We start from the raw sequence: 55,807 nt of genomic DNA on the forward strand, positions 1-55,807 counted from the left end.
GCGTCTGGCTCAGCAGCCTGGAGCCCGCGCTTACCCAGCCAGAGCCCCAGGTCCTGCTGGTGCAGGATAACTGGCAGAACGGCGGGCGCACCAAAAACAGCGAAACGCTGTCGCTGGTGAAGTTTCACATTCCCCCGCTGCCTGCCGGACAGGATCCTTCGCAGTTTAAATACCGCGTGCGGATTTATGGCGGGAAAGTGGAAACCAACGGCGCGGATCAAATTTTCTTCTATCCGGCAAGCAACGACTGGGATCCGGCCAGCGTGAGCTGGCAGTCGCGGCCAGCCTGTAACTATCGTTCGGATGCGGTGCTTTACCTTAACCACTCCCGCGAATACCGGATGGTGGACGTGGATAAAGCGGTGCGCAAGGCGCTGGCAGAAGGGAAAACCGAGATTTCGTGGTACATCGGCGGCGATCGTCAGGGAAATCACTACCAGTTTGAGACGGCGTCTTCCCCGCAAAGCCTGATCCTGATGCTGACCGGCTTTAGCAAAACGCCTGAGATCTGATTACGCCCGCGTTTTTTTGTTCTCAGCAACGTTAACTGGTAATGTCGACAGTCTGAAAAATGAGAAGGGCATTCTGGTTACCCTGACCGTACTGCTGGAAGGGTGCAGTAATAAAGAGGTGGCTGCACGCCTGAATCTTTCCCCGAGAACCGTGGAAGCGCACCGTGCGGCGGCCATTGACGGGCTGAAAAAGTAAAATAAAAAAGCACCGGTTTACCGGTGCTTTTTTTATCAAATCTTGCAGGCATCACCGCAGTCGTCGTCGGCAACAATCGCCTGCGCTTTTTTATCCGCGTCGTCCAGACGTTCCGCGTTACGCTCTTCCGCTTCATCCAGACCGTTAAAAACTAAGTTATCGAGATCAATTTCCATGTTGCACCTGCTCTGTTCGGTTTTTGATACTGGCACAGTATAGGGTAAAAAACGTCGGCAATGTACCTCGCAGCACATAAGGATAATCCCTGCCATACTCAGTGCTTTATCACCGAGGAGCGCTCATGATTACACTCTGTAAAACCTGCGGTACCTCCTATGATGGAAAGCCGGAGAGATGTCCGATTTGCGAGGATGAACGCCAGTATGTCCCGGTCAGCGGTCAGGCGTGGATTGATTACGCGACGGTGACGGCCACGCACGTGAATAAATGGCAGCAGCTGGAGCCCGCGCTGTTCAGTATCAAAACGGTTCCCGCTTTTGCGATTAACCAGAGGGCGCTGCTTCTGCGCACCCCGCACGGCAATATTCTTTGGGACTGCATTGCCAACCTTGACCCGGCAACCCAAACGCTCATCACCGCGCTCGGTGGCCTTCACGCCATTGCGATTTCGCATCCGCACTATTACACCACGATGCAGGAGTGGGCCGCGGCTTTCGATGCTCCGGTCTACCTGCACGCCAGCGACCGCGAATGGGTGATGCGCAACAGCCCGGCGATTCATTTCTGGGAGGGGGAGGCGCTGGAGATTTGGCCGTCCGTCACTTTGCTACGTCTCGGCGGCCATTTTGCGGGCGGAACGGTACTGCACTGGCAGGAGGGCGAGGGCGTTTTGCTGGCGGGGGATATTTTGCAGGTCACCCCGGGGAAAGATGCGGTGTCTTTTATGTGGAGCTACCCGAATATGCTCCCGCTGCCTGTCCGTACGGTTGAGGACGTTACCCGGCGCCTGGCGGGAAAATCATTCGCTCGTCTTTACGGCGCGTTCGAAGGGCAAAACATCCCGGCGAACGCCGACGACATCGTGCAGCGGTCGGGCCAGAAATATATTGCTTGTCTCAGGTAAAGTACGGTGGGTAAACTTTACGAGTGTGATCGCGATCATACCTAAACGAAAACAGATAAAAGAGAAATTGCTATGCAACATATCATTGAAGGTTTTCTCAGCTTTCAAAAAGAGATTTTCCCGCAACGTAAAGAGCTCTTTCGCAGTTTAGCGTCCAGCCAGAATCCCAAAGCGCTGTTCATCTCCTGCTCCGACAGCCGTCTGGTTCCTGAACTGGTCACCCAGCAAGAGCCGGGACAGCTTTTTGTCATTCGTAATGCTGGCAACATTGTTCCGCCTTTCGGGCCGGAGCCGGGCGGCGTATCTGCAACTATCGAATACGCGGTGGTGGCGCTGGGCGTGACGGATATCGTGATCTGCGGCCACTCCAACTGCGGCGCGATGAAGGCGATTGCCGATAACGCCAACCTGGAGCCAATGCCAGCCGTATCGCACTGGCTGCGCTATTCCGACGCGGCGAAAGCCGTGGTAGAGAAGAAAAGCTGGGACAAGCCGATCGATAAAGTGAATGCGATGGTGCAGGAGAACGTGTTTGCGCAACTGAGCAACATCAAGACCCATCCGTCCGTCGCGGTGGGCCTGCGTAATAATTCGCTTCGTCTGCACGGTTGGGTGTATGACATTGAAAGCGGCAAAATCCTTGCCCTGGATAAGAACACCAAAACGTTCGTATCGCTGTCGGAAAACCCAGAGGTCTTCTTCGAGTAATTACCGATAGCAGGGCATGGAAGCCCTGTCAGTTCTCCACGTACGGTAACCGACGCCGTCTCCCCGAGGCAGGTTTTTCAGCCGCCTTCGCCATCGCCTCTGCAATCTCCGCACACTCCGCCAGCCCTTGAACGAAGGGTCTATCGTGCATCAGCCACGGTATCGCACCGAAAGCAATGCGCCCGCGAACCGTTTCAGGCGCTTTAAGCGTGTAATCCTCGCCAACGTCGGGTATCTCGTCGCCCGTCTCTGCCAGCTGTTTACGCAGCGTCGGGAAAGGCAAGTCCTTTGTTTTGAGCGGCTTTTGCCCGCGCGCGTCAATAAACACGTCGAAACGATAAACGCTCTCTTTGGTGGTAATTACCGTCCGATCGCTGCCGGCGTCGAGCGTGTAATCATCGCCAAGCGCCGCCACGCTAATGATGCCGGCCTCGCGAAGCGCAAGCAGCCTGCGGATAGACTGCGGCGGGATGGCGGCATAGTTATCGATAAACACGCGGGCGAGGCCCTGCTTAAAGCGCTCTCTGTCGTCGTCGTTGAGGTGGGGCACAATCTCCTGAACCACCTCATGCAGTCGAAGGACGGTATAGCGCCAGGCCACGGTGCGCCGTTCGCGTTTGTTGCGTTCAACCTCGCTGAGGTTCTCTTCCGCCCAGGTAAAGGGGCCGTGCCGTTTACGGTCCTCAAACCATGCCTCACGAAGGCTGTCGGCATCCTGGTTACGCAGAGAAATTTTCTCGCACCACGCCGGGTCAGCGAGCTCGAGCTCTTTCACCATCAGGGAAAATATGCGGTCAAGCAGGCCGTCCGATCCTTTGGCTATCTCGCGTTCAACCACGAATTCGGTCAATACCGACAGCGGTTCGTAAGGGATTGGACAGTAAAAATCGGCTTCAGGCAGAATGCCCGTGCGGGACATCAGCGTAATGTTTAACCCTTCGCTGCCCTTGTCGAGGAGGAATTTACCGTCACGAAACTCACCGTGCTGCATTACCACCGCCATAGCCGCGTCCAGACCGCTCAACGACGTTCCCATAATGCCCACGCGGCAAGGGGGAATGCTGGCGTCCATCAACCCCGACCACGGGCTGGGGAAGAACGTGCGCGTGGCTTCCTCCTCATCTGGCCAGACGTGGCCGGTGGCGATAACCGCCAGGTCGAACTGTTCGGGCAAAGTGGTGTCGTTGACGGAAAGCGTTACGCCGGTTGTCGAGGGGATGATGTCCGTTACCTTCGCGGATTCATGGACCGCAACCTGGAACCCCAGCTTTTTTGCCTCTTTCACGATTGAACGCAAGCTGTCGCGAAAATACTCTCCCAACAGGAGTCTGGGCAGGAACTGCCGGTCATGCAGGCTGGCTTTATCAACCTTAAAGCGCGCCAGATGGGTGTCGCTCTGTTCCTTGAGCCAGTCGAGGTAGGTCATAAAAATGGGCGGGATTTCTATGCTCGCAATGTTCGCCAGCATCAGCCGGGAATTATCGTCGTCGTTATAGGGCATGCCCACGCCGGCTTCATCGGCCTGTTCGAAGACGGATACGGAGAGCGGGGTGCTGTTATTAAGCAGATGATAAAAGGTGTAAATCCCTGTAGGGCCGGAGCCGATAATCGCGATATTCTTCATTGACGCGCTTCCTGTATTTATTCCATAAGAAAAGCGTAGCAGGAGAATAATGATGAAAATAAGCGATTAAGAAAATTCAGGGTAAAAGGAGAGAATTTGCACCATTTCAGGACTGAAATGGTGCGTCCGAGTGGACTCGAACCACCGACCCCCACCATGTCAAGGTGGTGCTCTAACCAACTGAGCTACGGACGCAGAATGGTGCGTTCAATTGGACTCGAACCAACGACCCCCACCATGTCAAGGTGGTGCTCTAACCAACTGAGCTATGAACGCAACGTGTTGTCGGTGACAACGGGGACGAATATTAGCGGCACAGCATCAAGGAGGCAAGAGGGAAAACGCATTTTTCTCTCTGATTTCACGCGATTGCTTCATTACCGCGCAAAGTGAAGAGAAAGTAGCCGCCAGCTGGCGGCTACTGCGTAGTTAACGCGCAGCGCGCTGCAAAATTACCGTTGACGGCTGGCGCTGCAGGAAGCGCATGCGCATCATCATCATGATCGCCGCCGACGTCAGTCCGATGATAAAGCCCATCCAGAATCCGGCTGGCCCCATGCGATCAACGACCAGATCGGTCAGCGCCAACACGTAGCCAGTAGGCAGACCCAGCACCCAGTAGGCGATAAAGGTAATAAAGAAGATCGAACGCGTGTCTTTATAGCCGCGCAATACGCCGCTGCCAATCACCTGAATGGAGTCAGAAATCTGGTAAATCGCGGCCAGCAGCATCAGGTGCGATGCCAGCGTGACGACCTCCGGATTATCGTTATAGAGCAGGGCAATTTGCTCGCGCAGCGCCACGGTAAAAAGCGCCGTGCAAATGGCCATGCAGACGCCAACGCCTAATCCGGTGCGCGCGGCGGTTTGCGCATCAAGCGTCGAGCCTTGCCCCAGGCGGAAACCCACGCTGATCGTCACTGCCGCGGCCAGCGACATGGGCAGAACAAACATCAGAGAGCTGAAGTTCAGCGCGATCTGGTGCCCGGCGACGTCCACAATGCCCAGCGGGGAGACCAGCAGGGCGACCACGGCAAACAGGGTCACCTCAAAGAACAGCGCAAGGGCAATCGGCAGCCCCAGCTGCACCAGGCGCGTCATGATGTTCCAGTCCGGCGTGCTGAATCTGTTCTCGTTACGAATATCGCGCATGGAGCGGGCGCGCTTCACAAAAGTAAGCATAGAGAAGAACATGACCCAGTAAACGGCGGCCGTCGCCACGCCGCAACCGACGCCGCCCAGCTCCGGCATGCCGAAATGGCCGTAGATAAAGATGTAGTTCACCGGAATATTCACCAGCAGGCCGATAAAGCCCATCACCATGCCGGGCTTGGTTTTCGCCAGCCCTTCACACTGGTTACGGGCGACCTGGAAAAAGAGGTAGCCGGGCGCACCCCAGAGCAGGGCGCGCAGATAGCCCACGGCTTTGTCTGCCAGCGCCGGGTCAATATTATGCATGGCGCGGATGATATGACCCGCGTTCCAGAGCACGACCATAATCAGCACGGAGACAAACCCTGCCAGCCAGAAACCCTGGCGGACCTGATGGGCAATACGCTCGCGACGACCCGAGCCATTAAGCTGAGCGATAACCGGGGTGAGGGCGAGCAGCAGACCGTGGCCGAACAGGATGGCCGGCAGCCAGATTGACGTGCCGATGGCAACGGCCGCCATATCGGTGGCGCTGTAGCCACCCGCCATTACCGTATCCACAAATCCCATTGCGGTCTGGGCCACCTGCGCGACGATCACTGGTATAGCCAGTGCCAATAGCTGGCGCGCTTCATTCATGTACTTCTGCACGTGAACACCTTTATTTTGTAGTTATATGAGAGACTAAAAAAGCCGCCGAAACGGGCAGCAAGAAGAAAATGCAGGGGGGTGCCAGCTATTGTAGCGGGCTTTAGCTATTTATCTAGTGAAAAAATCGCCAGAAAATGCGCTCCGCTGGCAACCTGTTTTTCCAACTGTTATTGTGGTGGGATTAAACGGTGTCACCACCGTCCGGAAAAAACAGGAGTTGTAAGCATGTTTACTGGTATTGTGCAGGGCACCGCCAAAGTGGTGTCCATTGATGAAAAACCTAATTTTCGTACTCATGTTGTAGAGCTGCCGGAATATATGCTCGACGGCATCGAAACTGGCGCCTCGGTTGCCCATAACGGCTGCTGCCTGACCGTCACCGAAATTAATGGCAACCAGATTAGCTTTGATTTAATGAAAGAGACGCTGCGTATTACCAACCTGGGCGAGCTGGTGGTGGGGGACACCGTCAACGTTGAGCGCGCGGCGAAGTTCAGCGACGAGATTGGCGGCCATCTGATGTCCGGGCACATCATGACCACCGCCGAAGTGGCGAAAATCGTCACATCAGAAAATAACCGTCAAATCTGGTTTAAAGTGCAGGACCCGTCATTAATGAAATACATCCTCTATAAAGGGTTTATTGGCATTGATGGGATTAGTCTGACGGTGGGAGAAGTTACTCCGACGCGTTTTTGCGTGCATTTAATTCCCGAGACGCTGCAGCGCACCACGCTGGGTACGAAAAAACTGGGGCATCGCGTGAATATCGAAATCGATCCGCAAACCCAGGCGGTTGTAGATACCGTTGAGCGCGTGCTGGCCGCAAAAGAAGCCGCAATAATTAAAGCTGTAGAAGAAGAATAAAAAATAACCCCGGCTGGCCGGGGTTATTTTTCTAGCGTGCGACCCGCAAGCCGTGTTCAATCCCACGGCTAAAAACAACCTGCCAGAGCTGAATATCTCGCGCGCGAAACGCCCCCGCGCAGGCATTCAGATAATAGCTAAACATCCGCTTGAATCGTTCAGAATAGTTGTCCGCAATTTCAGGCCAGGCTTCCTGAAAACGTGCATGCCACGCCATTAACGTGGTGTCGTAATCCGCGCCGAAGTTATGCCAGTCTTCCATCACGAAATGGGATTCGCTGGCGTTGGCAATCTGGCGTACGGACGGTAAACAGCCATTCGGAAAGATGTATTTGTTGATCCACGGGTCAACGTTATTGTCGGTCCGCTTAGAGCCGATGGTGTGCAGCAGGAAAATACCGTCCGGTTTCAGATTACGGTCCACCACCTCGAAATAGGTGTCGTAATTTTTCGGCCCGACGTGCTCGAACATGCCCACGGAAACGACCCGGTCAAACTGTTCGTTCAGATCCCGGTAATCCTGCAGGCGGATATCCACATCAAACCCCAGGCACCGCTCCTGCGCCATTTTTTGCTGTTCAGCGGAAATGGTGACGCCGACCACGCTGACGCCGTAGTGCTTCGCCATAAAATACGCCAGCCCGCCCCAGCCGCAGCCAATATCCAGCACGCGCATACCGGGCTGCAACTGCAATTTCTCGCTAATCAGGCGCAGCTTGGCCTGCTGAGCCTCTTCAAGCGTCGACGCCTCTTTCCAGTAGGCGCAGGAGTATTGCATGAAGGGGTCCAGCATGCGGCTGAACAGATCGTTGCCGAGATCATAATGCTCTTTGCCGACGATCCAGGCACGCTTTTTACTTTGCAGGTTAAAGAGACGGGCAGAGGCGACACGCAGGGTGTCTTTAAGATTACGGGGGAGCTGTTTTTCCAGACCAGCACGCAGCACGCTGGCGAAAAAAGTATCCAGCCGTTCGCATTCCCACCAGCCGTCCATATAGCTTTCCCCCAGGCCTAGCGACCCCTCGCGCAACACGCGTTTAAAAAAATCGGGATGTTTAACCTGAGGATCCGATGGGGATGATCCGTTGATAGTGATGCCTGCCCGACCTAACAGTTCACTGACGATCCGGGACCAGTTATCGTCCGGAACGCTGACTTCTTCTATACACGATGAACTCATAGCTTCTCCATCACCCTACTGTGATCAGAACCTTAAAACAGCGTAGACGCTTTTTTGGTTTGTGAGAAATCTCACGGTAAATACCGCGAGGCTAGTATCCGACGTAGAACAGAGGAAGGGAGATAACCCTTGCCGAAATGCCTTCCATGGTAAAACGGGAGCACTCCGGCTCCCGTTAACACATAATATTTATCGTATTTAATCGAACCAAATTTAGTATAGGCCTCAAAATTTGGTGATTCAATAGAAAATTCTTAGCAACCTAATCACTGAAAATTAACATAGTTTCTGGCGCGATTAGGCATGCGAGGTTTCTACCTGCGTGCTCTCATCCTGCGCGGAAGCCTGCATGCGATAGCCTATGACGGCCAGCGCAACGGTAGCCAGCATCACGCTGGTTGTCGTCAGCAGCGGCGTGGCAATCAGCGCGGAGACCACCAGGCTTGCCAGGAAGCACAGCCCCAGCTGCAGGGTGTTCTGCAGCGCAGCCGCGCGGCCTGTCGCCTGCGGGAACGGACGCAGTGCCTGCGCCACAACGATAGGGTAGATCGCCCCGTTCGCGATGGCCATCACGCAGAATGGAATCAATATTTCGGCCAGACCCGCGCCCGGAATAAAGCCAACGGCCCAGGTGCCAATGACGCTCAGCGCATAGAGCACCAGCAGCCACGGCAGCATCTGCTGGCCTTCCCATTTTTGCAGCGCCGCGCGACAGCCGTACCCGCCCACCAGGAACGCGATGGTCTGCGGAACGTAGCTCAGGCCAATGGCCGCCGGGCTATAGCCCATATCGTGCAGAATAAACGGCGAGCCGGTCAGCCACGCGAAGAAGCTCGCCGAGCAGGCGGCATAGATCAGAACGTTGCCGCGATACGCTTTCGCGCTCAGCAGGGAGGTGAAGGTAATCGGCTTCGCGTCTGCGGGCGCCTCTTTTTTATGCGCGGGCTTGAGGGCGAACGCCGGCAGCATCAGCACCAGCGTAATGGCAAACAGCGTGGCAAAGATGGCCTGCCAGTCAAAGTGCGCGAGGATCCAGCTTCCCAGCAGCGGGGCGAGGGCCGGTGAGAGCCCCACCAGCGGCATGATGGTGGCGAAAATACGGTTAGTGCGGTTCGCGGGGTAGTAGTCGGTGACCAGCGCCTGCCAGGTCACGGCCGCGGCACAGACGCCGACCGCCTGAACAAACCGCAGCACCAGCAGCCAGGTGGCATCGCGAACCCATAGCATCCCCAGGCAGCCCACGGCAAAAATGGCCAGCCCCAGCAGCAGCACCGGTTTACGCCCAAAACGATCCGAAAGCGGTCCCCAGAGCAGCTGTGCGAAGGCAAAACCGGCCAGGAACAGGCTCAGGCTGGCGCTGATGGCGGCGGCAGGGGTTTGCAAATCTTCCTGCATGGCGGCAAACGCCGGCAGGTACATATCGGTGGCCAAAAAGCCCAGCACGCTTAAGCCGCCGAGCCAGACTAAAAAACCTTTCCTGGGTTGCACTGTTTTATTCTCCTGAGGAGGCAGGTATATGTTGGCGCTGAGTGTAGGGAGTGCAAAGCCGCTTGTGAAACGCTAATATTTGGCGGGTGCATTCAAATTTTTTGCAGGCAGAAAATGTGGTCAGATTATTCTCTTGAAGTGGTCGATGCTGTCGCGCGTAACGGCAGCTTTAGCGGAGCGGCGCAGGAGTTGCACCGCGTCCCTTCAGCCATCAGCTATACGGTGCGACAGCTTGAGGAATGGCTGGCGGTACCGCTGTTTGAACGGCGGCATCGTGATGTTGAATTAACGCCCGCAGGGGCATGGTTTTTGAAGGAAGGGCGTTCTGTTATCAAAAAAATGCAGATCACCCGCGAGCAATGCCAGCAGATCGCGAACGGCTGGCGGGGGCACCTTTCCATTGCGGTGGATAACATCGTTAAGCCCGAGCGCACCCGGCAGATGATTGTCGATTTTTATCGGCATTTCTCTGACGTAGAACTGCGGGTCTCGCAGGAGGTGTTCAACGGCGTCTGGGATGCGCTGGCGGACGGCAGGGTAGAGATGGCGATTGGCGCGACCCAGGCGATCCCGGTCGGGGGACGTTACGCCTTTCGCGATATGGGGATGCTGAGCTGGAAATGCGTGGTGGCAAGCGATCATCCGCTGGCGGCGACGGAAGGGCCGCTGAGCGACGATACGCTGCGCAGCTGGCCGTCGCTGGTGCTGGAAGATACCTCCCGCTCGCTGCCGAAGCGAATTACCTGGCTGCTGGACAACCAGCGGCGGGTTGTCGCCCCCGACTGGGGATCATCGGCGACGTGCCTCAGTGCCGGGCTCTGCGTAGGCATGGTGCCCGCCCATTTTGCACGTCCGCGAATCGACACCGGTGAGTGGGTTGAGCTAACGCTGGAGAATCCGTTCCCGGATGCGGCCTGCTGCCTCACCTGGCAACAAAATGATGTCTCGCCGGCGATGGCCTGGCTGCTGGACTATCTGGGGGACAGCGAAACGCTTAACCGGGAGTGGCTGCGGGAGCCAGACTGACTGGCTCCGCAATGAAATTAACGACGGTAGTCGCGGAACGGGCCATCCGCAACGGAACGGCGTTCGATGAGGCGAGGGTGAACTTCAATGGACTGCGACTCTTCACGCTTGTTGACGATCCTGTCCAGCAGCATATTGAAGGCGGTTTCACCCAGTGAATCTTTCGGCTGGTGAATGGTGGTCAACGCTGGCGTGAAGAAGCGCGCGTTGCGCACGTTGTCATACCCGATCACGGAGATGTCCTGCGGTACGCGCAGACCCAGCTCGTCGGCCGCACAGAGGGCGCCCATCGCCATGATATCGCCCCCGCAGAAGACGGCGGTTGGACGGTGCGGCTGGGAGACGATCTGCTGCATCGCGCGGTAGCCTGATTCCGGCTCAAAGTCGCCCTGCACGATCCAGTTTTCCGGCACGGTGATTAGCGCTTCTTCCATCGCTTTCATAAAACCAGCCAGGCGGCCCGCGCCGGTGTTGCGTTCCAGCGGGCCCGGGATCACGCCAATCTCGCGGTGGCCGCGTTCGATCAGATAACGGCCCGCCATGTAACCGCCTTCGAAGGCGTTATCGATAACGGAGTCGGTGAAGTCGGCGCGCGCTTCGCCCCAGTCCATCACCACCATAGGGATATGGCGATACTCTTCCAGCATCGACAGCACGGATTCCGGGTACTCTGAACACATCACCAGCAGGCCGTCCACGCGCTTTTGCGCCATCATCGACAGGTAGGCGCGCTGTTTTTCAATGCTGTTCCAGGCGTTGCCGAGAATCAGGGTATAGCCTTTCTGGAAGCAGTTTTTTTCTACCGCTTCAATGATCTCGGCAAAATAGGCTGCTTCGCTGCTGGTCGCCAGCAGACCAATAGACTTGGTGTGATTAACCTTGAGGCTGCGCGCAACCGCGCTTGGCGAGTAGTGCAGCTCTTTGATCGCTGCCCAGACGGCGTTGCGCGTCTCTTCCGCCACAAAACGGGTTTTGTTAATTACATGTGATACGGTTGTAGTGGAAACGTTTGCGCGTTTTGCTACGTCTTTAATTGTTGCCATTAAATGTCACTCCAGACCATATCCTAAACTCCTGAAAAACTTGAAGGTAAACGTTTGCCTTCTCTCACCCTTATCACGCAATTTTGAATTGCGGCACGCCGGGAAAACGACACGGGACGTCAGGAGGGGGTCAATGGCCGGTACGCTAATAAATTTAGCGTGGAATTTTGGCCTATCTTGATGAAAAGGGGAAGAGGTAAAGTGTTTATCAGCTTAAATCCAGGAAGATTTTTGACGTAAACTGTGCAAAAATGAGCAAGCTCACTTTTCGTGGGGGGATTAAAAGGAGAAAAATTGATGAGTTCCGATCTGAAGTTTTCGCTGTTCACCACCGTTATTGTGCTGGCGCTGATTGTGGCGGCTGGCCTGACGGCTGCGCTGCATTGATTTACGCGGGGGGAGAGCCTTCTCCCTCCCGAACGCTCCGATTGTTACTTCTCTGGCAAAAATCTTTTGCCATTTTGTTAACTTCTCATTTTTTGTGATTGATGTCATGCTTTCCGCTTCTTTGTTCTGTGTCACCACATGACACGGCATCCGGAGTTGACGCATGAAAATCAATTTTCCCCTGCTGGCCCTGGCGATTGGCGCTTTTGGGATTGGCACCACTGAATTCTCCCCGATGGGGTTACTGCCCGTTATCGCCCGGGGCGTGGACGTCTCGATCCCGGCCGCCGGGATGTTAATCAGCGCCTACGCCATCGGCGTGATGGTGGGAGCGCCGCTGATGACGCTTTTGCTTTCGCACCGCGCGCGCCGCAATGCGCTGATTTTCCTGATGGCGATTTTCACCCTGGGCAACGTGCTTTCGGCCATTTCGCCGGATTACACCACTCTGATGCTGTCGCGCATTCTGACCAGCCTCAACCACGGTGCCTTCTTTGGTCTGGGCTCGGTCGTGGCCGCAAGCGTGGTGCCAAAACACAAGCAGGCCAGCGCCGTGGCCACCATGTTTATGGGGCTGACCATCGCTAACATCGGCGGTGTTCCTGCGGCAACCTGGCTGGGTGAGGTCATTGGCTGGCGGATGTCCTTCCTGGCGACGGCCGGACTGGGCGTGGTCGCGATGGCGGCGTTGTTCTTCTCCCTGCCAAAAGGCAGTGCGGGTGAACGCCCTGATGTACGCAGAGAGCTGTCGGTGCTGATGCGTCCGCAGGTACTTTCCGCGCTGCTGACCACCGTGCTGGGGGCAGGAGCGATGTTTACCCTCTACACCTACATTTCGCCGGTCTTACACGACATTACCCACGCAACGCCACTCTTTGTTACCGCGATGCTGGTGCTGATTGGCGTCGGCTTCTCGATTGGCAACTATCTCGGCGGGAAATTTGCTGACCGTTCCGTGAGCGGCACGCTGAAGGGCTTTTTAACCCTGCTGATTGTCATTATGGTCGCGATCCCGTGGCTGGCGCAGAATGAATTCGGCGCGGCGATTGCGATGGTTGTCTGGGGCGCTGCCACCTTTGCCGTGGTGCCGCCGCTGCAGATGCGCGTGATGCGTGTCGCCCATGAGGCGCCGGGTCTCTCGTCTTCCGTGAATATCGGGGCGTTCAACCTCGGCAATGCGCTGGGCGCCGCCGCCGGAGGCGCCGTGATTTCAGGCGGTCTGGGGTACAGTTTTGTGCCGGTGATGGGGGCGATTATTGCCGCGCTCGGCCTGCTGCTGGTGATGATGTCCGGCCGTAAACAGCCTGAAGCGGTTTGCACGGCTGAATAAGCAAAAACGCAGAAGGGTTACCCCTTCTGCGTGTCTCTTACGCGGCGAAATTCTTCGCGACAAATTCCCAGTTAACCAGAGCCCAGAAGTGCTCCAGGTAGTTCGGGCGCGCATTGCGGTAATCAATGTAGTAAGCATGTTCCCACACGTCCACTGTCATCAGCGGCGTAGCGCTGGTGGTCAGCGGGGTGCCCGCGTTAGACGTGGACACGATAGCCAGTTTGCCATCCGCCTCTTTTACCAGCCACGTCCAGCCAGAACCGAAGTTCTTGATGGCGGCATCGGTAAACTTCGCTTTAAACTCTGCAAAGCTGCCAAAGGCGGCGTTGATGGCGGCTGCCAGTTCACCGGCAGGTTCGCCACCGGCATTCGGCGCCAGGCAGTGCCAGTAGAAAGTGTGGTTCCACACCTGAGCCGCGTTGTTAAAAACGCCACCCTCTGAGCTGCGAACGATCTCTTCCAGCGTTTTGCCTTCAAAATCGGTGCCCTTGATGAGGTTGTTCAGGTTAGTGACGTACGTCTGATGATGCTTGCCGTAGTGGTATTCCAGGGTTTCCGCAGAAATGTGCGGTGCCAGGGCGTCTTTTGCATACGGTAGTGCAGGTAATTCGAACGACATTGCTTCTCTCCTTATTGTATTTTGTGTTGCCAATAACCCTACAGACAACAAGGACAGGATAGCAAATTGAAAGGGTATGCAAAAGAGGAACTTACCCTGCCGCAGATGCGGCAGGGCAGGGATTAACGAATGGTTTTTGGCGTCATGACGCGACGCGCGCCGACGTAGTGACGTACCCAGTAATCTTCACTGAGCGAGGTGATCTGAATGTCCTGACCGCTGCGCGGAGACTGGATGAATTTCCCGTTGCCGACGTAGACGCCCACGTGGTCAGCCGTACCGCGACCCTGAGTGCGGAAGAAGACCAGGTCGCCGTTTTCCAGCTCCCCCCGGTTAACCGGTGACGCATCGCGCAGGTGATACATCTCATTGGCGGTACGTGGAATACGGAATTTAACCAGATCTTTATAAGCGTAATAGACGAGGCCGCTGCAGTCGAAACCGGTACGCGGCGAACTGCCGCCCCAACGATAAGGTTTGCCAATCTGCCCCATCAGTTTATTCATCGCGGTTTTTTGCGCTTTTTGCACACGCACTTTATGCACATCCGCCAGCTTTGTTACCTTCGTGCATTTTGCTTTATGGCCTTTACGGGTAATGCATTTTTCTGTAACGAGGTTAGCGGCGGTCTGCGAAGCTTTATTTTTGGCGGTGCGGGTAGTGCGGGAAGATTTTGTTTTCGTCTTGCTGGAAGCGGTTTGTTTAGTCTGAGCGGTGGTTTTTTTCTTGTCGTTCTTGTTGCTGGTTTTTTTCTTACGTTCTGTGGCTTTCACCAGATGGCTTTTTTGTACAGCAGATTGCCGCGCCTGCTGAGAGGCGTTTGCCGCTGGCGTTAACGTGAGAGATGTAAACAGTAAAGCACAGAGCGTGATCGAGATTTTAGTTATCCGCGCCACTGGGCAGTCCCCTGATATATGCAGGTCATCAATAATACCCGCGTGTGATTTACAAAGCCCGTCGATTCTAATCCATAAAAACCCGAGAAGTTAATAGCATTTTTCAATCTAAAAACGTGTTTCGTTAGCAAGTGCAAAAAAATTCATCGTTCTGACGCACAATTGTTCACTCCCTAAGCAAAACCCTGACGGGCGAAGGGGTAAACACCATTTGCAATGCAACTTTTGTGGAGTCGGGGTAAAATATATAAACGTGACGAAAATGTTATTTTCCGATGCCAGCCTGACCCGCTACAATGTCAGACTACTGCCGTAACAGAAGTTAAAGGAAGCAAGACATGAGCACCACTATTGAAAAAATCCAGCGCCAGATCGCTGAAAACCCGATTCTGCTGTATATGAAAGGTTCTCCGAAGCTGCCAAGCTGCGGCTTCTCCGCGCAAGCGGTTCAGGCGCTGTCAGCCTGTGGTGAGCGTTTTGCTTACGTTGATATCCTGCAGAACCCGGACATCCGCGCTGAGCTGCCAAAATACGCTAACTGGCCGACCTTCCCGCAGCTGTGGGTAGACGGCGAACTGGTGGGCGGCTGCGATATCCTGATTGAGATGTATCAGCGCGGCGAACTGCAGCAGCTGATCAAAGAGACGGCGGCGAAGTACAAAACGGAAGAGCCGGACGCAGAGTAATTTTCTGCGTTAATAAAAAAGCGACCTGAAGAGGTCGCTTTTTTTTATTCTTCACTGTCGCCCATCGGCAGCGGCCAGCCGCCCAGACGCTTCCAGCGGTTGACGATCTCACAGAACAGCTCTGCGGTGCGCTCTGTATCGTATAAGGCGGAGTGCGCCTGGGTACCGTCAAACGGTATACCCGCCGTAATGCAGGCTTTGGATAAAACCGTTTGTCCCAGCGCCAGGCCGCTTAGCGCAGCGGTGTCGAAGGTCACGAACGGGTGGAAAGGGTTGCGTTTGAGCGACGCGCGTTCGGCTGCGGCCATGGTAAAGCTGTGATCGAAGGTGGCGTTATGGGCTACCATGATGGCGCGGCTGCAGTTGCTCTCTTTCATGCCTTTACGCACCATTTTAAATATGGCGTGCAGCGCATCATATTCACTGACTGCACCACGCAGCGGGTTATGCGGATCGATACCGTTAAACGCCAGCGCCTCCGGCTGTAAGTTTGCCCCTTCGAAAGGTTCAATGTGGAAATGCAGCGTGGTGTCCGGTGTAAGCCAGCCCTGTTCATCCATCTTCAGCGTGATGGCGGCAATTTCGAGCAGCGCATCGGTTTTAGCGTTAAATCCGGCTGTTTCTACATCAATGACAACGGGATAAAAACCACGAAAACGGTCGCACAGACCGCTAAATTGAGCGTTATCGGACATCAGGGTCTCTTACAAGGGGAAAAAGCAGTGCGCATTATGGCAAATTTTGCAGGGTGATGCAGTAAAACTACGGGCGCATGTTGCGCCCTGAGGGATCAGTTGCCCAGACCGCGACCCGCGTCTTTGGCTTCAATCAGCTCGATCTTGTAACCGTCCGGATCTTCTACAAAGGCAATAACGGTGGTGCCGCCTTTTACCGGGCCGGCTTCGCGCGTGACGTTACCGCCGTTGCTGCGAATGCGTTCACACGCCTCGGCCGCGTTATCCACTTCCAGCGCGATATGGCCGTAGGCGGTGCCCAGCTCATAGCTGTCCACGCCCCAGTTGTAGGTCAGTTCAATGACAGCTTCATCCGTTTCCGGGCCGTAACCCACGAACGCCAGCGAGTATTTGTATTCCGGGTTTTCGCTGGTGCGCAGCAGCTTCATGCCCAGGACGTTAGTGTAGAAATCGATAGAACGTTGCAGATCGCCAACGCGCAGCATGGTGTGAAGTAGGCGCATAATTTCCTCATTAACCAATGGAATAGACTATTTTTTTGAACAGAAACGATGTTTTAGTATAGCGGCGAAGTGTCGCCGCTATCAATGAACAATGGCGAGATTACAGTGAAGGGTAGTCGGTGTAGCCTTCCGCGCCGCCGCCGTAGAAGCTCTCAGGACGCTGCGGGTTCAGGGCCGCTTTCTGCTGCAGTCGAGCAACCAGATCCGGGTTGGCAATATAGTCGCGGCCAAACGCCACGGTGTCGATCAGCCCTTTATTAATCAGATCTTCGGCTTTCTCAGGGGTATAAGCACCCGCACCGATGATCACCCCGTGGAAGCGCTCGCGCACTTTCTGACGGAAGGCTTCCGTATAAGGCTTACCGCCGGCCCAGTCCGGCTCGGACATGTGCAGATAGGCAATGCCGCGCTTCGCCAGCTCTTCAATCAGATACAGCGCGTCCGCTTCTTCATTCGGACCGTTGTCGACGTTCTGGAACGTACCGATTGGGGAGACGCGGATACCGATACGGTCCGGGCTCCACTCCTGACAAACGGCGTCAACCACTTCCAGCACCAGGCGGGCGCGGTTTTCGACGCTGCCGCCGTACTGGTCGGTGCGATGGTTAGACGACGGTGACAGGAACTGGTGCAGCAGGTAACCGTGAGCGGAGTGCAGCTCAACCAGGTCAAAACCGGCTTCGCGGGCGTTGGCCACGGCCTGACGGAAATCGTTCACGATACCCGGGATCTCATCCAGCTCCAGCGCGCGTGGCGTAGAGGTGTCGACGCGGATCGCGTTGCCGTTTTCATCGCGCAGGGAGGTGCGGGTGTTCGCGTTCAGGGCAGACGCTGAAACCGGCGCCTGACCGCCAGGCTGAATGCTGCTGTGGGAGATACGACCGGTATGCCACAGCTGGACTGCAATGCGACCGTCTTCAGCGTGAACGCCCGCGGTGATTTTCTGCCATGCGGCGATCTGCTCCGGGCTGTGCAGCCCCGGCGCACCCGCATATCCCTTGGCCTGAGCAGAAATCTGCGTGGCTTCAGTGATGATCAGGCCAGAGCTGGCGCGCTGACGATAGTATTCACCCATCAGTGGGGTTGGGATATCACCCGGCTCAATGCTGCGCAGACGGGTAAGCGGAGCCATAAACACGCGGTTTGGCGCGGTGACGGCACCCACTTTTAAGGGGGTAAATAATTTTTCAGCTGACATAACGACTCCTGAGTAGACCAGTCGACTAGTAATAACGTAAATAAAAACGCCTGCTAAGCGCCAGGCGCAGTAATCGTACTTATCACATGTGCCAGCGCGCTTTCGAGCGGCACGGCACTGCGAGAAATTTTAGCCTGCAGGTTGGCGCCTAACCAGAGGGAGTAGAGCACCTGAGCCTGCGTTAAGGGATCCCCGGGGAAGGCGAGCGTATTTTCTTCGCGCCCCTTCGCCAGCGCCTGCGCCAGCAGGGCGATAACGCCGCTGGCGCCTTTATCCATTGCAGTGCGCATATCTTCTGAGAGATCGCACACTTCGGCAGAGAGTTTAACCGTCAGGCATCCGCTGATAATGCCCTGCTGACAGAACTGGTTCAGCGTTTCCTGGTAGTAGTTCAGAACACGATCCCGATAGTTACCTTCCCCCGTGGCGAAGTGGGTCGCGAGGCGCTGGTGGTAAGCAGCATAGTGCCGCTCCAGCATCGCCACGCCAAAGGCCTCTTTGGACCGAAAGTAGTGATAAAACGACCCTTTCGGTACCTCAGCGGTTTTTAATAGCTCGCTCAACCCCATACCGGTGAAGCCGCGGTGCATGCACAGCCGCTCGCCGGTCGCCAGGAGATGTTCGCGCGTGTCGTGTTCAGTATTTCTGCTCATGGATTCACTCTAATAGACCGTTCGGTCTAATGCAAGCGCTGTTACCGGCGACACGCATTCAGAATGTCCAGCTGTTGCTGATAAACGCTTGATTTAACGTCCATCATGCCCAGCACCGTCGAGAATAAATTGTCCTGCGAAACCGCATTTTTTGCTGCGTGGTCGCGTAAACACTGCGCGTTGATGCCAAAGTTTTTCGCATAGTCCGGGGACAGCCAGAACATAAACGGAATGTGCGTCTGCTGCTCCGGCGCCAGCATGTACGGCGTGCCGTGCAGATAAATACCGCTTTCACCGAGCGATTCCCCGTGATCCGAGAGGTAAATCAGCGCGGTGTTCATGTTCGCCTGACGGGCTTTCAGCGCATCAATGGTTTTGCTGACCATGCTGTCGGTATACAGGATGGTATTGTCATAGGTGTTCATCAGCGCCTGATGGTCGCAATCCTGAATTTCGTTGGTGTCGCAGGTGGGGGTGAATTTACGGAAATTATCCGGGTAACGTCGATAGTACGCCGGGCCGTGGCTGCCCATCAGGTGGATAACCAGCACCGTGTCCTGCTTCAGACCGTCCAGCACGTTGTCCAGGCGGTAGAAATTCACGTCATCAATACAGGACTGGTCTTTGCAGAACTGATCCAGCTTCCACTGCGTCATGTCGGTATGGGGAATACGATCGCAGGCACCTTTACAGCCACCGTCGTTGTCGCGCCAAAGGAGGTTGATACCCGCATGGTTGAGTACGTCGAGCAGCCCTTCCTGATGGTGCGCCAGGTCGGCATCGTATTTGCTGCGCGTCATACCGGAGAACATGCACGGAACGGATACGGCGGTTTCAGTGCCGCACGAGGAGGCCTGCGGGAAGTTAATCACATCCTGCTTTTTCAGCTCGGGGTTGGTTTCACGCCCGTAGCCATTGAGGGAGTAGTTCGCCGCGCGCGACGCTTCGCCGATGACCAGCACCAGAACGGTTTTCTTCTGCTGACCCGTAATCAGCGCGCCTTTGTGCGCATCTTCGCCAATCCGCACCAGCGTTTGATCGCCGGCAAACCAGCGCATCTTGCTGTATTTCACCACGGCGCTGACGTAGTTCGCCGGAGTGACCATTTTGACGATGCTTTTGTTATTGCGGAACAGCGACGCGTAATCTTTATAAAACACTGCGGCGATAAGAATAATCACCAGCAGGGCACCGAGCATCGCGGCAACACGCGTCAGCAGGGCGTACCACCATTTGCCGGTACGAATGCGGGTCAGCGCCAGCATCAGGGATGGAACAAGACCGGCTATGACAATCCACAGAATCATCTGCGGGGTCACCAGCGCGGTGGCTTCCTGGGAGTTAGTTTCGAACACGTTCACAATCATGTTCTGATCGATGACCGCGCCGTAGGTAAACATAAAGTAAGTTGCCGCAGCGCACCCGACAGTTAAGACGATCATCAGCGGCTTACGGATATACGGGATATTGAGCAGGCTAAATACAATGACCCAGCCACAAAACAGCACCACCGGCACGGATGCGGCGAAGAGAATATCGTGCAGATGCGCAGGGGCAATAATGGCCCAGCTGCGCTGGATAAACAGCCCGTTAAGCAGAGTAAAAAAGAGTGCACAGCCCAGAGTAAATTTTATGTCGTTACATTGTAACTTTTTACTTAACCACATCGATCGTAAAACCTGTCATTGTCATGATGTGGCGAGTATAAAGAGGGAAGATTAGTGAAACCTTAATGCCACAAAACTGTGGTAAAGCCCTTGCACGCGGCGCTTTTAGCGTCTTCACTGTAGGTGAGAGAGGTTAACCGGAGGTGAGTGTGGCAGAGCAACTGGAGTTTTTCCCCATCCAGAGCCCGTGCCGGGGGATTTGTCAGTCCGATGAACGCGGTTATTGCCGCGGGTGCATGCGTACCCGTGACGAGCGTTTCAACTGGCAAAACTTCAGCGACACGCAAAAGCAGGATGTGCTGCGCCTCTGCAGACAGCGACTTCTGCGCAAAATCCGCGCAAACAAAGCCTCTGAGACCGAAGAACCCCAGCAACCTTCACTGTTTTAATGCGGTAATTGCGTATACTCATGACATCACGTCCTTGAGGAAAATGTTATGGTTCAGCGTATTACCCTTGCCCCCCAGGGGCCAGAATTCTCCCGTTTTGTGATGGGCTACTGGCGCCTGATGGACTGGAATATGTCCCCCCTCCAGTTGGCAAGCTTTATTGAAGAGCATATCGATTTAGGGGTAACAACCGTCGATCATGCGGATATTTACGGTGGCTATCAGTGTGAAGCCGCCTTTGGCGAGGCGCTCAAGCTGGTTCCGGCACTCCGGGAGCGCATGGAGATCGTTACCAAATGCGGTATTGCCACCACGGCCAAACCGGAGCATGCCCTCGGCCACTACATCACCGACAGCGCCCATATCATCAAGAGCGCCGAGCAGTCGCTGGTCAATCTGGCAACCGATCGTATCGACCTGCTGCTGATTCACCGTCCGGACCCGCTCATGGATGCCGACGAGGTGGCGGAAGCCTTCCTGAGCCTGCATCAGAGCGGGAAGGTGCGTCACTTCGGCGTCTCCAACTTTACCCCGGCCCAGTTTGCCCTGCTTCAGTCTCGTCTGCCGTTTACGCTCGCCACTAACCAGGTTGAGATCTCCCCGGTTCATCAGCCGCTGCTGCTGGATGGTACGCTCGACCAGCTGCAGCAGCTGCGCATTCACCCGATGGCCTGGTCGTGCCTCGGCGGTGGACGCCTGTTTAATGATGATGCGTTCCTGCCGCTGCGCAATGAGCTGGAAACCATCGCCCGCGAGCTGAACGCCCAGAGCATAGAGCAGGTGGTTTACGCCTGGATCCTGCGTCTGCCGTCAAAACCGCTGCCGATTATTGGCTCCGGGAAAATTGAACGCGTCCGTTCCGCGCTGGCCGCCGAAGAGCTGCAGATGACCCGCCAGCAGTGGTTCCGCATCCGCAAGGCCGCGCTGGGTTACGACGTGCCTTAAACCGCAAGAAGGTGACTTTCCGGTGAAATCTGTGCCCCTGGTATACACTTAAGGGGCAAAAAATAACCAGCGGAGGTCATATGAAGCGTTTTACTCTGGCATTGGTCACGCTGGTTGTTTGCGCAGGGGCGCAGGCAGCCAGCGACGAAGTAGAAATGAATCTCGTCACCTCACAGGGTGTGGGTCAGTCCATCGGGACGGTGAAAATCACCGAGACCGATAAAGGGCTGGAATTCGCACCCGATCTTAAAGCACTCCCGCCGGGCGAACACGGCTTCCATGTTCATGCCAAAGGGAGCTGTCAGCCAGCCATGAAAGAGGGTAAACCGTCGGCAGCGGAAGCAGCAGGGGGCCACCTCGACCCGCAGAATTCAGGTAAACATGAAGGGCCTGAAGGTATGGGACACCTGGGCGACTTGCCGGTGCTGGTGGTAAACAATGACGGTAAAGCCACGGATCCGGTCGTGGCCCCGCGGCTGAAAAAGCTGGATGAGGTCAAAGGCAAAGCGCTGATGATCCATGTGGGCGGCGATAACATGTCCGATCAGCCTAAACCGCTTGGCGGCGGCGGGGCGCGCTATGCCTGCGGCGTAATCTGATCCCCAATCGTTCCTGGCGGGGGCGCCTGTTCCAGCTGCGACAGCGAGCAGTGCAGGCGCCAGATTATCGAGGCCAAATCGCGGGCTGCGGGAAGATGATGCCGGGCAAGGGTGTCGCAGATCCGCTGCAGTTCAGCCAGCGTGGCCTCCAGAGGCCGCTGCTGAACGCCGCGCTCGCTCATCACATCGCGTAGCAGAGAGATACACACATCACGTACCTGCGACAGCGGATCGGAGCGAGTTTCCCATGCGCGAAGCTGCCAGACCACGTGCGAGCAGTTCAACAGCACCACCCCCCAGCGCAGCAGCCAGCGTCGGGACAGCGCGTCCTGGCTGTTATTTAACTGGCTAACGTGGTGATAAACCAGCGATTCATACTCGCTTTCTTGCAGATGCGGCTTGCGGCTGAGCTGGTCGACAAACCCTCTGCGCAATTCACGGATATGTCGACGGCTTTTGCGTGCGTCAGAGCCGGGACGCAACACCGCGAAGGCCAGCCACGCCAGCCCGACGCCAAGGATCTTTGCCAGGTTGTCATTCAGAAAAGCGGCGTAATCATACACAGGCGGATTCGTCACGGAGATAAACGAGCCCATAAAGACAATCAGCTGCCCCCACAGACCCGCCAGTTTCGGCATTTGCAGCTTAAGGAGCTGCATCGTAGTTAACAGCGGAAACAGGAATAGCAGAAACTGCCAGAGATCGCTTATCTGCACCATCAGGCCAAACTTCACCACAAAACTGAACAGTGATAGCAAAACAAGCGTTCGCAGCAGCAGCGTAAGCGAGTTAAACGGCGAGGCCGCGACGGAGTAAAGCACGCAGCTGATAGCGGCAAGCGTTAACGCCGCAGAACCTGACTCCCACTGCGTGGTAATGCTCCACGCCCCCACCAGCATCAGTGCGCTGAAGGTGCGAAAACCGCTCCACAGCGCTTCCAGATAATCGGTGTGACGTGCGAGAGCCGGGCTGCCGGGAACGGCGAACTCCGTGACCGGGGTAGCATTCTCAACCGCCTTAATCCAGCGGCTGCTGCGCAGGTATAGCCGACAAAAGTAATTCAGCCGCTGCCAGAAGGCGCGATGGCGATAATCAAACTCATCCACCGGGGCGAGCGGGGCGATAATCTTCGCGACGGTATAGATGTCCGCATCCGGTCGCGCGAGCGCCGCGAGCAGGGTTTCGATTACCGCGCGAGTGTTTTCTGGCGGTGTCGGCCAGTTGAGCAGCATTCGGCGCAGGCTGGAGATAGCGCTGGTCATGCGCAGCTGCTGGTGCAGCAAATAGTTAAGCAGCGTGTTCTGACGGCGAAAACGGTAATGGCTCCAGAACGCCTGAATTCGCAACAGATTCATGGTCAGGATCTGCCCGATAACCTTTTCATGCGCGAGGCGGATGTCATCGCTTGTATCCGGTTGCCACAGCAGGCTCGCATGTTCCAGCAGCCGGGTATGCATGGTTTTCAGCGCAGTGATAAGCGCAGTGCCGTCAGAGGTGCTGGGCAGGATCATCATCATAAATCCGCCGCAGAGGATCCCGACAATGACTTCGCAGACGCGCGCCTGTGCGATATCCCATAGCTCGGTGGTGTCGAGCACGTTGACGACCGGGAAGGCGATAATGGCGGCGGTATAGCCCGCCAGCTGGAAAGCATAGGCCACGTTATTGGTGAAATGGGCGCAGGCCCAGGTACAGCAACCCAGCCATGCCGCCATGCTCAGCAGGAACAGCCACGGATCGTTCAGCGTATGGCCCGCAATAATTAACGCCGCGGTGGCGCCCAGCAGGCTACCTGCGATACGGCCAAGGCTTTTGCTGATCACCCCGCCAACGGTGGGGAAGCTTACCACCGCCGCGGAGGTCATCGCCCAGTAGGGTTCATCCAGGTTCAGATAATAGGCGACAGTCAGCGCCAGGCACATGGCAATGCCGTTACGCAGCGCGTAGCGCCACTGGGGGCGCGTCGCTTTCATCCACGGCGTGTTTTGCCAGGAGAGCGCCTGCAGCTTCATTAACGGGTTCCGATAGAGACAGTGCAGGTGGTGCCGGAAACCAGCGTGATGTCCTCGGGTAAACGGTCAAACTCCACGCGCACAGGCACGCGTTGAGCCAGGCGCACCCACGGTACGTTCGGCTTGATGTCCGGCACCAGCCCGGAATCCGTTTCAACGCTTTGATCGTAAATGGCGCGGCCAATGCTGGAAACGTGACCCTGTAACTTTTGCGGGCCACTATACAGCGTTATGGCGGCGGGTGCGCCTTCATGGATATGACGAAGCTTGGTCTCTTCGAAATAGCCCACGACGTAGAACGAGTGGCTGTCGACGAGCGCAAAAACCGGCTGACCGGCGGTGGCATAATTTCCCACCCGGGCGGAGAGGTTGGTCACCCATCCGTCGACGGGGGCGGTGACCACGGTTTGGGTTAACTCCCACTGCGCCTGCTTCAGCGTGGCCTCAGCCACGTTGACGCTTGCCTGCATGGCCTTGACGTTAATATTGGCGGTATCTAAATCTTCCGCGGAGATATAGTTTTTCGACAGGTGACGGCGGCGATTGGCCTCATTATTGGCCTTTGCAAGGTCAGACTGGGCTTTTGCCAGCTGCGCCTGGGCGTTCAGAATCGCAATGTGATACGGGGTGTCGTCGATGCGGAATAACACCTCTCCCTTTTTAACGTACTGGTTATCCTTAACCAGCAGCGTTGTGATACTTCCCGAGACCTGGGGGGTGATGCTGACCTGCTCAGCGCGAACTTTGCCATCACGGGTCCAGGGGGACTGCATATAATAATTCCACAACCACCATCCAGCAGCCAGGGCGAGGACAAGAACGAACAGGGTGGAAAAGTACTTCAGCGTTTTCAGAGGCATATTCACCACACGATCAGAACAGCAAGGCCCAGGCATACGGAGAGGGCAAACAGGGAGAGATCCATCAGCATGGGGTGCCAGATTTCGCCGGAGTACATCCAGTCGCGAAGCAGGCGATGCGCGATGAGCCAGAGAACAAAGCCCACCAGCACGGCTTTAAACAGGGGAGGAAAGTAGACTGACGCACCGAAGATCAGGTCCTGAAGGGGTAAACCTTCTGAGCGATGAAAAAAGATCACAGGCAGAAATCCTTTGCAGTGAACAGAATGCCGCGTTGGCTTGTCTGAGTATGAAGAAGCATCATAATTCAGTGTAAGTCATACTTTTGAGTCCGATGAATGCAGTATTGCATTTGTTTTGCCAATACAAATGCTGCACACTATTCTAAAATCAGTATAATAACTTAGCAAGCTAATTATAAGGAGATGAAATTGGAATCGCCATTAGGTTCTGATCTGGCAAGGTTGGTACGCGTCTGGCGTGCTCTGATTGACCATCGCCTGAAACCTCTGGAACTGACGCAGACGCATTGGGTCACGTTGCACAACATTCATCAGCTGCCGCCCGACCAGTCGCAAATTCAACTGGCTAAAGCGATAGGCATTGAGCAACCGTCGCTGGTGCGCACGCTTGACCAACTGGAAGAGAAGGGACTGATCTCCCGGCAAACCTGCGCCAGCGATCGTCGCGCCAAGCGCATTAAGCTGACGGAGAAAGCGGCGCCTATCATCACTGAAATGGAAGCGGTGATCGCCAAAACGCGCGGTGAAATCCTTTCAGGGGTTTCACCGACGGAGCTGGAAATGCTCATCAGCCTCATTGCGCGCCTTGAGCAAAACATTCACGAGCTACAGTCTCGCGACTGACCAGACAACACGGCCTTGCATCTGCAAGGCCTTGTTTTTACTTAAAGACAACGACGCGGTTACGGCCCGTCTCTTTCGCTTCATACATCGCCTTATCGGCACTTTCCACGCACGCTTCTGCGCTTACCGACGAAGAGGTTGCCGTAAACACCCCCATGCTGATGGTAATCGGCTCTGGTAACTGACCCTCGCTGCTAATTTTATCAAAACCGCTTAGCTTCAACCGAATGCGCTCCGCCACCTGATATGCGTCTTCTGCGGAGGTGTTTGCCAGCATCAGGACAAACTCTTCGCCGCCGATTCGCGCTGCGATATCCTGCGGACGTACGGAGTCCATCAGCAGATTGGCGACAAACTGCAGGACTTTATCTCCCTGCAGGTGACCGTAGTTGTCGTTGATACGCTTGAAACGATCGAGATCGCTGACGATAACCGAAACCGGGCGGCTGGGTTTGGCGATGCCCAGCGCCTGGTTTAACGATTCATAAAAGTAGCTGCGGTTATAAAGGCGCGTGAGCGGATCGCGAATCGAATTTTGATACGACTGCTGATACTTCAAATGGGAGTCACGATACAACCTGAAGACATCATAGAGCAGCACAAAAATAATAATCAGCGTCGCGACGGTTTCAAATAATCGAGCACGATACCAGGATATATCTTCTGCATGTCCGCCTACCAACAGCATAGCGAGCGTGACGACATAGCAGACACACAGAAAATTACCGCCTACCCAGAACAGATTACGCACGCGCGTAATAAACATCAGCGTGGCTAGTGTCACGACCCAGAAAACGATTAATGAAATATTAATGCTGTGGCTCCAGAGAACCATAAACTGCCGCGTTTCATTATCAACCAGATCGAGGGATAAAAACGGGGAATGGCTGGAATACATCCAGGCCAGAATCACCATACATGCGGTAAAAAGAAATGAACCGCTAACGATGATGATATGCGCCAGCCGTGAAAGGGGCAGATTGCGCGTGGGATAAAGTAATGCCGAAACGATCATCAGCACCGCCATTAAGAGGTGGCGGAACATATAGTAGATCATCGCATCGTTGTAGTTCACAACGTTGAATTGATAGAGATCCAGCCACGCCGGAAAGCTGGTCAATGTTCCGACCATCAGCAAGGCCGAACCGGCAAAGGCAAATGAGATGGCAATCAGATAGAGCCGCCGCTTATCACACCAGTATTTCATCGCCATAAAACAGGCAATAAACAGGTGAAACACGAGTAAAAAAATGGTGAGTGTGGGGAACAAAAGAGGCGAAAAGGACGGAACCCAGTCAACCAGTTTTGAAAATAAAGCCTGTAATATTCCGATGACGACAAAGCAACCGAAACAGAACGAGATATAACGACCTTTTACAGAACGACTATTCGCAAGCATATAAAGTTTTACAAATTAAAATAATTATGAAGAGATGATTGCGAAGAGTTTAATCAATTAGCACGCTAAATACTTTGCGCAGAAACAATATATGGCGCGTTTAATAATGTGTGTGGTGAATATATTTTGTAAATATATTTGTGGGGGTGATATATATTGTTAATGGATGTGGCCTGAAGACCACATCCATTTTTAATTAACGCGGAGAAACGGTAACCTGGCTGCCGTTGCTCGCCAGCACGACGCGTTGACCCGCAGAGAAGCGGGTGTTGCCCTGCTTCTGAACAACCATAATGGTGCTGCCGTCGTCTTTACGAATTTCCAGCTCTACACCCTGGGTTTTGTTCATCGCGCCCTGAACGCCCTGACCCGCGACACCACCCGCTACAGCGCCCGCTGCGGTTGCCAGAGAACGGCCCGTGCCGCCGCCAACGGTATTACCCAGGAAACCACCCAGTACAGCACCGCCGATTGCGCCCATCACGTTGTTTTCATCACCACCCTGAATTTGTACAGGACGGGCGTTAACAACGGTACCGTAAGTCACGCTCTGAACCTGTTTTGCTTCAGAAGCGCTGTAAACGTCGCCAGACAGCGAGCTGTCGTTCACACAGCCAGCCAGGGTTAAACCAATCAGCGAAACGCCCAGTACACGTACAATCATTTGAATCTCCTGTTCACCAAAAACGCCCATCTGGAGGCATCCGTTATGGCTAAATTATATGGCATAAAGAGCCATAGTTCATATCTTTGCACTAACAATAAGAAAATTGTACTTGAATTTGACTTAACGAGACATAAACAGGAGCCACTCGCCATACCGGCAAGACATTGTTAAAAAATATTATCGTCGGATGGCAAAGGAGCGCTGTTTATGGTTGAGTGGATATCCTTAGCCCACGCAACGTAAGGAAAGCGCATGAAATCGGGTCGCTACATTGGTGTGATGTCGGGCACCAGTCTGGATGGGGTAGATGTCGTTCTGGCCGCCATTGACGAACATATGGTGGCACAGCAGGCGAGCCTGACCTGGCCAATCCCCCTTTCGCTAAAAGAGGACATTCTGAGCATCTGTCAGGGGCAGCAGTTAACCCTCTCCCAGCTTGGTCAACTTGATGTTCGGCTGGGGGCGCTGTTTGCGGATGCGGTGCAGGCGTTAATGCAAAAAGAACATCTTCGTCCCCAGGATGTGGTCGCCATCGGGTGTCACGGACAAACCGTCTGGCATGAGCCGACTGGCGACGCGCCGAATACGTTGCAAATCGGCGATAACAACCAGATTGTGGCGAAGACGGGCGTAACGGTCGTCGGGGATTTTCGTCGCCGCGATATTGCGCTTGGCGGCCAGGGCGCGCCGCTGGTGCCTGCCTTCCATCAGGCGTTGCTGGCGCACCCAACAGAACGCCGCATGGTGCTCAACATAGGCGGGATTGCTAACCTCTCGATGCTTATTCCGGGGCAGCCCGTTCGCGGCTACGATACCGGCCCGGGGAATATGTTAATGGATGCCTGGATCTGGCGGCAGTGCGGTCAACCGTACGATAAAAACGCCGAGTGGGCGAGCGAGGGTAAAGTGGTTCTCCCGCTGCTGCAGTCCATGCTCAGCGACCCTTATTTTGCCTTACCGGCGCCGAAAAGCACGGGACGAGAATACTTCAACTTTGGCTGGCTCGAGCGCCAGCTTGCGCTGTTCCCGGCACTCGCCCCGCAGGATGTCCAGGCGACGCTTGCCGAATTAACGGCCGTGTCGATCTCTGAGCAAGTGCTGCTCAGCGGCGGCTGCGAACGCCTGCTGGTGTGCGGCGGGGGAAGCCGAAACCCGCTGGTGATGGCGCGTCTTGCCGGGCTGCTGCCGGGCACCGAGGTGACCACGACGGACGAGGCCGGCATCAGCGGGGATGATATGGAAGCGCTGGCTTTCGCCTGGCTTGCCTGGCGCACCATCGCCGGGCTGCCAGGGAATTTGCCGTCGGTAACCGGCGCGCGCGAGGCCAGCGTCCTCGGGGCGATTTTCCCTGCAAATCCTCGTCATAATCAGAGTTAACTGAAATTCAGCGCGGCGGCTCGTCGTTAGAATGGAATAAAACAGGGGGGCAGCCATGCCCTCCAGGACCAGGAAAGTCTTCGGAATACGCCCATGAAAAAACTTCTTCTTATTGCCGCGCCTTTATTGCTGTCAGGATGCACCGTCTATAACCAGTTCCTTGAGCGCATGCAGACCGATACGCTGGAGTATCGCTGCGATGAAAAACCGCTGACCGTGAAGCTGAATAACCCGCGTCAGGAAGCCAGCTTCGTTTACGATAACAAGCTGCTAACCCTTAAACAGGGTATCTCGGCCTCCGGGGCGCGTTATTCGGACGGCATCTATGTCTTCTGGTCGAAAGGCGACAGCGCCACGGTCTACAAACGCGACCGCATTGTGCTGAACAACTGCCAGCTTGAAAATCCGAAGCGTTGAGATTTTTACAGGGGCGGCGCACAATAGCGCCACCCAATCTCAAGATCAGCTAACGCCATGTCAGATAACGACGAACTGCAGCAAATTGCGCATCTGCGCCGTGAATACACCAAAGGCGGCCTGCGTCGCCAGGATCTTCCCGCTGAACCCCTCGTGCTTTTTGAGCGCTGGCTGAAACAGGCCTGCGACGCGAAGCTGGCCGACCCAACGGCCATGGTCGTCGCGACGGTAGATGAACACGGTCAACCGTATCAGCGCATCGTCTTGCTTAAGCATTACGACGAGAAAGGGCTGGTGTTCTATACCAATCTGGGTAGCCGCAAGGCGCACCACTTAGAAAACAACCCGCGCATCAGCCTGCTGTTCCCGTGGCATATGCTTGAACGTCAGGTGATGGTCACCGGTAAAGCGGAACGTCTCTCGACCCTTGAGGTGGTGAAGTATTTCCACAGCCGCCCGCGCGACAGCCAGATTGGCGCCTGGGTATCAAAACAGTCCAGCCGGATCTCTGCCCGCGGCGTGCTGGAAAGTAAATTCCTGGAGCTGAAACAGAAGTTCCAGCAGGGGGAAATTCCGCTGCCGAGCTTCTGGGGCGGCTTCCGCATTCCGATTGAGCAGATGGAATTCTGGCAGGGCGGTGAGCATCGCCTGCATGACCGCTTTTTATACCAGCGCGAGAATGGCGGCTGGAAAATCGACAGACTGGCCCCGTAATCCCCGAAATTTGTTGATTTAAGCGCTAGCGTACACCGCGCTTGCGCTTTATTCTATGGTCCTTTCGCATCAGGCGAAAAGTCGTGTACCGGCAAAGGTGCAGTCGTTTATACATGGAGAATTTGATGGCAAGCAGTAACTTGATTAAACAATTGCAAGAGCGGGGCCTCGTGGCCCAGGTGACGGACGAGGAAGCGTTAGCAGAGCGACTGGCGCAAGGCCCGATCGCGCTCTATTGCGGCTTCGATCCCACCGCTGACAGCTTGCATTTGGGGCATCTTGTTCCATTGTTATGCCTGAAACGCTTCCAGATGGCGGGCCATAAGCCTGTTGCCCTGGTGGGCGGCGCGACCGGTCTGATTGGTGACCCGAGCTTTAAAGCCGCGGAGCGTAAGCTGAACACCGAAGATACCGTGCAGGAGTGGGTGGATAAGATCCGCAAACAGGTTGCACCGTTCCTCGACTTCAACTGTGGTGATAACTCTGCCATTGCTGCTAACAACTACGACTGGTTTGGCGGCATGAACGTGCTGACCTTCCTGCGTGACATCGGCAAGCACTTCTCTGTTAACCAGATGATTAACAAAGAAGCGGTCAAGCAGCGTCTGAACCGTGACGATCAGGGTATCTCCTTTACCGAGTTCTCCTACAACCTGCTGCAGGGCTATGACTTTGCCTGCCTGAACAAGCTGCACGGCGTCTCTCTGCAGATAGGCGGCTCTGACCAGTGGGGGAACATCACCTCCGGTATCGACCTGACCCGTCGTCTGCATCAGAACCAGGTCTTCGGCCTGACCGTTCCACTGATCACCAAAGCAGACGGCACCAAATTCGGTAAAACCGAAGGCGGCGCGGTATGGCTCGATCCGAAGAAAACCAGCCCGTACAAATTCTATCAGTTCTGGATCAACACGGCGGATGCCGATGTTTACCGCTTCCTGAAGTTCTTCACCTTCATGGACATTGCCGAGATCAATGCGCTGGAAGAGGAAGATAAGAACAGCGGTAAAGCGCCGCGTGCCCAGTACGTGCTGGCGGACGAAGTGACCAAACTGGTTCATGGTGAAGAGGGCCTGGCCGCGGCAAAACGCATCACCGCAAGCCTGTTCAACGGTACGCTGAGCGATCTGAGCGAAGCTGACTTCGAACAGCTGGCGCAGGACGGCGTGCCGATGGTTGAGATGGAGAAAGGAGCTGACCTGATGCAGGCGCTGGTGGACTCTGAGCTCCAGCCTTCCCGTGGTCAGGCGCGTAAAACCATCGCCTCCAACGCTATCACCATCAACGGTGAAAAGCAGGCTGATCCGGAATACACCTTCGTTGACGGCGATCGTCTGTATGGCCGCTACACGCTGCTGCGCCGCGGTAAGAAAAACTACTGTCTGGTCTGCTGGAAGTAAGTAAAAGTCTCGAGGGGCGTGGGAAACCACGCCCTTTTTGTTTGTTCAGGGTTTGGTAAGAAAAAGATGAAGAACATCCTCGCCATTCAGTCCCACGTTGTCTTTGGACATGCTGGCAATAGCGCAGCGGAATTCCCGATGCGCCGCCTCGGTGCCAACGTCTGGCCTCTCAATACCGTGCAGTTCTCTAACCACACGCAATACGGCAAATGGACAGGCTGCGTGATGCCGCCTTCGCATCTCACAGAGGTTGTGCAGGGTATTGCGGATATCGACCAGCTCAAGCGCTGCGACGCCGTTCTGAGCGGCTACCTCGGCTCAGCGGAGCAGGGGGAACACATCCTTGGCATCGTGCGTCAGGTGAAAGCGGCAAACCCGGCGGCAAAATATTTCTGCGACCCCGTCATGGGACACCCGGAGAAAGGCTGCATTGTGGCGCCTGGCGTAGCGGAATTTCACGTTCGCCATGCGCTGCCCGCCAGCGATATCATTGCGCCCAACCTGATTGAGCTGGAGATCCTCTGCGAGCATCCGGTTAACAGCGTAGAAGAGGCTGTACGCGCGTCTCGCGAGCTGATAGCTCAGGGGCCGGAGATTGTGCTGGTAAAACATCTCGCCCGCGCAGGGCTGACCCAGGAGCGTTTTGAGATGCTGCTGGTGACGAAAGATGACGCATGGCATATCAGCCGTCCGCTGGTGGATTTCGGCACGCGTCAGCCGGTGGGCGTGGGTGATGTGACCAGCGGGCTGCTGCTGGTGAAACTGTTGCAGGGTGCAACGGTGAGAGACGCGCTGGAGCACGTGACGGCAGCGGTGTACGAAATCATGATTGCGACGAAACAGATGCAGGAATATGAACTGCAGGTGGTCGCGGCACAGGATCGTATCGCGAAGCCGGAGCACTATTTCAGCGCCACACGGCTATAATCGTTCAGAGTTCGTAGGCCGGGTGAGCGTCAGCGCCACCCGGCAACACAGACGGCTCGCTTAATTCAACCCTTCCGCTTTTAGCGCCGCGGCCACCGCTGGACGCTCCGCCACGCGCGCCATATACGATGCGATGTGGTCCAACCCTTCCAGGTTCAGCTTAACCGCACGCGCCCAGCGCAGTACGGTAAACAGGTACGCGTCGGCAATGGTGAAGCGTGAACCACAAATCCACTGATCGTCTTTCAGCGATTCGTTAACATACTGCAGCTTTTTCTCCAGCAGAGCTCGCACGGTCGGCTTGTACTCTTCCGGCGTATCCGGGCGGAAGAGGGGGGTAAAACCTTTGTGCAGCTCGGTGGCGATATAGTTCAACCACTCCAGCGTTTTATAACGTGCGACGCTGCCGGTAGGGGCAAGGAGCTGGCGATCCGGTACGTTGTCCGCCAGGAATTGCATAATCGCCACGCCTTCGGTCAGCAGAGTTCCGTCATCCAACAGCAGGGCCGGAACCTGCCCTTTTGGGTTAATCGCAAAAAAGTCATCCCCGTTTTCCAGGCGCTTTTTCATCAGATCAACGCCATCCAGCGTGAAATCTTTGCCGCTCTCGCGCAGGGTGATATGGGAAGCAAGAGAGCACGCGCCCGGTTTGTAGAACAGTTTCATCGGTAACTCCTTTTTGCTGAGGTTTCAGCTATGTTAGTGCGCGAAGGGACAAAAAAAAAGCCGCTAATCTCTTAGCGGCTTCTGTTCTGTCGTTTCTCTCAAATATCACGCGGTAGCGGTTTTGTTCGCTTCCGCCGTCTTGTCGTCGTCCTGAGTCATTCGATTCAGTTTCGGTGCGGTCAGCAGCATCAGCGCCGCGATAACCGCCGTAGCGATACCAATCTGCATGAACACGGTACCGTAGACGTTCAGGGAGAGCAGCGGATCGGTCACGTTTTCTGGCACAGCCATCAGGTTCGCGATCTTACCGGCGATGATCGCCGCACCGGCAGTGGTCAGGAACCAACTACCCATAATGAAGCCCATCAGACGCTGTGGAACCAGCTGTGCAACCATCGCCAGACCCAGACCGGAGATCATCAGTTCGCCGATAGACTGCAGCGCGTAGCTCAGGATCAGCCAGTTAACGGACACGATACCGGCGTCGGACGCAAACTTTGTCCCCAGCGGCAGCACCAGGAACGCACCAGAGCAGAGCACCATACCCACCGCGAACTTGTGCGGCATTGGCAGACGATCGCCCATCTTGTTATAGATTGCGGCCAGAATCGGGGAACCGATCATGATCCAGAATGGGTTCAGCGCCTGGAACTGCTCGGGTTCGAATGCGATACCCAGGATAGAGTGCTCAACGTTACGAATAGCGAAGAAGTTCAGAGAGGTTGGCATCTGGCTGTACAGCACGAAGAAGATAATCGCTTCCAGCATCAGAATGAACGCCACAATCATCTTACGACGGGCTGCACCCTTCATAGCGAACGCTTCTTTTGCGAAGATGACCACGATGCCCAGCGCAACTACGCCCAGAACGGCACGAGCGATACCCTGGTTGTGCAGCAGCCAGGTGGCGATCGCCGCCAGGACGACAACGCCCACGATGGTAGCCAGCAGCTTGCCCATGTGGACAGGCTCGAAGTCAGGTTTTGAACCGTAGTCTTTCACCCAGTTGCGGCAGAACAGGAAGTTTACCACGGTGATCAGCATACCCACGAAGCTCAGCGCAAACGCCACGCTCCAGCCGAATTTCGCGGCCAGCCATGGGGTTGCCAGCATGGAAAAGAAGGAACCGATGTTGATGGACATGTAGTACATGGTAAATGCACCGTCCAGACGTGGGTCATCTTTGCTGTAGCAGGTTGAGAGCAGGGAAGACGGGTTCGCTTTGAACAGGCCGTTACCCACGGCGATGGTTGCCATGCCCATGTAGACCACAGCCGCATCATGTCCTGACCATGCAACCAGACCATAGCCAATAGCCAGAACAATGGCACCCAGCATAATGACGCGCTTAGTACCGAGAACTTTATCACCCAGCCAGCCGCCGATAGCAACCAGACCGTAAACGAGGGCACTAAAGGAGGAGAACAGCGTGATGGAATCGGCTTCGGACATACCCAGCTGTTTAACCAGGTAAACCGCCATGATCCCTTGCAGGCCGTAGTAACCAAAACGCTCCCATAACTCGATAGAGAAGATGAGATAAAACGCTTTCGGTTGTTTAAAAGCGTTCAGACTCACGCTTTCATCTGTTGGTTTATTGTTTGCAGTCGACACATATACCTCTTTTTTTACATCCCATATTAACGGGGGTGTTCATAGCGTGATGGCCGTAGCCCATCCGCCTTATAGTTATATTGGGAGGAGAAACGGCGGGTAATGTTCACTATCCTGCCCCGTCTGGCAATACGTTTGTAATAATCTGTTACATATATCTTGAACGGTATAATTGTCGGTTTCTACAAATGTTATTTAGCGTTAAATTTTATACGATAACTAAAGGTAGTTTTTTCGACTGGTATACACCCAGTGCGATGGGGTTTTGGCGATATGTTCTGCTATTTGCCGCTTGTTGTAGTGATATAGCCCATATTCTGAAAAATAGCTGGTCTTATCTTCCGGCTAAACGCATTTAAATCTTGCCCGGCAAAGGGTTTGCGATGACTTTGACTACAAAAAATCAACATGACGTTATCAGAGTGATCGCGATCACAGATGTATAGAAATTTTTGGCTATGAAAAAAGTATTAACCTGTTTGAGCGTTATAGAGCCGAACAAGTGACAAGTCAGAAGAAAGTAAGAGCGGACAAATAACGGCCAAAAGAAGAACGAACGGTAGCCCTTCTTTTGGCAAGGGATTATGACGGTCAGGGATAGACTTTTTCTTTATATTCGCAGAGATCTTCAATAACGCAGGAGCCGCAGCGCGGCTTTCGGGCTATGCAGGTATAACGACCGTGCAAAATCAGCCAGTGGTGGCAGTCAACCTTGAATTCGGCAGGAACCACTTTTAACAGCTTCTCTTCTACCTGCTCGACATTTTTCCCTGGGGCGAAGTTGGTCCGGTTTGAGACGCGGAATATATGCGTATCAACGGCGATGGTCGGCCAGCCAAACGCGGTATTGAGCACAACGTTCGCGGTTTTACGCCCCACGCCCGGCAAGGCTTCCAGCGCGGCGCGATCTTCCGGTACTTCGCCTCCGTGCTGTTCCAGCAGGATCCGACAGGTCTTAATTACGTTCTCGGCTTTGCTGTTAAACAGGCCGATGGTTTTGATATAGGACTTCACGCCTTCCACGCCCAGCTCCAGCATGGCCTTCGGCGTATTGGCGACCGGATAGAGCAGGGCAGTGGCTTTATTGACGCTCACGTCGGTCGCCTGCGCAGAGAGCAACACCGCGATCAGCAGCTCAAACGGGGAGGTAAAATTCAGCTCCGTCGTCGGGTGCGGGTTCTCGTCCCGCAGACGGGTCAGGATCGCAATGCGCTTTTCTTTATTCATGAGGCCTTCTCGGGTGTCCCTTCCAGAACGCTGCGCTCAGCCGCGCGGCGCTTACGTTTCTCATCAATCAGGTATTTTATCGCCAGCATCATGCCGAGGCCAATAAACGCGCCGGGCGGTAGCATCGCCAGCAGGAACGGCGTATCGGTGTGAAACACCTCAACGCGCAGCGCTTTAGCCCAGCCGCCCAGCAGCGCATCTGCGCCGTCGAACAGCGTACCGTTGCCGAGGATTTCACGCAGCGAGCCCAGCACGAACATGGCGCACGTGGCGCCCATGCCAATGGAAAAACCATCCAGCGCCGACATGGCCGGGCTGTTTTTTACCGCGAACGCTTCCGCACGCCCGACCACGATACAGTTGGTGACGATAAGAGGAATGAAGATCCCGAGCGACTGGTACAGACCAAACGCGTAGGCGTTAATCAGCATCTGGACAATACTGACCACCGACGCAATGATCATGACGTAAATCGGAATACGAATTTCCGACGGCGTCCAGCGTCGCAGGGCAGAGATGGAGAGGTTGGTCAGGGTCAATACCAACGTGGTTGCCAGACCCAGACCGAGCGCGTTGGTGGCGGTGGATGTCACCGCCAGCAGGGGGCACATACCCAGAAGCTGTACCAGCGCGGAGTTGTTCTTCCACAATCCCTGGACAATAACCTCTTTAACCTGGCTCATGATTACTCCTCACAGGCCGGAAGATTGTTGATCTGCGCGGGCAGCGTTTCAGCGTACAGCCCGGCACGTTTTACGGCGTTTACCACCGCCCGCGGGGTGATGGTTGCGCCCGTGAACTGGTCAAACTCGCCGCCGTCTTTCTTCACCGCAAACGCGGTGTCATCTTCACCATGGATCACTTTACCGGCAAAGTGCAAAATCCAGTCGCTCAGACGGGTTTCGATTTTATCGCCAAGACCCGGCGTTTCATGATGCTCCGTCACGCGGGTGCCCAGGATGGTACCGGAGAAATCGCTGCCCACGAGCAGCTGAATGGCGCCGGAATAGCCATCAGGCGCGGTCGCTTCCATCACCGCGCCGACCGGTTTATCCCCTTTGCGGGCGATAAAGAGGCGGTGCGGGCCTTTCCCAAGCTGCGGCGCGTCTACCACAAAGCAGCTTTTTTGCAGGTCATTATCGTAGAAATCGGACGGGATCACCTGATCGAACAGCGCCTTTTGCTGCTTCGAGGCCTGTTCTTCGATGGTCGTTTTGGTCAGCGCATTAACCAGTGCCGTCAGCCCCGTCAGGACCGCGGCGAAGACAGCCAGCGTGACGCCGTGTTTTTGCATCGTTTTTAACATGGCGAAACCCTTAGCGATGGCCGTACACGCGCGGACGCGTGTAATAGTCGATGAGCGGAACGGTAATATTGGCGAGCAGGACGGCAAAGGCCACGCCGTCCGGGTAGCCACCGAAGCTGCGGATGAGCCAAACCAGCAGGCCAGCCAGCGCGCCGAAGATCAGGCGTCCGCGGTTAGTCGTTGAGGCCGTCACCGGATCCGTCAGGATAAAGAAGGCACCCAGCATGGTCGCGCCGGAGAGCAGGTGCATCTGCGGGCTGGCCAGCGATTCAGGAGAGAATACCCAGCCCAGCGTGGCACAGACCGCCAGCGTCACGAGGAAGCTGACCGGAATATGCCAGCGGATGGCCTTCTGCTGCAACAGGAACAGGCCGCCCAGCAGATACGCCAGGTTGACCCACTGCCAGCCGGCTCCCGCCAGCACGCCGCTGTAGATGGCGGACTTCATGATTTGCTCAACGCTGTGCCCGGCGTGCAGGGACGTTTTAAACGTATCGAGCGGCGTCGCCTGGCTGATACCGTCCACGCCCATACGCAGCGCGTTCATATCAGCACCCAGCGCCGTATGGCCGGTAAAGATCACCTGCAGAGCATCCATAAAGCCGGGAACCGTGGCTGCAATCTCGTGCGGTGGCAGCCAGCTGGTCATCTGTACCGGGAAGGAGATCAGCAGCACCACGTAGCCAATCATCGCCGGGTTAAACGGGTTATGACCGAGGCCGCCGTAGAGCTGTTTGGCAATAATCACGGCAAACACGGTGCCGAGCACTACCATCCACCACGGGGCAAGCGGGGGAATGCTGATGGCCAGCAGCAGGCCGGTCAGCAGCGCGGAGTTGTCGGCCAGGATGCGGGAAACCGCCATCTTGCGCAGCTTCAGCACGAGGGCTTCCGCCGCGACGGCGCTGGCGCATCCAAGAGCTATCTGGAACAGGGTTCCCCAGCCGAAAAACCAGCACTGAACGGCAATGCCCGGTAGCGCCGCCAGGCAGATCAGCATCATGATGCGCGAGGTCTGGCGCTGATTGTGGGTGTAAGGGGAACTTGCGATTCTGAAAACCATTTAATCCTCGTTTACGGCTTGCTGTGCGGCTTTCTTTGCCTGAACGCGCGCAATGGCGGCGGCGACGGCGGCCTTGCGCGGGTCATCGTTGGCGGCCTGCGGCTGCTCTTCCTGCTGCGCTGCTTTGCGCGCTTTGGCGCGGGCTATCGCCGCTTCAACGGCGGCTTTGCGTGGGTCGACCGGTGCTTCAGGTTCTGCGGCTGGCGCCTGCTGCGCTGCTTTGCGCGCTTTGGCGCGGGCAATCGCCGCTTCAACGGCAGCTTTACGCGGATCGACCGGTTCCTGTTCAACCACCACTGGCTGCTCCCCGGCCTTGCGCGCTTTGGCACGGGCTATTGCCGCTTCGACGGCGGCTTTGCGTGGATCGATTTCAGCTTCCGGCTGCGCCGCTTGCGCTTTTTCCGCCTGACGGGCGCGGGCCGCAGCTTTACGCGCTTCGCGGGCGGCAATCGCTTCGCTGTTATCCGGTTTTTCACCGGCCTGGATCACCAGCGTCTGGGCGGCACTGGCTTTTTTCTCGCGAACGCGCGCCAATGCGGCGTTGATTGCATCCTGATCTTTCCCGGCAGGCTGAACGGCGGCCTGCTTATGTCGCTCCTGACGAGCCATCTTCTCACGTTCGAGACGCGCCTGACGCGCTTCGAAACGTGCCTTGGCTTCCGCGGCGCGTTTTTCTTCCATGGAGATGGCATAAATCTCGGCCTTCTCCTGGCGGAAATACTGCACCAGAGGAATGTTGCTTGGGCAGACCCAGGCGCAGGCGCCGCATTCGATGCAGTCGGCCAGGTTATGGGCTTTGGCCTTATCGTGCAGCTGGCCTTTGCTGTACCAGTACAGCTGCTGCGGGAGGAGATCCGCCGGGCAGGCATCGGCACAGGCGCTGCAGCGGATGCAGCCTTTCTCTTCCTGCTCCTCCCCCATTTCGGTTGGGGAAGGGGCAAGCAGGCAGTTGGTGATTTTCACTACCGGAACGTCGAGCCACGGCAGGGTAAAGCCCATCAGCGGACCGCCCATGATCACCATCTGGTCGCTGGCCGGGCAAAATTCAGCCTGTTCCAGCAGATGGCGCACCGGCGTGCCGAGGCGCGCCCACACGTTACCCGGACGAGAGACAGACTCTCCGGTCAGTGTTACCACGCGCTCGGTCAACGGCTCGCCGTCAATCACCGCACGCTTGACGGCGTAAGCGGTGCCGACGTTTTGCATCAGCACGCCGATATCCGACGAGCGTCCGCCGTGCGGGACCTGCTTGCCGGTGAGGATTTGCGTCAACTGCTTTGCGCCGCCAGAGGGGTACTTGGTCGGAATAACGCGCAGGGCGATATCATGGCTACCGGCCAGCACGGCGCGCAGCATTGAAATAGCCTGCGGTTTATTGTCTTCGATACCGATCAGCACTTCCCGCGGCTGCAGAATGTGCGCAAGGATGCGGATGCCTTCCACCACCTGGGCGGCGCAATCCTGCATCAGACGATCGTCGGCGGTGATGTACGGCTCGCATTCGGCGGCGTTGATAATCAGCGTCTGAATCTTATCGCCACCGCCGCGCAGCTTGACGCCGGTCGGGAAGCCCGCGCCGCCAAGCCCCGCGACGCCGAACTGATGAATACGCTCGATGAGCGCTTCGCGGCTCTGGCTGCGGTAGTCGCTCCAGCCGTCACGGTCAATCCAGCGATCTTCGCCGTCGGCTTCAATAATCACGCTCAGTTCCGACAACGCGGAAGGATGCGCCACCGTATGAGGGGCAATCGCCACCACTTTCCCGGAAGTAGGGGCGTGTACCGGCAGCATACGTCCGCGTCCGAAGGTCAGCGGCTGACCGCGCAGCACCGTATCGCCTTCTTTCACGCACAGCTCGCCCTCAGCGCCAATATGCTGCTTGAGCGGCATGACGTAACGCGTCGCCAGCGGAATTTGACGCAGCGGCGTGCCGTTGGACTGGGTTTTCATCTCTGGCGGATGGATACCGCCGTCAAAGTCCCAGATCTTCTCTTTTCTGAAAGCAGAAAATAACTTAAGCATGTTGTTCCACAGGAATATTGCGAACCGGAATGGTTTGAAGATCCCACTTCCAGCTTTCGGTAGTCGTTTCAACCGGGCGCAGCTCTATACATTGCGTCGGGCAGGGGGCCACGCAGAGGTTACAGCCGGTGCAGAGATCCGCCACAACGGTGTGCATGGCGCGCGTTGCGCCAACAATGGCGTCGACCGGACAGGCCTGAATACATTTGGTGCAGCCGATGCAGTTTGCTTCGTCGATCACCGCGAGGGCACGGACCGGCTCCTGGACTTCCGCATCGCCATCAACGGGCTGCGGATCGACGTTAAGCAGGGCGGCAATTTTCAGCATCACCGCTTCGCCGCCGGGCGCACAGCGGTTAATTTTTTCACCCTGAATGCCTACCGCTTCAGCGTAAGGGCGGCAGCCTGGGTAGCCGCACTGTCCACACTGACTTTGCGGCAAAAGCTCATCAATTTTTTCAACAACAGGATCGTCCTCTACCGCGAAACGGCGGGAGGCGTAGCCCAGGATAAGGCCAAACACCAACCCCAGGACGCTGATAGAGGCGATGGCAATCCAGATAGCACTCATTACAACTTCACCAGACCACTAAAGCCCATAAAGGCCAGAGACATTAAACCCGCGGTCACCAGCGCAATGGCATTACCGCGAAATGGCGCAGGGATGTCCGCTGCTGCCAGACGTTCGCGAATCGACGCGAACAGCACCATAACAAATGAGAAACCGACAGCGGCGGAGAAACCGTACAGCGCCGACTGCATGAAGTTATGGCCAAGGTTGATGTTCAGCAGCGCCACGCCAAGCACCGCACAGTTGGTGGTGATCAGCGGCAGGAAGATACCCAGCAGGCGATAGAGCGCCGGGCTGGTTTTACGCACCACCATTTCGGTAAATTGCACCACCACCGCAATGACCAGAATAAACGCCAGCGTGCGGAGATAGATTAACCCCAGCGGGATGAGGATCCAGGTGTCAATCAACCACGCACAGATAGACGCCAGCGTCATGACGAAGGTCGTCGCCAGCCCCATGCCCATCGCTGTTTCCAGCTTTTTGGACACGCCCATAAACGGGCACAGGCCAAGGAACTTCACCAGAACGAAGTTGTTAACCAGCACGGTGCCGACAAAGAGCAGTAAGTAATCGGTCATTATTTAGCCTGAAATAAAAAAGCCGCCTATTATCGGACAAACCGGGGCAGGCGACAACAGGTTATCTGTAAGGTTATTACGGGTTCACGAAGGTGTTTTTCACACGCGTTGAACGTTTGAAATAGGGCACCAGCAGCGCCGCGGCCAGTAACGGGAAAAGCAGCTGGCGGACAGCAAGCGCGTCAGAGACGGGCGAGAAAGCAAACGCTTTAACCGCCAGCAAGACCGAGACCAGCAGCCAGATAATGTAGTGCTTAGGCACACTCTTGCGGCGCTTAAAGAAGGCGATAGTCAGCCACAGGGTGTAGTACCACATCCCAATCGCGAAAACGAACGACACAAACCACATCGCTATATTCAGCACGCTTTGCGACATCAGGGTCTGAATAGCGTGAGGGGTAATCAATGCGGTGGTATAAAGCAGCAGCGCAAGCGATGCGCTTAATAAGGCAACCAGCAGCCATGCCAGTGGGGCGATTAACCAGCCTCCGATGCGTTCTCCAGGCGTTGCGGTCATGAACTCTCCCATTATCTGCGCGAAATGTTGTATAGCCAGTTTGCAGGGCGGAGAGTATATAACATTTCGCGCGGATGGCTACTTTCTTATAAAACGTAACGCCATACGGACTTTGGCACCTCGCCGACGTTGAACAAGCGTCCGCCGGAGACCAGCTCCGCACGGCGATGGTCAGCGGCGCGATACATATTGATGATGTCCTGATTATCCGACAGGGTGTAGTTCAGATGGTCAAACAGTTTTTCCAGGCTCTCAAGCGAATTGATCTTGCGAAATTTTAATAAATAGTCCTGAACTGTCATATTAATAATTTTCCATATAAAAGTGAGTAATACCAGTTAAGGTAATTCGGTCGAATAATAAACGGATTAATACAGACGTAAACAGCCCACTCAGATAACGCGACGAAATTAGGAGTTTTCTTTGCTGAAATTCAGGCACCGAAGGTGATGCCTGGAAGAGAAGGTTAACCGCGTTCACCAGGGCTGGCAATACGAAACTGACACATTATGTCACTCTTTAAAGCAGCAACCGGTTACTTAGGATGGGTGACGGCAGCAGGCTCCGGCGGCTGGTAGTTATCAATATGGCTGGCTACGCCGAGCAAAATGACCGAAACCCCAAGAACAATCCATCCCGCTAATTCAATGATTCGATTAATAATTGATGCCATGATTCACTGTTGTAATTTATCCATAAATACAGGTCGCAAATGTTACAGCGCTGTTTCTCTGACGGCAAGCGCTTTGGGAACGATTCCCTTAAACAAAATCAGAAGGTTAATACTATGTAACAAAAATAGCCGGTACAGCCTGCTATTTTAAGCGCCATGGCTCATTATTAATGAGGACAATGCCAGAAAGGCCAGTATGAAATAAGAAACGCAAAAAGAGGACAACACGATGAGTGATAACATTCGCGTCGGGCTTATAGGCTACGGGTACGCGAGCAAAACGTTTCATGCGCCTCTGATAGCCGGAACGCCGGGAATGGCGCTGGCGGCGGTATCCAGCAGCGACGCCGCCAAAGTCCACGCTGACTGGCCCGCAGTGCCGGTTGTCTCCGAGCCTAAACACCTTTTCAACGATCCGAATATCGATTTAATTGTTATTCCCACCCCGAACGACACGCACTTCCCGCTGGCGAAAGCCGCGCTGGAAGCCGGGAAGCACGTCGTTGTTGACAAACCCTTTACCGTGACGTTGTCACAGGCGCGTGAGCTGGAGGTGCTGGCAAAAAGCCTGGGCAGAGTGCTGTCCGTTTTCCATAACCGCCGCTGGGACAGCGACTTCCTGACGGTTAAAACGCTTCTCGGGGAAGGCACGTTAGGAGAGATCGTTTTTTTTGAATCGCATTTTGACCGTTTTCGTCCGCAGGTGAGAAACCGCTGGCGCGAGCAGGCCGGTCCGGGCAGCGGCATCTGGTACGATTTAGCTCCGCATCTGCTGGACCAGGCCGTGAATCTGTTTGGCCTGCCGGTGAGCATGACGGTCGATCTGGCCCAGCTCAGGCCCGGTGCGCAGACCACCGATTACTTCCACGCGGTGTTGAGTTACCCGCAGCGGCGGATTGTGCTGCACGGCACGATGGTCGCGGCCGCGGAATCTGCCCGCTATATCATCCACGGCACGCGCGGGAGCTACGTGAAGTTTGGCCTCGATCCGCAGGAAGACCGCCTCAAAAACGGTGAACGTCTGCCGCAGGAAGACTGGGGCTATGATATGCGCGACGGCGTCGTGACGCGGACGGAAGGTGAGGAGCTGGTTGAGGAAACCCTGTTAACGATCCCGGGTAACTATCCGGCTTATTATGCTGCCATCCGCGATGCGCTGAACGGAACGGGGGAGAACCCGGTTCCGGCCAGCCAGGCGATACAGATTATGGAGCTGATTGAGCTGGGGATTGAATCTGCCAAACATCGCGCCACGCTCTGTCTGGCATAAGTTTTAAATGCTTTTGTATGCCGGGTAAGGCGTCGAAGCCACCCGGCAAAAGGGTTTACGCGGTTGCCACCTTATCCCGCAGCGCCTGCTTCTCTGCAGGCGTAAGGAAGGCGATCTCCAGCCCGTTGATCTGCGCCTGGCGGATCTGCTCGCGGCTCAGGCCCGCCTGCGGTGCGGCGATGTTGTACTCGTGGATGATATCCACGCCCTGAACCGCCGGGTCGTCCGTGTTCAGCGAGGCCAGCACGCCGTGCTCAAGGAACGTTTTCAGCGGGTGCTGCGCCAGCGTTGCCACGGTGCTGGTCTGAATGTTGGACGTCAGGCACGACTCAATGCCGATGCGCTGCTCCGCCAGGAAATCCATCAGCGCGCGGTCTTCTACCGCCTTCACGCCGTGGCCGATACGCTCGGCGCCCAGCTCGCGGATGGCCTGCCAGATGCTTTCCGGGCCCGCTGCTTCACCCGCATGGACGGTAATGTGCCAGCCGGCATCGCGCGCGCGGTTGAAGTGGGAGAGGAACAGGCTGCCGGGGAAGCCCAGCTCATCGCCGGCAAGGTCAACGGCGGTGATGGCATCGCGGTGCGCCAGCAGCGCTTCCAGCTCCTGCAGGCAGGCGGCTTCGCCGAACGTGCGGCTCATAATGCCGATCAGGCGGGCCTGAACGTCGAAGGTTTTACACCCTTCACGGACGCCTTCAATGACGGCCTCCACCACGCCTGCAACGGGCAGGCTGTGGGTCATCGCCATATAGCCCGGCGAGAAGCGCAGCTCAACGTAGTGCAGGCCGTTACGGGCCGCGTCTTCAATGTTCTCAAACGCCACGCGGCGGCAGGCATCCAGCGAGGCCAGCATCTTCACGCCCCAGTCGAGTTTGCTCAGGAAGCTGACCAGGTCAGGTTCATTGGAGGTAACCTGTACGTGTGGGATCAACGACTCAAGCGTCTGAGCGGGAAGCGTTAAGTTGAACTGGCGGCCAAGATCGAGGATGGTTTGGGCACGAATGTTACCGTCAAGGTGACGATGAATATCAGTTAAGGGCAGGCGTGTATCAATCATGGTCGCACTCTTTTCGGGTTAAAGTGCGCCATATTATAAAAACAAAACGGGGTAAAAAGCTATTTGCGCAAGGGAATATTCCGTTGCGCAAACAAATTACAGGAGCGTGTTGATCCCGGCGATGAGGCGCTGCACCCCTTGTTCCAGCTTGCTGCGTGGGCAGCCGGCGTTAAGGCGCACGAAGCCGTTACCCTCGTTTCCGTACGTGTATCCCGGCATGATGGCGACCTTTTGCTGCTCGATCAGCACTTTTTGCAGTGCCCTGTCATCAATGTTCAGCGGGCGCAGGTCAATCCAGGCCAGATAGGTTGCTTCCGGCGGCTGCCAGTTCAGTTTCGGAAAAGCACTGTTTAATTCCTGTGCGATATACAGCAGATTCTCTTCCAGATAACGACGCAAGGCATCCAGCCACGGCTCTCCCTGCTGATAGGCGGCGATATGGGCCGTCAGCGCCAGCACGGAAGGGGAAGAGAGCCCATCCCGTCCTTTTAGCGCGCTGAGATAGCCGTTACGGCTCTCTTCATCGCCGATCAGGCCGTATGCGCCCGTCAGTGCCGGAATATTAAAGCTTTTCGAGCCGGAGGTGAGAAGCGCCCATTTGCCGCGCGCTACCGCATTCCACGGGGTGTGGCGATGCGCCCCCCAGACCATGTCCATATGAATTTCATCGCTGATAACCGCCACATCATAGCGCTCACAGAGTTCCGCCATCTGCGTCAATTCATCCCGCGTCCAGACCTTGCCGGTCGGGTTCTGCGGGCTGCACAGCAGCAGAATTTTGTTTTCCGGTTTCGCCAGGGCCGCTTCAAGCGCCGCCATATTGCCCTGCCAGCCAGCAGCCTGCTTTTCCATCTCAACGGCCACAATCTGACGCGCATTGCCTCCAATGGCGTTGTAAAACGCATCGTACGCCGGTGTGTGGACCACCACGCCGTCACCGGGCTTTGACCAGAGGCGGATCAGCTCTGACACCATGTAGATGACGGAAGGGCCATAAACGACGGTTTCTTTATCAATGCGGCTGTTAAAGCGCTGCCGAAACCAGTGCTCAACAGCGGAAAGAAACTCGTCGTTTTTCCAGCGGCTGTAGCCCAGCACGCCGTGGTTGATGCGCTGATGCAGCGCGTCGGTAATGCAGGGGGCGGTGGCGTAGTCCATATCCGAGATGGTGAAGGGCAGCAAATCCGCCGCGCCAAAGCGGTCGGCGACGTAGTCCCACTGCGTACACCAGGTGCCGTGACGATCCACGACGGTAGAAAAATCAAACATGACGTTAATCCTTAAAGTAAAACCCCCTCATGAGAGGGGGTTGAGGCATCAGGCTTCTACTGTTCGCATCAGGGTTGCCAGCTCATCTTTCACCGACTGAACCTGCGGGCCGATAACCACCTGCAAATTATGCTGATTTAACTGTACCACGCCGATGGCCCGGTTGGCTTTCAGGGCGTTGGTATCCACTTTTGACATATCCGCCACCGACAGACGCAGGCGGGTGATGCAGTTATCCAGCGAGGTAATGTTATCCGCACCGCCCAGCGCAGCCAGAATGGCAGGGGTGTTATACCCGGATTTGCCCACGGTACCGGCCACCGCCTGCTCAACGCTGGTGGCGGTATCGGTATCGCGGCCCGGCGTTTTCAGGTTAAAGCGGGTGATGGCGAAGCGGAAGATACCGTAGTACACCGCGAACCAGATAGCCGCCACGACCGGCACCAGATACCACTTGGTTGACAGGCCGTGCAGGATCCCGAACACCACGAAGTCAATCACGTTGCCGTCGGTGTTGCCGATGGTGACGCCGAGCACTGCCATCACGGTAAAGCCCAGGCCGGTCAGCAGCGCGTGGATGAGATACAGCACCGGCGCAACAAACAGGAACAGGAATTCGATAGGTTCGGTGGTGCCGCCCACGACGCAGGCAATCACGCCGGAGATCAGCAGCCCTTTAATTTTATGTCGGTTTTCCGGGCGCGCGCAGTGGTACATCGCCAGCGCGGCACCCGGCAGCCCGCCGAGGAAGGCCGGCATTTTACCCTGAGACAGGAAGCGGGTGGCGCTTTCGGAGAAGCCGTGGGTTGTCGGACAGCTCAGCTGCGCCTGGAAGATGGTCAGCGCACCGCTCACGTCGTGACCGCACACCTCCATGGTTCCGCCCGCTTCGGTGAAGCGAATCAGGGCCACCAGGATATGCTGCAGGCCGAACGGCAGCAGCAGACGCTCGCCGGTGCCGAAGATCATCGGACCAAAATCTCCCGCGCCGTTGATGATGCGGCCAATGCCGTTGATGCCCATCGCAAAGACTGGCCAGATCAGGGGAATGATCAGGCCGAACAGACCCATGACCACCAGGGTGACAATCGGCACGAAGCGGGTACCGCCGAAGAAGGCCAGAGCATCCGGCAGGCGGATATTATGGAAGCGCTCGTGCAGCATCCAGATAATGACCCCGGCGATCACCGCTCCGAGGATCCCGGTATCAATAGACTGAATACCAATCACGCTCTGAATATTGTTGGCCTTCAGCACGGCTGCGTCGGTGGTCGGCAGAATGCCTTTCGCGGTCAGCCAGAAGTTAACCGCCAGGTTCATCACGGCGTAACCCACAAACCCGGCAAACGCCGCGACGCCTTTATTCTCGCGGGCCAGGCCCAGCGGGATGGCGATACAGAACATCACGGGCAGGAAGCTAAACGCGAAGGAGCCGACCTTACTCATCCAGATAAAGATCGCCTGCAGCACGGGAGTACCGAGGAACGGGATCAGCGTGATAACGTCTTTACTGCTCAGCGAGCTGCCGATCCCGAGCATGATCCCGCAGAACGAGAGGAGCGCCACGGGCAGCATAAAGGTTTTACCCAGTTGCTGGAAAAACTCCCACAGCGATATTTTTTGTGCTGCTTTCGCCGTCATAAAACGACTCCTTTATAGTTAAAATCAGTTTGCCTGCTTCAATGCTGCGAAAAGATAAAACGTTTTATCAAAGTTTAGTGCTCGCTAAATCACATTCTCAGGCTTTGACTGGTAGTATAAAGATAACGTATTGATAAAACGTTTTACCGATCTCATTTCAGGGAGTCACGCTGACACATGGCTGTAGCGAAAAAAATCACCATCAACGATGTCGCGCTGGCGGCGGGGGTTTCCGTCAGCACCGTTTCTCTCGTGCTCAGTGGTAAAGGGCGCATCTCGCCCGCAACCGGCCAGAGGGTGAACGAGGCGGTTGAACAGCTGGGCTTTGTGCGTAACCGTCAGGCGTCGGCGCTGCGCGGCGGGCAAAGCGGGGTGATTGGCCTGATTGTCCGTGACCTGACGTCACCTTTTTATGCGGAGCTGACCGCCGGGTTAACCGAAGCGCTGGAAGCGCAGGGGCGGATGGTCTTTCTGCTGCACGGCGGGCGCGAGGCCGGGCAGCTTCTCTCCCGTCTCGATATGCTGCTGACCCAGGGGGTTGACGGAGTGATCGTCGCCGGAGCGTCGGGCGTGGGTAGCGAACTGTGCGAGCGCGCCGCCGAAAAAGGCGTGCCGCTGGTGTTCGCCTCGCGCGCCAGCTATCTGGACGAGGCCGATACGCTGCGCCCGGATAACATGCAGGCCGCGCAAATGTTGACCGAACATCTTATTCGCCGCGGGCATCAGCGCATTGCCTGGCTGGGAGGGAAAAGCTCCTCCCTGACGCGCGCCGAGCGGGTCGGCGGCTACTGCGCGACGCTGATTAAATACGGCCTGCCGTTCCACAGCGAATGGGTCGTGGAGTGTGAATCCAGCCAGAAGAAAGCGGCGGAAGCGATAGGCGCGCTGCTGCGAAGCAATCCGACGATCAGCGCCGTGATTTGCTACAACGATGTGATTGCCATGGGTGCCTGGTTTGGCCTGATCCGCGCCGGGCGTCAGAGCGGCGAGGGTGGGGTGGAAACCTTCTTCGGCCATCAGGTGGCGTTAGGGGCGTTCGCCGACGTTGGTGAAAACGCGCTGGACGATCTCCCCATCGTCTGGGCTACCACCCCTGCGCGGGAGATGGGCTACACGCTGGCAGACAGAATTATGCAGCGCATCGACAACACGGATGTCCAGTCCGGGCACCAGATTGTGGCGGCGCGGCTGGTGACGGTGAAATAACTCAGCTCTGCTGCGTAAGCGGGTTGAGCGTCAGATGTGTCTCCAGGGCTTCTACAAATTTTCGTACTTTTGCCGGGATCAGCCGGGAGGTCGGGTAAACCGCCCAAATGGCCAGCGATTCCGGCTGAGCATCTTCCAGGACGATCCGCACGAGTTTACCCTCAGCAATGGCAGGCTCTACGTACCAGCGAGATAAATTTGCGATGCCGAGTCCCCCCAGGCAGGCCTCGAAAATCGCCTCAATAGAGTTAGCCGAGAATCGGCCTGACACCTTTTGTTTGTAGCGCTGTTCACCCTTCTCAAACGACCAGTGTGTCGTATCTGAGGTGGTCAGGCAGCTATGTCCAGCCAGATCGTTAAGCAATTTCGGTGAACCGTACGCGGCGAGATACTCCGCGCTGGCGCAAAGCTCGCGGGGGTTATCACAGATGCGGTGTGCAACTAACCGGTTATCGCGCAGCGGTGCAATGCGTAACGCCACGTCTATGCCTTTCCCGACAATATCAATTTGCTCATCGGTTGCCAGCAGGTCGACCTGCAGGGCAGGATGTTGCTGCATAAACAGCGGCAACATCGGTGCAACGATCTTGCGTCCAAACGCCGCTGAGGCGGTAATGCGAAGGCGTCCGGACAGGTGCGTACCATCAGGAAACAGATCGGCCAGCGCGTTATTTTTATCTTCCAGCAACGCCTGCGCATGCGGCAAAAAAACGTCACCATCGCTGGTCGGTGAGAGGGATCGCGTGGTGCGATGCACCAGCCTGACCCCCAGCTCAGCCTCAAGATTGTTAAGAGAGCGTGACGCCGCCATGGCGCTCATTGAGAGCCGACGCGCGGCGCCCGCCAGGCTACCCGCCTTAATCGCTTCGACAAACACTTCAACGTCTTCCAGTTTCATTGTATCGCTTTTCGTTATGCTGCCTTATCAAAGTACATATCTACAGTATTTATCGTTACGCTGCCATAGTCTCTTCACAACCTGAAAAATACCAATCTGGAGTGAAGATGAAAAAGTTGAAAACGGTTCTGGCATTCAGCAGCCTGTTACTGGTAAGTGCCGCCTGGGCTGACGCACCTGCGCAGGTGAAGCAGCAGGTCCCCGGCTATTATCGTCTGGCGGTAGGGGAATATGAGGTCACGGCGCTGTTCGACGGCTATAACGACCTTTCGCCATCATTACTCCACGGTCTTTCAGACGACAAGGTTCGTAAACTGCTGGCTCAGCATAAAATCGATGCCGACCGCATGCCGACCGCTTTTAACGCTTTCCTGGTTAACACCGGTAAACATCTGGTCATGATTGACAGCGGAGCGGGGCACTGCGTGCCGGAAACGGCCGGCCAGTTGGTTAACAATATGAAAGCATCAGGCTATCGTCCCGGGCAGGTTGATACCATTTTCCTGACTCACCTGCATCTTGACCACGTGTGTGGCCTGAGCGATGCAGACGGTAAAGCGTTGTTCCCCAATGCCACCGTCTATGTACCGCAGGGGGAGGCCGACTACTGGCTTGATCCTGCAAAAGAAGCGAGCGCGCCGGCTAATGCGAAAGAGTATTTTGCTATCGCCCGAAAAGCATTGTCTGAGTATAAAGCCTCCGGACATCTTAAAACCTTCGTTCCGCCAGCTTCGCCGATCCCGGAAGTCCAGACGGCCTATGCCGTTGGCCATACGCCCGGCAGTACCGTTTATCGCTTTGCGTCGCAGGGGACGGCTATTAACTTCATTGGGGATCTGATTCATGCGCCAGCCGTCCAGTTCCCGCATCCTGAAGTGTCTATTCGCTTTGATGTCGATTCGAAAAAAGCCATCTCGTCCCGGGCGCAGGAGTTTAACGCCCTGGCGAAAGACGGCGAGTGGATGGCCGCTGCGCATCTGCCTTTCCCCGGTATTGGGCATATCACCGCCTGGCAGCAGGGCTATAGCTGGAACCCTGTAAATTACGGTCCTTATCAACGTGCGGCCAACGTGCCTCTGCTGAAATAAAGTAAGGTTATGAATATGAAAAGTTACACCGTAACGGCAAACGGCATTCGACAGTTTGTGGTTGAAGAGGGTGAAGGCGCGCCGGTTATTCTTCTGCACGGTTTTCCTGAAACAAACTATGCCTGGCGCTACCAGATACCTGTATTGTCCCGGCACTACCGCGTCATCGCGCCGGATTTACGAGGATATGGCGAAACGGATAAACCGGCTTCTGGCTATGATAAACGGAACATGGCCCGGGACATCCGGGAGCTGATGCGTGCGCTGGGGTTACAGAAGGTGGTGCTGGTGGGGCACGATCGCGGGGCGCGCGTCGCGACGCGGTTTGCAAAAGATTACCCTGAGCTGGTGGATCGTCTGGTGGTCATGGATAACGTGCCAACCCGTATCGTGGCGCGCGATTTGAATGCGTCCATCGCCCGAGCATACTGGTTCTTCCTGTTCCATCTTGTGCCCGATCTGCCGGAAGCGCTGATTGCGGGACGTGAAAATATCTGGCTGCGCCACTTTTTCTCGGACTGGACCTACGATCCGTCAACCATCAGCGGCGAGGCGTTTGACACCTATGTTCGCGCGTATCAGGCGCCCGGAGCCGTGCGAGGCGCGATGGCTGACTACCGCGCCAACGCGGAAGACGTGGCGCAGGATCTTGCCGACGCTGACGTGAAAATCGCCTGTCCGGTAATGTCGCTGTGGGGCAATGATTTTCACGCGGTCGGCAAGCTTTTCGATATGCAAAGCGTCTGGGCTGAAATGGCGGATAACCTGCGGGCGCAGGGTATCGACGAGTGCGGCCATCTTCCTCAGGAGGAACAGCCTGAGAAAGTTAACGCCTTGCTGCTGGATTTCCTGGAGGGATGGAAAGGATAAGGGCAATAAAAAACCCCTCTTGCGAGGGGTTTTGACGTTTACTGCTGCGGTGCCGCCGGTACGGCTGGCGCTGCGGGTTCAGCCGGTTCCGGCATTCCCAGCGTCGGCATACCAAACATGCCAACAAACTCTTCCAGCGGCATTTTGTCGCCGTTCAGCGTTACCTGGCCGTTGGCATATTGCAGGCTGGTGGAAATGGTGTTGTCTTCCATTTTGGTGATGCGGAACATCTGACCCATCGCCGCCAGACCTTTCACCTGCTGGTTCGCCAGCTTGCCGGCATCTTCATCGCCGTAGCCTTCCAGCTTCGCAATCTGGGTCATAAACTCGGTCGCCATATCCATCGGGATGGTCAGCTTGCTGTCGAGCGACTTCACGCTGCGATCCACTTCCTGAGCCAGCGTCTGCGGTTCACCCGTGGCGGCTGCAGGATCTTTCAGGAACAGCGACAGGTTAAAGCTGGTTTCGCCTTTGCTGTTTTTCCAGCTCAGCGGCGCAACGGTGACCACCGGCTGGCCTTTCAGCAGGATTGGCAGGTTATTGAACAGCACCGCCATCGCCTGCTGCTGGTACACTTCCGGGTTCTGCTGCAGCGCGGCGTCGGTCAGCAGCGCCTGGCTCTCTTTGCTGTATTTCTGGCTAAATTCGTGCCATGCCTGGCCGTCGATATTGCCGATCTTCAGCGACAGCTTGCCGGTGCCCAAATCCTGATTCTGCACTTTCAGGCTCTTCAGCGTGTAATCCAGCTGGGTATTGATGCTTTTACCGTCTTTGGATACGTCGGATTGACCGTTAACGTCCATGCCTTCCAGCACGGCCATCTCTTTTCCTTCAATTGCGATAGCAATCTTATCCACGGAGAGCTTCTGATCGCCGATACGCTCTTTAAAGTCGGTCATACGGCTGTTGCCGTCGGCTTTCAGGTTGTTGAAGGTGAGCTGAACTTTTTGGTTATATTCGTTCACGGCGTTGACCAGGCCGCTTTCCGCTTCACCCGTCATGGAGAAGACGTTGCCGTCCCGATCCGCATCAAGTTTGAAATGGCCGCCGCTGAAGGCGACTTTTTCGTTCTCTTTCTCGTAGTTCAGCGGTTTCAGCGCGATATCAGAACTGGTATCACCGGAGTAGCTAATACGGGTGTTAATGTCGAAAGGTGATTCATTCTTCGCCAGGTCAAACAGCGGTTTTGTAACGTCGTTATTCACCAGTACGGTATGAACGGACGCCATGGACGGGATCAGGTTAAACGACTTTAGCTGCGCCAGCGGCAGCGGACCGTGGCTTACCACTTCATCCAGCACCACGCTCTGTCCCGGCTTCAGCCAGCCGTTTGCCACACCGGCCACCGGCTTCACCACCAGCTGCATGCGGCTGGTGAACACGCCGCGCTGATAGTTCTGGTAGCTCAGCTCCAGACCCGCCTCCGGCGCGCTGCGCTTAATTTCTCCGTTAGCCTGCGCCACCATCTCAGCCAGACGGCCTTCCAGCTGTTTCCCGGTAAACCAGGAGGCACCCGTCCAGACCACGCCTAACGCTACAATCACTCCAACCGCTACGACCGATTTTTTCATTGCGACTATCCCTAAAATGAAACCAGGCGGTAAAAACCGCCCGGAGATATTAAGCCTTCAACTAGCTTAGCAAGAGTTGTTAAAAAATTCAGTAAGTGCTTAAAGCTTATTAAAAACGCGCGCCAGGCGACCGGTGCCGCTCACGCTGACCGGGGACTCATTGGCTGCAACCAATGCTGACTCGCCAGGCTGGAGAACCAGACGCTGCTCGCCTTTGCGCAGCGTTGCTTCGCCCTCGACGCAGAACAGGATCGCCGCGCTTTCCTGTGCGATTGTCGTTTCCGTCTGATTGAGGTCGTGCAGGGAGAACGCAAAATCCTCAACCGGAATCGGGAAGTCCAGCTCTGCGCCGTTTTTCACCGGCTGAGTCAGCAGCTCCGCGGCAGGCTTCGCCACGAACTTCACGTTGGCAACCAGCTCAGGGATGTCGATATATTTCGGCGTCAGGCCCGCGCGCAACACGTTGTCAGAGTTGGCCATCACCTCCAGCGCTACGCCCTGCAGGTAGGCGTGCGGGGTTTCCGCGAACAGGAACATCGCTTCGCCCGGGTTCAGCTTCACCACGTTCAGCAGCAGAGGGGAGAACAGGCCGCTGTCGTCAGGGTAAAACTCGGAAATCAGGCGGATGGTCTCCCACGGTTCCCCTTGCTGGCTGTTCAGGGCCGCTTTCAGCACCGCCAGCGCGTGAGATTTCTCTTCACCCTGCATATTCAGCAGGCTGGCAAACAGCTGGCTGAGCGCGTCCGCGTTTGGGTTTTCGAGGAAGTGGGCAATAGCCTTGTTGGCACCCGCGACCGGCTGCAGCAGGGAGATAATCTCTGAAAACTCGCGGAAGGCGTTCATCGCCAGGAACGGCGTCAGCGCGAACACCAGCTCCGGCTTGTGGTTTGGATCTTTGTAGTTACGCTCGGCGGCGTCCAGCGGGATGCCCGCCGCGTTCTCTTTGGCAAAGCCGATTTCAGACGCTTTCTTGTTCGGGTGAACCTGGATGGAGAGCGGCTGGTCGGCGCACAGCACCTTAAACAGGAACGGCAATTCGCCAAAGCGCTGAGCCACCTTGTCGCCCAGCAGTGCGGCTTTATCGGCATCAATCACGTCACGCAGGCTGCGTACCTGGCCGCTGGCGTCTTCAATTTTTGAGCTGCTCTTCGGGTGCGCCCCCATCCACAGTTCCGCCATCGGCAGGTTGTTCGGGTTCGCGATACCGTAGAGATCCGTTAACGCAGTTTTACTTCCCCAGGCGTAGTTTTGCACTGAGTTAATGAGTTTTTGCATTATCAAGCCCTGATTCAAAGGTGGAATTAACGCCGTGTATTAAAGCAATAAACTACGTGGAAGTAACCTGTGGATGTAAAAAGTCGTACTAGTCTCAGTTTTTGTTAAAAAATTGTGTAGGATAAGCTGACTCGCTTTTAAGCCGGGCAGCGGAACATCTGCCCTGAATAAACAGACCGAAGCAGTAAGTGAGAGAACAATGTCGAATAAACCCTTCCATTATCAGGATCCTTTCCCCCTCAGTAAGGATCAGACCGAGTATTACCTGTTAACCCGCGATCACGTCTCCGTCTCTGAGTTTGAAGGACACGAGATCCTCAAGGTGGATCCGCAGGCGCTGACGCTGCTGGCGCAGCACGCTTTCCACGATGCCTCCTTTATGCTCCGCCCCGCGCATCAGCAGCAGGTTGCCGATATTCTGAGCGACCCGGAAGCCAGCGAAAACGACAAGTACGTTGCCCTGCAGTTCCTGCGTAACTCCGATATCGCGGCGAAAGGCATTCTGCCAACGTGCCAGGACACCGGCACGGCGATCATCGTCGGTAAAAAAGGCCAGCGCGTCTGGACCGGCGGTGGTGACGAAGCGGCGCTGGCTCACGGCGTCTACAACACCTACACCGAAGACAACCTGCGCTACTCGCAAAACGCGGCGCTGGACATGTACAAAGAGGTCAACACCGGCACT

The 55,807-nt window shown here is 56.0% G+C and carries 59 protein-coding genes and 2 tRNA genes (2 of these 61 running past the window's edge); 23 read left to right on the top strand and 38 right to left on the bottom strand.

Annotation, left to right across the window (positions count from 1 at the left end; all coding sequences use genetic code 11):
* Together IM303_RS02490 and IM303_RS22140 are read left to right on the top strand one after the other, a co-directional pair.
* A protein-coding gene (locus IM303_RS02490) for a DUF1996 domain-containing protein (protein ID WP_049000829.1) crosses the window boundary here: on the top strand, positions 1-512 show its end. 895 nt of this gene lie to the left of the window's left edge; only the last 512 of its 1,407 coding nucleotides appear in the window; its start codon lies beyond the left edge, outside the window; its stop codon occupies positions 510-512.
* 16 nt (positions 513-528) lie between these two features.
* Entirely contained in the window at positions 529-708 is a 180-nt protein-coding gene (locus IM303_RS22140) for a LuxR C-terminal-related transcriptional regulator (RefSeq protein ID WP_049000831.1), read from the top strand.
* Positions 709-743: 35 nt separating this feature from the next.
* On the opposite strand, the gene IM303_RS02500 is transcribed toward IM303_RS22140, so the two are convergent.
* Complete coding sequence (locus tag IM303_RS02500) at positions 744-884, bottom strand: hypothetical protein (protein WP_003857665.1); 141 nt, start codon at positions 882-884, stop codon at positions 744-746.
* Between the two features lie 125 nt (positions 885-1,009).
* Here IM303_RS02500 and IM303_RS02505 point away from each other — a divergent pair, with 125 nt between their 5' ends.
* Both IM303_RS02505 and IM303_RS02510 read left to right on the top strand, forming a co-directional pair.
* Complete coding sequence (locus tag IM303_RS02505; protein ID WP_192970965.1) at positions 1,010-1,792, top strand: MBL fold metallo-hydrolase; 783 nt, start codon at positions 1,010-1,012, stop codon at positions 1,790-1,792.
* A 72-nt stretch (positions 1,793-1,864) separates the two neighbouring features.
* Positions 1,865-2,500: a carbonic anhydrase gene (locus tag IM303_RS02510; protein WP_028012884.1), complete on the top strand. Its 636-nt coding sequence runs from the start codon at positions 1,865-1,867 to the stop codon at positions 2,498-2,500.
* A gap of 28 nt (positions 2,501-2,528) precedes the next feature.
* On the opposite strand, the gene IM303_RS02515 is transcribed toward IM303_RS02510, so the two are convergent.
* The 4 genes from IM303_RS02515 to mdtK form a co-directional block, all read right to left on the bottom strand.
* Positions 2,529-4,124, bottom strand: a complete 1,596-nt coding sequence (locus tag IM303_RS02515; RefSeq protein WP_193359551.1) for an FAD-NAD(P)-binding protein — start codon at positions 4,122-4,124, stop codon at positions 2,529-2,531.
* A gap of 118 nt (positions 4,125-4,242) precedes the next feature.
* Positions 4,243-4,319 (bottom strand) — tRNA-Val (locus IM303_RS02520).
* Between the two features lie 4 nt (positions 4,320-4,323).
* Positions 4,324-4,400, bottom strand: a tRNA-Val gene (locus IM303_RS02525).
* A gap of 153 nt (positions 4,401-4,553) precedes the next feature.
* Positions 4,554-5,927: an MdtK family multidrug efflux MATE transporter gene (mdtK, locus tag IM303_RS02530; RefSeq protein WP_193359552.1), complete on the bottom strand. Its 1,374-nt coding sequence runs from the start codon at positions 5,925-5,927 to the stop codon at positions 4,554-4,556.
* Between the two features lie 225 nt (positions 5,928-6,152).
* Here mdtK and IM303_RS02535 point away from each other — a divergent pair, with 225 nt between their 5' ends.
* Complete coding sequence (locus tag IM303_RS02535; RefSeq protein ID WP_192970967.1) at positions 6,153-6,794, top strand: riboflavin synthase subunit alpha; 642 nt, start codon at positions 6,153-6,155, stop codon at positions 6,792-6,794.
* A 31-nt stretch (positions 6,795-6,825) separates the two neighbouring features.
* Here the strand turns inward: IM303_RS02535 and cfa are convergent, their stop codons facing one another.
* Together cfa and punC are read right to left on the bottom strand one after the other, a co-directional pair.
* Positions 6,826-7,974: a cyclopropane fatty acyl phospholipid synthase gene (gene cfa / locus IM303_RS02540; protein WP_193359553.1), complete on the bottom strand. Its 1,149-nt coding sequence runs from the start codon at positions 7,972-7,974 to the stop codon at positions 6,826-6,828.
* 297 nt (positions 7,975-8,271) lie between these two features.
* Entirely contained in the window at positions 8,272-9,462 is a 1,191-nt protein-coding gene (gene punC / locus IM303_RS02545) for a purine nucleoside transporter PunC (protein WP_028012889.1), read from the bottom strand.
* Positions 9,463-9,576: 114 nt separating this feature from the next.
* Here punC and punR point away from each other — a divergent pair, with 114 nt between their 5' ends.
* Positions 9,577-10,488, top strand: coding sequence for a DNA-binding transcriptional activator PunR (gene punR / locus IM303_RS02550; protein WP_028012890.1), 912 nt, complete (start codon positions 9,577-9,579; stop codon positions 10,486-10,488).
* A 17-nt stretch (positions 10,489-10,505) separates the two neighbouring features.
* On the opposite strand, the gene purR is transcribed toward punR, so the two are convergent.
* Positions 10,506-11,531: an HTH-type transcriptional repressor PurR gene (gene purR, locus IM303_RS02555; protein ID WP_008500597.1), complete on the bottom strand. Its 1,026-nt coding sequence runs from the start codon at positions 11,529-11,531 to the stop codon at positions 10,506-10,508.
* A gap of 297 nt (positions 11,532-11,828) precedes the next feature.
* Here purR and IM303_RS02560 point away from each other — a divergent pair, with 297 nt between their 5' ends.
* Positions 11,829-11,918: a YnhF family membrane protein gene (locus IM303_RS02560; RefSeq protein ID WP_020688313.1), complete on the top strand. Its 90-nt coding sequence runs from the start codon at positions 11,829-11,831 to the stop codon at positions 11,916-11,918.
* 163 nt (positions 11,919-12,081) lie between these two features.
* Positions 12,082-13,248, top strand: coding sequence for an MFS transporter (locus tag IM303_RS02565; protein ID WP_041910346.1), 1,167 nt, complete (start codon positions 12,082-12,084; stop codon positions 13,246-13,248).
* A gap of 37 nt (positions 13,249-13,285) precedes the next feature.
* On the opposite strand, the gene sodB is transcribed toward IM303_RS02565, so the two are convergent.
* Together sodB and IM303_RS02575 are read right to left on the bottom strand one after the other, a co-directional pair.
* A complete protein-coding gene (sodB, locus tag IM303_RS02570; RefSeq protein WP_049000847.1) occupies positions 13,286-13,867 on the bottom strand; it encodes a superoxide dismutase [Fe] in 582 nt (193 codons plus the stop codon).
* A 122-nt stretch (positions 13,868-13,989) separates the two neighbouring features.
* Positions 13,990-14,763, bottom strand: a complete 774-nt coding sequence (locus IM303_RS02575) for a C40 family peptidase (protein WP_047368407.1) — start codon at positions 14,761-14,763, stop codon at positions 13,990-13,992.
* A gap of 338 nt (positions 14,764-15,101) precedes the next feature.
* On the opposite strand from IM303_RS02575, the gene grxD reads away from it, so the two are divergent.
* Entirely contained in the window at positions 15,102-15,449 is a 348-nt protein-coding gene (gene grxD / locus IM303_RS02580; protein WP_003832760.1) for a monothiol glutaredoxin 4, read from the top strand.
* 44 nt (positions 15,450-15,493) lie between these two features.
* Here the strand turns inward: grxD and rnt are convergent, their stop codons facing one another.
* The 5 genes from rnt to eptA all read right to left on the bottom strand — a co-directional run bounded on the left by rnt (position 15,494) and on the right by eptA (position 20,165).
* A complete protein-coding gene (gene rnt, locus IM303_RS02585; RefSeq protein ID WP_028012894.1) occupies positions 15,494-16,144 on the bottom strand; it encodes a ribonuclease T in 651 nt (216 codons plus the stop codon).
* Between the two features lie 95 nt (positions 16,145-16,239).
* Positions 16,240-16,647 carry a lactoylglutathione lyase gene (gloA, locus tag IM303_RS02590; protein WP_013096923.1) on the bottom strand — a complete coding sequence of 136 codons (408 nt, stop codon included), beginning with the start codon at positions 16,645-16,647 and terminating at the stop codon, positions 16,240-16,242.
* 100 nt (positions 16,648-16,747) lie between these two features.
* Positions 16,748-17,845, bottom strand: a complete 1,098-nt coding sequence (locus tag IM303_RS02595) for an alkene reductase (RefSeq protein WP_193359554.1) — start codon at positions 17,843-17,845, stop codon at positions 16,748-16,750.
* Between the two features lie 53 nt (positions 17,846-17,898).
* Positions 17,899-18,498, bottom strand: a complete 600-nt coding sequence (locus IM303_RS02600; protein ID WP_047368408.1) for a TetR/AcrR family transcriptional regulator — start codon at positions 18,496-18,498, stop codon at positions 17,899-17,901.
* A 41-nt stretch (positions 18,499-18,539) separates the two neighbouring features.
* Positions 18,540-20,165 carry a phosphoethanolamine transferase EptA gene (gene eptA / locus IM303_RS02605; protein WP_193359555.1) on the bottom strand — a complete coding sequence of 542 codons (1,626 nt, stop codon included), beginning with the start codon at positions 20,163-20,165 and terminating at the stop codon, positions 18,540-18,542.
* Positions 20,166-20,314: 149 nt separating this feature from the next.
* Here eptA and IM303_RS02610 point away from each other — a divergent pair, with 149 nt between their 5' ends.
* The 3 genes from IM303_RS02610 (at position 20,315) to sodC (ending at position 22,098) form a co-directional block, all read left to right on the top strand.
* The gene (locus tag IM303_RS02610; protein WP_028012898.1) at positions 20,315-20,554 is read left to right on the top strand and encodes a DUF1289 domain-containing protein; all 240 of its coding nucleotides are present in this window, start codon (positions 20,315-20,317) and stop codon (positions 20,552-20,554) included.
* Between the two features lie 48 nt (positions 20,555-20,602).
* Positions 20,603-21,499 (top strand): aldo/keto reductase family oxidoreductase, encoded by an 897-nt coding sequence (locus IM303_RS02615; RefSeq protein ID WP_049000855.1) that lies wholly within the window; start codon positions 20,603-20,605, stop codon positions 21,497-21,499.
* An 80-nt stretch (positions 21,500-21,579) separates the two neighbouring features.
* The gene (sodC, locus tag IM303_RS02620) at positions 21,580-22,098 is read left to right on the top strand and encodes a superoxide dismutase [Cu-Zn] SodC (RefSeq protein WP_028012900.1); all 519 of its coding nucleotides are present in this window, start codon (positions 21,580-21,582) and stop codon (positions 22,096-22,098) included.
* Here sodC and IM303_RS02625 read toward each other — a convergent pair.
* The 3 genes from IM303_RS02625 to IM303_RS02635 are packed head-to-tail and all read right to left on the bottom strand — an operon-like array spanning position 22,077 to position 25,209.
* Positions 22,077-24,110: an FUSC family protein gene (locus IM303_RS02625; protein ID WP_041910337.1), complete on the bottom strand. Its 2,034-nt coding sequence runs from the start codon at positions 24,108-24,110 to the stop codon at positions 22,077-22,079. The genes sodC and IM303_RS02625 overlap by 22 nt on opposite strands.
* Entirely contained in the window at positions 24,110-24,970 is an 861-nt protein-coding gene (locus IM303_RS02630; protein ID WP_049000858.1) for an HlyD family secretion protein, read from the bottom strand. Before IM303_RS02630 ends, IM303_RS02625 begins: the two co-directional genes overlap by 1 nt.
* A gap of 2 nt (positions 24,971-24,972) precedes the next feature.
* Positions 24,973-25,209, bottom strand: coding sequence for a DUF1656 domain-containing protein (locus IM303_RS02635; RefSeq protein ID WP_028012903.1), 237 nt, complete (start codon positions 25,207-25,209; stop codon positions 24,973-24,975).
* A 186-nt stretch (positions 25,210-25,395) separates the two neighbouring features.
* Between IM303_RS02635 and slyA the strand changes: the two genes are divergently transcribed.
* Positions 25,396-25,836 carry a transcriptional regulator SlyA gene (gene slyA / locus IM303_RS02640; RefSeq protein ID WP_193359556.1) on the top strand — a complete coding sequence of 147 codons (441 nt, stop codon included), beginning with the start codon at positions 25,396-25,398 and terminating at the stop codon, positions 25,834-25,836.
* Positions 25,837-25,873: 37 nt separating this feature from the next.
* On the opposite strand, the gene IM303_RS02645 is transcribed toward slyA, so the two are convergent.
* Together IM303_RS02645 and slyB are read right to left on the bottom strand one after the other, a co-directional pair.
* Positions 25,874-27,235, bottom strand: a complete 1,362-nt coding sequence (locus tag IM303_RS02645; protein ID WP_049000860.1) for a GGDEF domain-containing protein — start codon at positions 27,233-27,235, stop codon at positions 25,874-25,876.
* A 196-nt stretch (positions 27,236-27,431) separates the two neighbouring features.
* Positions 27,432-27,899, bottom strand: a complete 468-nt coding sequence (gene slyB / locus IM303_RS02650) for an outer membrane lipoprotein SlyB (protein WP_028012906.1) — start codon at positions 27,897-27,899, stop codon at positions 27,432-27,434.
* A gap of 255 nt (positions 27,900-28,154) precedes the next feature.
* Here slyB and anmK point away from each other — a divergent pair, with 255 nt between their 5' ends.
* The 5 genes from anmK (at position 28,155) to pdxY (ending at position 32,737) form a co-directional block, all read left to right on the top strand.
* Complete coding sequence (gene anmK, locus IM303_RS02655) at positions 28,155-29,279, top strand: anhydro-N-acetylmuramic acid kinase (RefSeq protein WP_049000863.1); 1,125 nt, start codon at positions 28,155-28,157, stop codon at positions 29,277-29,279.
* Between the two features lie 93 nt (positions 29,280-29,372).
* Positions 29,373-29,696 carry a C-type lysozyme inhibitor gene (gene mliC, locus IM303_RS02660; protein WP_049000864.1) on the top strand — a complete coding sequence of 108 codons (324 nt, stop codon included), beginning with the start codon at positions 29,373-29,375 and terminating at the stop codon, positions 29,694-29,696.
* Between the two features lie 57 nt (positions 29,697-29,753).
* Positions 29,754-30,410, top strand: a complete 657-nt coding sequence (pdxH, locus tag IM303_RS02665; RefSeq protein WP_049000865.1) for a pyridoxamine 5'-phosphate oxidase — start codon at positions 29,754-29,756, stop codon at positions 30,408-30,410.
* 125 nt (positions 30,411-30,535) lie between these two features.
* The gene (gene tyrS / locus IM303_RS02670; protein ID WP_028012910.1) at positions 30,536-31,810 is read left to right on the top strand and encodes a tyrosine--tRNA ligase; all 1,275 of its coding nucleotides are present in this window, start codon (positions 30,536-30,538) and stop codon (positions 31,808-31,810) included.
* Positions 31,811-31,876: 66 nt separating this feature from the next.
* Complete coding sequence (gene pdxY, locus IM303_RS02675) at positions 31,877-32,737, top strand: pyridoxal kinase PdxY (RefSeq protein WP_048956288.1); 861 nt, start codon at positions 31,877-31,879, stop codon at positions 32,735-32,737.
* A gap of 60 nt (positions 32,738-32,797) precedes the next feature.
* Here pdxY and gstA read toward each other — a convergent pair whose 3' ends face one another.
* The 12 genes from gstA to blr all read right to left on the bottom strand — a co-directional run bounded on the left by gstA (position 32,798) and on the right by blr (position 42,965).
* Entirely contained in the window at positions 32,798-33,403 is a 606-nt protein-coding gene (gstA, locus tag IM303_RS02680) for a glutathione transferase GstA (RefSeq protein ID WP_028012912.1), read from the bottom strand.
* Between the two features lie 105 nt (positions 33,404-33,508).
* Positions 33,509-35,017: a dipeptide/tripeptide permease DtpA gene (gene dtpA, locus IM303_RS02685; protein WP_028012913.1), complete on the bottom strand. Its 1,509-nt coding sequence runs from the start codon at positions 35,015-35,017 to the stop codon at positions 33,509-33,511.
* Between the two features lie 591 nt (positions 35,018-35,608).
* A complete protein-coding gene (gene nth / locus IM303_RS02690; RefSeq protein ID WP_028012914.1) occupies positions 35,609-36,244 on the bottom strand; it encodes an endonuclease III in 636 nt (211 codons plus the stop codon).
* Entirely contained in the window at positions 36,241-36,927 is a 687-nt protein-coding gene (locus IM303_RS02695; RefSeq protein ID WP_023617347.1) for an electron transport complex subunit E, read from the bottom strand. The genes nth and IM303_RS02695 overlap by 4 nt, the downstream gene beginning before the upstream one ends.
* Positions 36,928-36,929: 2 nt before the next feature.
* Positions 36,930-37,550: an electron transport complex subunit RsxG gene (gene rsxG / locus IM303_RS02700; RefSeq protein WP_045261492.1), complete on the bottom strand. Its 621-nt coding sequence runs from the start codon at positions 37,548-37,550 to the stop codon at positions 36,930-36,932.
* A 10-nt stretch (positions 37,551-37,560) separates the two neighbouring features.
* Entirely contained in the window at positions 37,561-38,613 is a 1,053-nt protein-coding gene (rsxD, locus tag IM303_RS02705; protein ID WP_049000871.1) for an electron transport complex subunit RsxD, read from the bottom strand.
* Positions 38,614-40,635, bottom strand: a complete 2,022-nt coding sequence (gene rsxC, locus IM303_RS02710; protein WP_047368415.1) for an electron transport complex subunit RsxC — start codon at positions 40,633-40,635, stop codon at positions 38,614-38,616.
* The gene (gene rsxB, locus IM303_RS02715; protein WP_032640037.1) at positions 40,628-41,206 is read right to left on the bottom strand and encodes an electron transport complex subunit RsxB; all 579 of its coding nucleotides are present in this window, start codon (positions 41,204-41,206) and stop codon (positions 40,628-40,630) included. The genes rsxC and rsxB overlap by 8 nt, the downstream gene beginning before the upstream one ends.
* A complete protein-coding gene (rsxA, locus tag IM303_RS02720) occupies positions 41,206-41,787 on the bottom strand; it encodes an electron transport complex subunit RsxA (RefSeq protein ID WP_028012919.1) in 582 nt (193 codons plus the stop codon). Before rsxA ends, rsxB begins: the two co-directional genes overlap by 1 nt.
* Before the next feature lie 76 nt (positions 41,788-41,863).
* Complete coding sequence (locus IM303_RS02725; protein WP_025758365.1) at positions 41,864-42,304, bottom strand: DUF2569 domain-containing protein; 441 nt, start codon at positions 42,302-42,304, stop codon at positions 41,864-41,866.
* 86 nt (positions 42,305-42,390) lie between these two features.
* On the bottom strand, positions 42,391-42,606 hold the full coding sequence (gene ydgT, locus IM303_RS02730; RefSeq protein WP_013096896.1) for a transcription modulator YdgT: 216 nt from the start codon (positions 42,604-42,606) through the stop codon (positions 42,391-42,393).
* A gap of 233 nt (positions 42,607-42,839) precedes the next feature.
* Complete coding sequence (gene blr, locus IM303_RS02735; RefSeq protein WP_168733269.1) at positions 42,840-42,965, bottom strand: division septum protein Blr; 126 nt, start codon at positions 42,963-42,965, stop codon at positions 42,840-42,842.
* A 241-nt stretch (positions 42,966-43,206) separates the two neighbouring features.
* On the opposite strand from blr, the gene IM303_RS02740 reads away from it, so the two are divergent.
* On the top strand, positions 43,207-44,247 hold the full coding sequence (locus IM303_RS02740; RefSeq protein ID WP_028012920.1) for an oxidoreductase: 1,041 nt from the start codon (positions 43,207-43,209) through the stop codon (positions 44,245-44,247).
* Between the two features lie 55 nt (positions 44,248-44,302).
* Here IM303_RS02740 and add read toward each other — a convergent pair whose 3' ends face one another.
* The 3 genes from add to malX form a co-directional block, all read right to left on the bottom strand.
* Entirely contained in the window at positions 44,303-45,304 is a 1,002-nt protein-coding gene (add, locus tag IM303_RS02745) for an adenosine deaminase (RefSeq protein WP_028012921.1), read from the bottom strand.
* A gap of 96 nt (positions 45,305-45,400) precedes the next feature.
* Positions 45,401-46,573 carry a MalY/PatB family protein gene (locus IM303_RS02750; protein WP_049000874.1) on the bottom strand — a complete coding sequence of 391 codons (1,173 nt, stop codon included), beginning with the start codon at positions 46,571-46,573 and terminating at the stop codon, positions 45,401-45,403.
* 48 nt (positions 46,574-46,621) lie between these two features.
* Complete coding sequence (gene malX / locus IM303_RS02755) at positions 46,622-48,214, bottom strand: maltose/glucose-specific PTS transporter subunit IIBC (RefSeq protein WP_061098406.1); 1,593 nt, start codon at positions 48,212-48,214, stop codon at positions 46,622-46,624.
* A 177-nt stretch (positions 48,215-48,391) separates the two neighbouring features.
* On the opposite strand from malX, the gene IM303_RS02760 reads away from it, so the two are divergent.
* Complete coding sequence (locus IM303_RS02760; RefSeq protein WP_049000879.1) at positions 48,392-49,420, top strand: Mal regulon transcriptional regulator MalI; 1,029 nt, start codon at positions 48,392-48,394, stop codon at positions 49,418-49,420.
* 1 nt (position 49,421) lies between these two features.
* Here the strand turns inward: IM303_RS02760 and IM303_RS02765 are convergent, their stop codons facing one another.
* A complete protein-coding gene (locus IM303_RS02765) occupies positions 49,422-50,318 on the bottom strand; it encodes a LysR family transcriptional regulator (protein WP_045261486.1) in 897 nt (298 codons plus the stop codon).
* Between the two features lie 107 nt (positions 50,319-50,425).
* Between IM303_RS02765 and IM303_RS02770 the strand changes: the two genes are divergently transcribed.
* Positions 50,426-51,406, top strand: a complete 981-nt coding sequence (locus IM303_RS02770; RefSeq protein ID WP_193359557.1) for an MBL fold metallo-hydrolase — start codon at positions 50,426-50,428, stop codon at positions 51,404-51,406.
* 15 nt (positions 51,407-51,421) lie between these two features.
* Positions 51,422-52,276 carry an alpha/beta fold hydrolase gene (locus IM303_RS02775; RefSeq protein ID WP_049000884.1) on the top strand — a complete coding sequence of 285 codons (855 nt, stop codon included), beginning with the start codon at positions 51,422-51,424 and terminating at the stop codon, positions 52,274-52,276.
* A gap of 38 nt (positions 52,277-52,314) precedes the next feature.
* On the opposite strand, the gene IM303_RS02780 is transcribed toward IM303_RS02775, so the two are convergent.
* Together IM303_RS02780 and manA are read right to left on the bottom strand one after the other, a co-directional pair.
* A complete protein-coding gene (locus tag IM303_RS02780; protein WP_049000886.1) occupies positions 52,315-53,847 on the bottom strand; it encodes a YdgA family protein in 1,533 nt (510 codons plus the stop codon).
* Between the two features lie 99 nt (positions 53,848-53,946).
* Complete coding sequence (manA, locus tag IM303_RS02785; RefSeq protein ID WP_049000887.1) at positions 53,947-55,122, bottom strand: mannose-6-phosphate isomerase; 1,176 nt, start codon at positions 55,120-55,122, stop codon at positions 53,947-53,949.
* 199 nt (positions 55,123-55,321) lie between these two features.
* On the opposite strand from manA, the gene fumA reads away from it, so the two are divergent.
* Positions 55,322-55,807: the 5' end (the start) of a class I fumarate hydratase FumA gene (gene fumA / locus IM303_RS02790; protein ID WP_049119886.1), read on the top strand. Its footprint extends 1,161 nt past the window's final position; only the first 486 of its 1,647 coding nucleotides appear in the window; the start codon lies at positions 55,322-55,324; its stop codon lies off the right edge, out of view.

The sequence above is a fragment of the Enterobacter cloacae complex sp. P38RS genome, from assembly GCF_014930775.1.
In the GTDB taxonomy this organism is placed as follows: domain Bacteria; phylum Pseudomonadota; class Gammaproteobacteria; order Enterobacterales; family Enterobacteriaceae; genus Enterobacter; species Enterobacter bugandensis.

What these genes read in the sequence shown, in the direction of transcription:
- IM303_RS02510 (WP_028012884.1), top strand. Translation starts at nt 1,865, where the DNA reads ATGCAACATATCATTGAAGGTTTTCTCAGCTTTCAAAAAGAGATTTTC.
- IM303_RS02780 (WP_049000886.1), bottom strand. Translation starts at nt 53,847, where the DNA reads ATGAAAAAATCGGTCGTAGCGGTTGGAGTGATTGTAGCGTTAGGCGTG.
- IM303_RS02625 (WP_041910337.1), bottom strand. Translation starts at nt 24,110, where the DNA reads ATGAAGCTGCAGGCGCTCTCCTGGCAAAACACGCCGTGGATGAAAGCG.
- IM303_RS02765 (WP_045261486.1), bottom strand. Translation starts at nt 50,318, where the DNA reads ATGAAACTGGAAGACGTTGAAGTGTTTGTCGAAGCGATTAAGGCGGGT.
- pdxH (WP_049000865.1), top strand. Translation starts at nt 29,754, where the DNA reads ATGTCAGATAACGACGAACTGCAGCAAATTGCGCATCTGCGCCGTGAA.
- IM303_RS02740 (WP_028012920.1), top strand. Translation starts at nt 43,207, where the DNA reads ATGAGTGATAACATTCGCGTCGGGCTTATAGGCTACGGGTACGCGAGC.
- IM303_RS02695 (WP_023617347.1), bottom strand. Translation starts at nt 36,927, where the DNA reads ATGAGCCAGGTTAAAGAGGTTATTGTCCAGGGATTGTGGAAGAACAAC.
- gstA (WP_028012912.1), bottom strand. Translation starts at nt 33,403, where the DNA reads ATGAAACTGTTCTACAAACCGGGCGCGTGCTCTCTTGCTTCCCATATC.
- IM303_RS02725 (WP_025758365.1), bottom strand. Translation starts at nt 42,304, where the DNA reads ATGACCGCAACGCCTGGAGAACGCATCGGAGGCTGGTTAATCGCCCCA.
- rsxA (WP_028012919.1), bottom strand. Translation starts at nt 41,787, where the DNA reads ATGACCGATTACTTACTGCTCTTTGTCGGCACCGTGCTGGTTAACAAC.
- IM303_RS02630 (WP_049000858.1), bottom strand. Translation starts at nt 24,970, where the DNA reads ATGCCTCTGAAAACGCTGAAGTACTTTTCCACCCTGTTCGTTCTTGTC.
- IM303_RS02645 (WP_049000860.1), bottom strand. Translation starts at nt 27,235, where the DNA reads ATGCTTGCGAATAGTCGTTCTGTAAAAGGTCGTTATATCTCGTTCTGT.
- slyB (WP_028012906.1), bottom strand. Translation starts at nt 27,899, where the DNA reads ATGATTGTACGTGTACTGGGCGTTTCGCTGATTGGTTTAACCCTGGCT.
- rsxC (WP_047368415.1), bottom strand. Translation starts at nt 40,635, where the DNA reads ATGCTTAAGTTATTTTCTGCTTTCAGAAAAGAGAAGATCTGGGACTTT.
- cfa (WP_193359553.1), bottom strand. Translation starts at nt 7,974, where the DNA reads ATGAGTTCATCGTGTATAGAAGAAGTCAGCGTTCCGGACGATAACTGG.
- pdxY (WP_048956288.1), top strand. Translation starts at nt 31,877, where the DNA reads ATGAAGAACATCCTCGCCATTCAGTCCCACGTTGTCTTTGGACATGCT.
- nth (WP_028012914.1), bottom strand. Translation starts at nt 36,244, where the DNA reads ATGAATAAAGAAAAGCGCATTGCGATCCTGACCCGTCTGCGGGACGAG.
- IM303_RS02615 (WP_049000855.1), top strand. Translation starts at nt 20,603, where the DNA reads ATGGTTCAGCGTATTACCCTTGCCCCCCAGGGGCCAGAATTCTCCCGT.
- slyA (WP_193359556.1), top strand. Translation starts at nt 25,396, where the DNA reads ATGAAATTGGAATCGCCATTAGGTTCTGATCTGGCAAGGTTGGTACGC.
- IM303_RS02500 (WP_003857665.1), bottom strand. Translation starts at nt 884, where the DNA reads ATGGAAATTGATCTCGATAACTTAGTTTTTAACGGTCTGGATGAAGCG.
- IM303_RS02770 (WP_193359557.1), top strand. Translation starts at nt 50,426, where the DNA reads ATGAAAAAGTTGAAAACGGTTCTGGCATTCAGCAGCCTGTTACTGGTA.
- tyrS (WP_028012910.1), top strand. Translation starts at nt 30,536, where the DNA reads ATGGCAAGCAGTAACTTGATTAAACAATTGCAAGAGCGGGGCCTCGTG.
- ydgT (WP_013096896.1), bottom strand. Translation starts at nt 42,606, where the DNA reads ATGACAGTTCAGGACTATTTATTAAAATTTCGCAAGATCAATTCGCTT.
- sodC (WP_028012900.1), top strand. Translation starts at nt 21,580, where the DNA reads ATGAAGCGTTTTACTCTGGCATTGGTCACGCTGGTTGTTTGCGCAGGG.
- mliC (WP_049000864.1), top strand. Translation starts at nt 29,373, where the DNA reads ATGAAAAAACTTCTTCTTATTGCCGCGCCTTTATTGCTGTCAGGATGC.
- rnt (WP_028012894.1), bottom strand. Translation starts at nt 16,144, where the DNA reads ATGTCCGATAACGCTCAATTTAGCGGTCTGTGCGACCGTTTTCGTGGT.
- grxD (WP_003832760.1), top strand. Translation starts at nt 15,102, where the DNA reads ATGAGCACCACTATTGAAAAAATCCAGCGCCAGATCGCTGAAAACCCG.
- add (WP_028012921.1), bottom strand. Translation starts at nt 45,304, where the DNA reads ATGATTGATACACGCCTGCCCTTAACTGATATTCATCGTCACCTTGAC.
- eptA (WP_193359555.1), bottom strand. Translation starts at nt 20,165, where the DNA reads ATGTGGTTAAGTAAAAAGTTACAATGTAACGACATAAAATTTACTCTG.
- IM303_RS02600 (WP_047368408.1), bottom strand. Translation starts at nt 18,498, where the DNA reads ATGAGCAGAAATACTGAACACGACACGCGCGAACATCTCCTGGCGACC.
- malX (WP_061098406.1), bottom strand. Translation starts at nt 48,214, where the DNA reads ATGACGGCGAAAGCAGCACAAAAAATATCGCTGTGGGAGTTTTTCCAG.
- IM303_RS02760 (WP_049000879.1), top strand. Translation starts at nt 48,392, where the DNA reads ATGGCTGTAGCGAAAAAAATCACCATCAACGATGTCGCGCTGGCGGCG.
- manA (WP_049000887.1), bottom strand. Translation starts at nt 55,122, where the DNA reads ATGCAAAAACTCATTAACTCAGTGCAAAACTACGCCTGGGGAAGTAAA.
- anmK (WP_049000863.1), top strand. Translation starts at nt 28,155, where the DNA reads ATGAAATCGGGTCGCTACATTGGTGTGATGTCGGGCACCAGTCTGGAT.
- rsxD (WP_049000871.1), bottom strand. Translation starts at nt 38,613, where the DNA reads ATGGTTTTCAGAATCGCAAGTTCCCCTTACACCCACAATCAGCGCCAG.
- gloA (WP_013096923.1), bottom strand. Translation starts at nt 16,647, where the DNA reads ATGCGCCTACTTCACACCATGCTGCGCGTTGGCGATCTGCAACGTTCT.
- punR (WP_028012890.1), top strand. Translation starts at nt 9,577, where the DNA reads ATGTGGTCAGATTATTCTCTTGAAGTGGTCGATGCTGTCGCGCGTAAC.
- IM303_RS02515 (WP_193359551.1), bottom strand. Translation starts at nt 4,124, where the DNA reads ATGAAGAATATCGCGATTATCGGCTCCGGCCCTACAGGGATTTACACC.
- IM303_RS02565 (WP_041910346.1), top strand. Translation starts at nt 12,082, where the DNA reads ATGAAAATCAATTTTCCCCTGCTGGCCCTGGCGATTGGCGCTTTTGGG.
- IM303_RS02775 (WP_049000884.1), top strand. Translation starts at nt 51,422, where the DNA reads ATGAAAAGTTACACCGTAACGGCAAACGGCATTCGACAGTTTGTGGTT.
- purR (WP_008500597.1), bottom strand. Translation starts at nt 11,531, where the DNA reads ATGGCAACAATTAAAGACGTAGCAAAACGCGCAAACGTTTCCACTACA.
- IM303_RS02560 (WP_020688313.1), top strand. Translation starts at nt 11,829, where the DNA reads ATGAGTTCCGATCTGAAGTTTTCGCTGTTCACCACCGTTATTGTGCTG.
- IM303_RS02595 (WP_193359554.1), bottom strand. Translation starts at nt 17,845, where the DNA reads ATGTCAGCTGAAAAATTATTTACCCCCTTAAAAGTGGGTGCCGTCACC.
- IM303_RS02535 (WP_192970967.1), top strand. Translation starts at nt 6,153, where the DNA reads ATGTTTACTGGTATTGTGCAGGGCACCGCCAAAGTGGTGTCCATTGAT.
- sodB (WP_049000847.1), bottom strand. Translation starts at nt 13,867, where the DNA reads ATGTCGTTCGAATTACCTGCACTACCGTATGCAAAAGACGCCCTGGCA.
- rsxG (WP_045261492.1), bottom strand. Translation starts at nt 37,550, where the DNA reads ATGTTAAAAACGATGCAAAAACACGGCGTCACGCTGGCTGTCTTCGCC.
- IM303_RS02750 (WP_049000874.1), bottom strand. Translation starts at nt 46,573, where the DNA reads ATGTTTGATTTTTCTACCGTCGTGGATCGTCACGGCACCTGGTGTACG.
- IM303_RS02505 (WP_192970965.1), top strand. Translation starts at nt 1,010, where the DNA reads ATGATTACACTCTGTAAAACCTGCGGTACCTCCTATGATGGAAAGCCG.
- rsxB (WP_032640037.1), bottom strand. Translation starts at nt 41,206, where the DNA reads ATGAGTGCTATCTGGATTGCCATCGCCTCTATCAGCGTCCTGGGGTTG.